47 protein-coding genes (2 of these 47 only partly in view) are annotated in these 57,671 nt (G+C 59.8%); 11 read left to right on the top strand and 36 right to left on the bottom strand.

Going from position 1 to position 57,671, the window contains the following annotated elements:
* Window positions 1-874, top strand: the final stretch of a protein-coding gene (plsB, locus tag BT119_RS11140; RefSeq protein WP_072365674.1) for a glycerol-3-phosphate 1-O-acyltransferase PlsB. The gene continues 1,628 nt to the left of window position 1, outside the view; only the last 874 of its 2,502 coding nucleotides appear in the window; its start codon lies beyond the left edge, outside the window; it ends in the stop codon at window positions 872-874.
* A gap of 317 nt (window positions 875-1,191) precedes the next feature.
* Complete coding sequence (locus tag BT119_RS11135) at window positions 1,192-1,881, top strand: DUF4197 domain-containing protein (protein ID WP_003364891.1); 690 nt, start codon at window positions 1,192-1,194, stop codon at window positions 1,879-1,881.
* 71 nt (window positions 1,882-1,952) lie between these two features.
* On the opposite strand, the gene BT119_RS11130 is transcribed toward BT119_RS11135, so the two are convergent.
* A complete protein-coding gene (locus BT119_RS11130; RefSeq protein ID WP_003364894.1) occupies window positions 1,953-2,762 on the bottom strand; it encodes a class I SAM-dependent methyltransferase in 810 nt (269 codons plus the stop codon).
* A gap of 96 nt (window positions 2,763-2,858) precedes the next feature.
* Here BT119_RS11130 and BT119_RS11125 point away from each other — a divergent pair, with 96 nt between their 5' ends.
* Window positions 2,859-3,482 (top strand): hypothetical protein, encoded by a 624-nt coding sequence (locus tag BT119_RS11125; protein WP_003364895.1) that lies wholly within the window; start codon window positions 2,859-2,861, stop codon window positions 3,480-3,482.
* Between the two features lie 8 nt (window positions 3,483-3,490).
* Here the strand turns inward: BT119_RS11125 and BT119_RS11120 are convergent, their stop codons facing one another.
* From BT119_RS11120 to ppc, 6 genes are all read right to left on the bottom strand, one after another.
* Window positions 3,491-4,180: an extensin-like domain-containing protein gene (locus BT119_RS11120; protein WP_072365672.1), complete on the bottom strand. Its 690-nt coding sequence runs from the start codon at window positions 4,178-4,180 to the stop codon at window positions 3,491-3,493.
* Between the two features lie 133 nt (window positions 4,181-4,313).
* Window positions 4,314-5,177, bottom strand: coding sequence for a DUF72 domain-containing protein (locus tag BT119_RS11115; protein WP_083553784.1), 864 nt, complete (start codon window positions 5,175-5,177; stop codon window positions 4,314-4,316).
* A 2-nt stretch (window positions 5,178-5,179) separates the two neighbouring features.
* Complete coding sequence (locus BT119_RS11110) at window positions 5,180-5,491, bottom strand: hypothetical protein (protein ID WP_003364898.1); 312 nt, start codon at window positions 5,489-5,491, stop codon at window positions 5,180-5,182.
* A gap of 243 nt (window positions 5,492-5,734) precedes the next feature.
* Complete coding sequence (gene tsaB / locus BT119_RS11105; RefSeq protein ID WP_060708772.1) at window positions 5,735-6,409, bottom strand: tRNA (adenosine(37)-N6)-threonylcarbamoyltransferase complex dimerization subunit type 1 TsaB; 675 nt, start codon at window positions 6,407-6,409, stop codon at window positions 5,735-5,737.
* 92 nt (window positions 6,410-6,501) lie between these two features.
* On the bottom strand, window positions 6,502-7,149 hold the full coding sequence (gene adk, locus BT119_RS11100) for an adenylate kinase (protein WP_003364903.1): 648 nt from the start codon (window positions 7,147-7,149) through the stop codon (window positions 6,502-6,504).
* A gap of 282 nt (window positions 7,150-7,431) precedes the next feature.
* A complete protein-coding gene (ppc, locus tag BT119_RS11090; protein WP_024661491.1) occupies window positions 7,432-10,068 on the bottom strand; it encodes a phosphoenolpyruvate carboxylase in 2,637 nt (878 codons plus the stop codon).
* A 380-nt stretch (window positions 10,069-10,448) separates the two neighbouring features.
* Between ppc and BT119_RS11085 the strand changes: the two genes are divergently transcribed.
* Window positions 10,449-10,862, top strand: coding sequence for a DUF4398 domain-containing protein (locus BT119_RS11085; RefSeq protein WP_003409265.1), 414 nt, complete (start codon window positions 10,449-10,451; stop codon window positions 10,860-10,862).
* A gap of 59 nt (window positions 10,863-10,921) precedes the next feature.
* On the top strand, window positions 10,922-11,704 hold the full coding sequence (locus BT119_RS11080) for a lipotoxin F family OmpA-related lipoprotein LptF (RefSeq protein ID WP_003364910.1): 783 nt from the start codon (window positions 10,922-10,924) through the stop codon (window positions 11,702-11,704).
* Window positions 11,705-11,784: 80 nt separating this feature from the next.
* Here BT119_RS11080 and BT119_RS11075 read toward each other — a convergent pair whose 3' ends face one another.
* The 13 genes from BT119_RS11075 to BT119_RS11010 form a co-directional block, all read right to left on the bottom strand.
* The gene (locus tag BT119_RS11075) at window positions 11,785-12,105 is read right to left on the bottom strand and encodes a PA3694 family proteiin (RefSeq protein ID WP_003433411.1); all 321 of its coding nucleotides are present in this window, start codon (window positions 12,103-12,105) and stop codon (window positions 11,785-11,787) included.
* Window positions 12,102-12,998 carry an alpha/beta hydrolase gene (locus tag BT119_RS11070; protein WP_003433412.1) on the bottom strand — a complete coding sequence of 299 codons (897 nt, stop codon included), beginning with the start codon at window positions 12,996-12,998 and terminating at the stop codon, window positions 12,102-12,104. Before BT119_RS11070 ends, BT119_RS11075 begins: the two co-directional genes overlap by 4 nt.
* A 220-nt stretch (window positions 12,999-13,218) precedes the next feature.
* A complete protein-coding gene (locus BT119_RS11060) occupies window positions 13,219-14,496 on the bottom strand; it encodes a flavohemoglobin expression-modulating QEGLA motif protein (protein WP_003433414.1) in 1,278 nt (425 codons plus the stop codon).
* Between the two features lie 134 nt (window positions 14,497-14,630).
* A complete protein-coding gene (locus BT119_RS11055; protein WP_003364919.1) occupies window positions 14,631-15,356 on the bottom strand; it encodes a TetR/AcrR family transcriptional regulator in 726 nt (241 codons plus the stop codon).
* A gap of 92 nt (window positions 15,357-15,448) precedes the next feature.
* A complete protein-coding gene (gene lysS / locus BT119_RS11050) occupies window positions 15,449-16,951 on the bottom strand; it encodes a lysine--tRNA ligase (RefSeq protein ID WP_003364921.1) in 1,503 nt (500 codons plus the stop codon).
* 69 nt (window positions 16,952-17,020) lie between these two features.
* Window positions 17,021-18,116 (bottom strand): peptide chain release factor 2 gene (gene prfB / locus BT119_RS11045; protein WP_096102164.1). Its coding sequence is split into 2 segments (ribosomal slippage): window positions 17,021-18,043 and window positions 18,045-18,116, totalling 1,095 coding nucleotides; the frame shifts between segments, so codons are not numbered across the junction.
* Window positions 18,117-18,232: 116 nt separating this feature from the next.
* Complete coding sequence (locus tag BT119_RS11040) at window positions 18,233-19,237, bottom strand: response regulator (protein WP_003364923.1); 1,005 nt, start codon at window positions 19,235-19,237, stop codon at window positions 18,233-18,235.
* 45 nt (window positions 19,238-19,282) lie between these two features.
* A complete protein-coding gene (locus BT119_RS11035) occupies window positions 19,283-20,293 on the bottom strand; it encodes a chemotaxis response regulator protein-glutamate methylesterase (protein WP_003433416.1) in 1,011 nt (336 codons plus the stop codon).
* Window positions 20,290-22,659, bottom strand: coding sequence for a hybrid sensor histidine kinase/response regulator (locus BT119_RS11030; protein ID WP_054080748.1), 2,370 nt, complete (start codon window positions 22,657-22,659; stop codon window positions 20,290-20,292). Before BT119_RS11030 ends, BT119_RS11035 begins: the two co-directional genes overlap by 4 nt.
* Window positions 22,656-23,345, bottom strand: a complete 690-nt coding sequence (locus tag BT119_RS11025) for a chemotaxis protein CheW (RefSeq protein ID WP_003433418.1) — start codon at window positions 23,343-23,345, stop codon at window positions 22,656-22,658. The genes BT119_RS11030 and BT119_RS11025 overlap by 4 nt, the downstream gene beginning before the upstream one ends.
* Complete coding sequence (locus BT119_RS11020) at window positions 23,345-24,613, bottom strand: CheR family methyltransferase (RefSeq protein WP_072365666.1); 1,269 nt, start codon at window positions 24,611-24,613, stop codon at window positions 23,345-23,347. Before BT119_RS11020 ends, BT119_RS11025 begins: the two co-directional genes overlap by 1 nt.
* The gene (locus BT119_RS11015) at window positions 24,610-25,146 is read right to left on the bottom strand and encodes a chemotaxis protein CheW (RefSeq protein WP_003364934.1); all 537 of its coding nucleotides are present in this window, start codon (window positions 25,144-25,146) and stop codon (window positions 24,610-24,612) included. The genes BT119_RS11020 and BT119_RS11015 overlap by 4 nt, the downstream gene beginning before the upstream one ends.
* Window positions 25,147-25,153: 7 nt before the next feature.
* On the bottom strand, window positions 25,154-26,776 hold the full coding sequence (locus BT119_RS11010; RefSeq protein ID WP_044309239.1) for a methyl-accepting chemotaxis protein: 1,623 nt from the start codon (window positions 26,774-26,776) through the stop codon (window positions 25,154-25,156).
* A gap of 295 nt (window positions 26,777-27,071) precedes the next feature.
* On the opposite strand from BT119_RS11010, the gene BT119_RS11005 reads away from it, so the two are divergent.
* Window positions 27,072-33,044: an NEL-type E3 ubiquitin ligase domain-containing protein gene (locus BT119_RS11005; protein ID WP_072365664.1), complete on the top strand. Its 5,973-nt coding sequence runs from the start codon at window positions 27,072-27,074 to the stop codon at window positions 33,042-33,044.
* A 59-nt stretch (window positions 33,045-33,103) separates the two neighbouring features.
* Here the strand turns inward: BT119_RS11005 and BT119_RS11000 are convergent, their stop codons facing one another.
* Window positions 33,104-33,850, bottom strand: coding sequence for a tellurite resistance TerB family protein (locus tag BT119_RS11000; protein ID WP_054080746.1), 747 nt, complete (start codon window positions 33,848-33,850; stop codon window positions 33,104-33,106).
* A gap of 299 nt (window positions 33,851-34,149) precedes the next feature.
* Here BT119_RS11000 and BT119_RS10995 point away from each other — a divergent pair, with 299 nt between their 5' ends.
* On the top strand, window positions 34,150-36,237 hold the full coding sequence (locus BT119_RS10995; protein WP_058416033.1) for a response regulator: 2,088 nt from the start codon (window positions 34,150-34,152) through the stop codon (window positions 36,235-36,237).
* A gap of 61 nt (window positions 36,238-36,298) precedes the next feature.
* Here the strand turns inward: BT119_RS10995 and BT119_RS10990 are convergent, their stop codons facing one another.
* The 3 genes from BT119_RS10990 to BT119_RS10980 all read right to left on the bottom strand — a co-directional run bounded on the left by BT119_RS10990 (window position 36,299) and on the right by BT119_RS10980 (window position 39,838).
* Window positions 36,299-37,405 (bottom strand): NADH:flavin oxidoreductase/NADH oxidase, encoded by a 1,107-nt coding sequence (locus tag BT119_RS10990; RefSeq protein WP_003391177.1) that lies wholly within the window; start codon window positions 37,403-37,405, stop codon window positions 36,299-36,301.
* A gap of 112 nt (window positions 37,406-37,517) precedes the next feature.
* Window positions 37,518-39,233 (bottom strand): single-stranded-DNA-specific exonuclease RecJ, encoded by a 1,716-nt coding sequence (gene recJ, locus BT119_RS10985; protein ID WP_054080828.1) that lies wholly within the window; start codon window positions 39,231-39,233, stop codon window positions 37,518-37,520.
* A gap of 62 nt (window positions 39,234-39,295) precedes the next feature.
* A complete protein-coding gene (locus BT119_RS10980) occupies window positions 39,296-39,838 on the bottom strand; it encodes a YaeQ family protein (protein ID WP_003314240.1) in 543 nt (180 codons plus the stop codon).
* Window positions 39,839-40,163: 325 nt separating this feature from the next.
* Between BT119_RS10980 and BT119_RS10975 the strand changes: the two genes are divergently transcribed.
* Window positions 40,164-41,003 carry a TIGR02285 family protein gene (locus BT119_RS10975; RefSeq protein WP_003364958.1) on the top strand — a complete coding sequence of 280 codons (840 nt, stop codon included), beginning with the start codon at window positions 40,164-40,166 and terminating at the stop codon, window positions 41,001-41,003.
* A gap of 171 nt (window positions 41,004-41,174) precedes the next feature.
* On the opposite strand, the gene BT119_RS10970 is transcribed toward BT119_RS10975, so the two are convergent.
* A complete protein-coding gene (locus BT119_RS10970) occupies window positions 41,175-41,471 on the bottom strand; it encodes a DUF3509 domain-containing protein (RefSeq protein ID WP_003433423.1) in 297 nt (98 codons plus the stop codon).
* Between the two features lie 289 nt (window positions 41,472-41,760).
* On the opposite strand from BT119_RS10970, the gene BT119_RS10965 reads away from it, so the two are divergent.
* Window positions 41,761-42,423, top strand: coding sequence for a response regulator (locus BT119_RS10965; protein ID WP_003364962.1), 663 nt, complete (start codon window positions 41,761-41,763; stop codon window positions 42,421-42,423).
* Here BT119_RS10965 and BT119_RS10960 read toward each other — a convergent pair.
* The 11 genes from BT119_RS10960 to ffh all read right to left on the bottom strand — a co-directional run bounded on the left by BT119_RS10960 (window position 42,396) and on the right by ffh (window position 55,954).
* Complete coding sequence (locus BT119_RS10960) at window positions 42,396-43,682, bottom strand: EAL domain-containing response regulator (protein ID WP_058398139.1); 1,287 nt, start codon at window positions 43,680-43,682, stop codon at window positions 42,396-42,398. The two genes, BT119_RS10965 and BT119_RS10960, sit on opposite strands and share 28 nt — an antisense overlap.
* Before the next feature lie 107 nt (window positions 43,683-43,789).
* The gene (locus BT119_RS10955; protein ID WP_072365655.1) at window positions 43,790-47,419 is read right to left on the bottom strand and encodes an ATP-binding protein; all 3,630 of its coding nucleotides are present in this window, start codon (window positions 47,417-47,419) and stop codon (window positions 43,790-43,792) included.
* A gap of 120 nt (window positions 47,420-47,539) precedes the next feature.
* Window positions 47,540-48,949 carry a threonine synthase gene (gene thrC, locus BT119_RS10950; RefSeq protein WP_003433427.1) on the bottom strand — a complete coding sequence of 470 codons (1,410 nt, stop codon included), beginning with the start codon at window positions 48,947-48,949 and terminating at the stop codon, window positions 47,540-47,542.
* A 98-nt stretch (window positions 48,950-49,047) separates the two neighbouring features.
* Window positions 49,048-50,352, bottom strand: a complete 1,305-nt coding sequence (locus BT119_RS10945; protein ID WP_054080742.1) for a homoserine dehydrogenase — start codon at window positions 50,350-50,352, stop codon at window positions 49,048-49,050.
* Between the two features lie 136 nt (window positions 50,353-50,488).
* Window positions 50,489-51,229, bottom strand: coding sequence for a bifunctional protein-disulfide isomerase/oxidoreductase DsbC (gene dsbC / locus BT119_RS10940; RefSeq protein ID WP_003364987.1), 741 nt, complete (start codon window positions 51,227-51,229; stop codon window positions 50,489-50,491).
* A gap of 145 nt (window positions 51,230-51,374) precedes the next feature.
* Window positions 51,375-52,271, bottom strand: coding sequence for a site-specific tyrosine recombinase XerD (xerD, locus tag BT119_RS10935; protein ID WP_003364989.1), 897 nt, complete (start codon window positions 52,269-52,271; stop codon window positions 51,375-51,377).
* Window positions 52,272-52,374: 103 nt separating this feature from the next.
* Window positions 52,375-52,725 carry a 50S ribosomal protein L19 gene (rplS, locus tag BT119_RS10930; protein ID WP_002552524.1) on the bottom strand — a complete coding sequence of 117 codons (351 nt, stop codon included), beginning with the start codon at window positions 52,723-52,725 and terminating at the stop codon, window positions 52,375-52,377.
* Between the two features lie 44 nt (window positions 52,726-52,769).
* Entirely contained in the window at window positions 52,770-53,522 is a 753-nt protein-coding gene (gene trmD, locus BT119_RS10925) for a tRNA (guanosine(37)-N1)-methyltransferase TrmD (protein ID WP_002552523.1), read from the bottom strand.
* Window positions 53,523-53,527: 5 nt separating this feature from the next.
* Window positions 53,528-54,067: a ribosome maturation factor RimM gene (gene rimM / locus BT119_RS10920; RefSeq protein WP_003433429.1), complete on the bottom strand. Its 540-nt coding sequence runs from the start codon at window positions 54,065-54,067 to the stop codon at window positions 53,528-53,530.
* 5 nt (window positions 54,068-54,072) lie between these two features.
* Window positions 54,073-54,330, bottom strand: a complete 258-nt coding sequence (rpsP, locus tag BT119_RS10915) for a 30S ribosomal protein S16 (protein ID WP_002552521.1) — start codon at window positions 54,328-54,330, stop codon at window positions 54,073-54,075.
* 247 nt (window positions 54,331-54,577) lie between these two features.
* Window positions 54,578-55,954: a signal recognition particle protein gene (ffh, locus tag BT119_RS10910; protein WP_004406399.1), complete on the bottom strand. Its 1,377-nt coding sequence runs from the start codon at window positions 55,952-55,954 to the stop codon at window positions 54,578-54,580.
* A 213-nt stretch (window positions 55,955-56,167) separates the two neighbouring features.
* On the opposite strand from ffh, the gene BT119_RS10905 reads away from it, so the two are divergent.
* Both BT119_RS10905 and BT119_RS10900 read left to right on the top strand, forming a co-directional pair.
* Entirely contained in the window at window positions 56,168-56,980 is an 813-nt protein-coding gene (locus tag BT119_RS10905) for a cytochrome C assembly family protein (protein WP_003314223.1), read from the top strand.
* Window positions 56,981-56,992: 12 nt separating this feature from the next.
* On the top strand, window positions 56,993-57,671 hold the 5' portion of the coding sequence (locus BT119_RS10900; RefSeq protein ID WP_072365653.1) for a transporter associated domain-containing protein. The gene runs 569 nt beyond the window's last position; the window shows 679 of its 1,248 coding nt (coding positions 1-679); the start codon lies at window positions 56,993-56,995; its stop codon lies off the right edge, out of view.

Raw genomic sequence — 57,671 nt, 5'->3', positions numbered from 1 at the left:
GCTGGACGATCAGGCCATGGAGCGGGTTCTCGACCTGTACCTGACCCTGCTACGCGCCGTTCCGTACTCCCCGCACACGACGCTGCCCGAAGGCGACGGCCGCTCGCTGATCGAGCATGTCAAAGGCATGGACCTGCTCGCCGAGCAAAAAGACGCGCTGGGCAAAATTCTGTACCTGAACGAACAGAATGCGGTGTTGATGACCTACTACCGCAACAACGTTCTGCACATCTTTGCCCTGCCGTCGCTGCTGGCGAGCTTTTTCCAGAGCTCGTCGCGCATGACCCGCGATCAGATCCTGCGCTACACACGTGCGCTGTACCCGTTCCTGCAATCGGAGCTGTTCATTCGCTGGCCGCTGAACGAACTGGATGAGGTGGTCGATCAATGGCTCGCTGCGTTCGTGGAACAAGGTCTGTTGCGCTTCAAAAAGGACGCCTACGTGCGCCCCGAGCCCAGCTCGCGCGAGTTCGTCTTGCTGACCCTGTTGTCGCGCGCCATCGCCCAGACCCTGCAGCGCTTCTACATGGCGATCGCCTTGTTGCTCAACAGCGGGCAGAACACGCTGAGTCCCGAACAGCTCGAGGACCTGTGCACGGTCATGGCCCAGCGCCTGTCGATTCTGCACGGCCTCAATGCGCCGGAGTTTTTCGACAAGAGCCTGTTCCGGCACTTCATCCAGACCCTGCTGGACCTGGGCGTGCTGCGCAAGGACAGTGCTGGCAAGCTGAGCTATCACCCGATGCTGGGCGAACTGGCGGAAGGAGCGGCCAAGCGCGTATTGCCTGCCGAAATCCGTCTTTCGATACGGCAAGTGGCCTTGCACAGCAATGAAGAGGAGCAGGACGTGGGAAGCGATCAAGAGCCAGCGTAGGGCTTTTCCGTAATCTGGCAGGGATCTTTAGACGAGTATTTTGTGCTGTCTGGCCCCTGCCAGGGTTGGGTGTGTACCAATGACTGGTGCCTATCAACTCAGGCAGCCTGCTGATCCGTTCAACACTGAATGCTCCCTTCAACGGTGCGCCTCGGCGCGCCGTTGTCGTTTCACAAAGCTTCATCCCCTCGACATCGATTGACGTCCATCGCTAACGGGTGCAAGTGCCTGTCGCGACTTCCTGATACGCTTGCTCACGCACCGCACCACTATCGCCCCGGGTTCAGGTCAGAACCCACTTCAACAAGGACGCTCTCATGCTTCGTTTTTCGTTCTCCCTGGCCGGCCTGTGCGCTGGCCTTCTGCTGTCGGCCAACGTTTTCGCTCTGTCGTTGAGCGACCTCTCGCAATCGGACGCAACCGGTGGACTCAAGGATGCCCTGACTCAGGGCGCACAGGTCGCCGTCAAACAGCTCGGCGTTCCCGGTGGTTTCAGCAAAAATGAAGAGGTGCGCATCGAGCTGCCGGGCAAACTCGGCCAGATCGCGAAGAAGATGAAAATGCTGGGCATGGGCACTCAGGTCGATCAGCTGGAAACCAGCATGAACCAGGCCGCCGAAGCCGCCGTGCCTCAAGCTCAGGCACTGCTTGTGGATGCAGTGAAAAAGATGAGCGTAACCGACGCCAAGGCCATTCTCAGCGGCGGCAAGGACTCGGCCACCCAGTACCTGAGCAGCACCAGCCGCGAGCAGATCCGCGCCAGGTTCCTGCCTATCGTCAAGAAGTCCACCGATCAGGTGGGTCTGGCCCAGAAGTACAATGCCTTTGCCGGCAAAGCGGCGGCGCTTGGTGCGCTTGACAGCAAAAGTGCCAACCTTGAAGGCTACGTGACCGAACAAGCGCTGAACGGGCTGTTCGAAATGATCGCCAAACAGGAAGAAAGCATCCGCGCCAACCCTGCTGCTGCCGCTACGGGCCTGGCGAAGAAGGTATTTGGCGCGCTTTGAGTACAAGGTCTGCCCCTGTATTCACGGGCGCCTCTGCGTTTGACTCGGGCCCGGGCCGTTGAGAACAGGCGCTATGCACCGCTTTCCTCTGCGGCTGCCTTGGGCTTCAAGGCCTTCTTCGGGTAAATGTCGTAGCGGCTGGATTTGCCGTCCAGCGCATAACCTGGCTTGAGGCCGTCGATGCAGGGGGCCTTGCGCGGGCGTTTGACCACCACGCGGTGGGTGGCAAGCGCCAGTGCTGCCTCAAGCAACGCAGGCGCGTCCATGTCATCACCGACCAGTGGCCGGAACAGACGCATTTCCTTTTTCACCAGTGCGGTCTTTTCCCGGTGCGGAAACATCGGGTCCAGGTAGATCACCTGAGGCGGCTCCCCTGTCCAGGCGCGGATGATATCGATCGAGTTGCCGGTCAACAGGCGCATCCGGGCGATGATAGAACCGACATCACGATCACCGCGCCCACGGGCCAGACCGTCTTCCAGCAATGCAGCGATGATCGGCTGACGCTCGATCAGGCTCATGTCGCAACCGAGACTCGCGAGCACGAACGCATCCTTGCCAAGGCCTGCCGTTGCGTCCAGCACGCTGGGGCGAATGCCTGGCTGAATACCGACCGCTTTGGCAATCATCTGCCCGGTCCCGCCACCGAACAGCCGCCGGTGAGCGACTGCGCCCTCGACAAAGTCGACACGTACAGCGCCCGGTGCATCATCGCCCAACTGCTGCAATTGCAGCCCGTCGTCAGTCAGTTGCAGTGCAAAATCAGCGTGCGCATCGCTCAAGGGCAGGCCCAGGCGCTGCGCCCATTGCGCCGCCTGCTCCTGCTCGCCAACGGCCAGGGCTTCGACCCGGATACGACTGCCTGCTTGCTGCTCAATCATTGCGTCTACACACTCAAAAATTGTTAATGATCGGCAAAGTCTGCCGATAACCAAGTATCCGGCATTTTGCCAGACCCAAGGCCAGTACTGATCGCTATGTCAGAGATTGTTCAATCATCCATCGGCTATTTGTCGCACTCAGGCGACTTTAGCGTACGCAACAGCCGCACACTGGGTGGTGTGACACAGCTGTGGTCGGATGCATTTGCCCGGGCGATGGCGGATCAGGTCAGTGAAAGCGCTTCAGTACCCGTACACCCGACGGCTGTTGAGGTGGATGTAGAAACAGGCGAGCCGGTCGCTGGCGCCAAAACCCTGAGCAAGATCGTCGAGCAACGTACCTGTCCGGTCACCGATACCGAGGTCAAGCCTCCAGAGCCGCTGTTCCTGCCGATTGCCGAGTTTGACCTTGATCTGCTGCCTCCGCCTGCAGAGCCGTTCAGCATGGCTGAAATGATCGAACAGCAACGCCATCTGGAGTTCGAGAGCCACTGGGTACGCCCTACCGTTCTGAACCCTTATGACGATAGCGTCAAACCAGGCCCAGGCCCGCAGCCACGCCCGCTGCATCTGCCGATTGCCGAATTCGAATGGGAACTGGCCGACAAGCCTGCCCAACCTCTGGATGAGCAGACCATCGCCGCCCAACAGCGCCAGTTCGACTACGAGAACGGCTGGGCACGTCCGCTGATCCTGCAGAACCTGCGCATGGCGGCATAAGCCCGAACTTACCTGCACACCGACCAGCGCCCCATGTCGACGTGAAAATGATCGCGATGCGCAGCGTTGTACTCAGGCCCGAGCACCGTGCTGAAGTTTTTGCAGGCACCGTCACGTAACAGCCTCAGAAAACGCCCCTTTTCCCCCTCGTCGCCCCAATCCTTGAGAACAACAATGCGCTGACCGTCTGCCAGGCGAAAACCTGCCATGTCCAGCGCATTGGCCGTGGCGTGCTGGCTGAGCCGAGCATTGGCGCGGTTGTAGATGTTGCGGCAGGCAAAGCTGCCCAAATGATCGATCCGCGCTACCCGCTGGCCGAAAACGGCCTGAGCGGCGGGTTGCAACGTGTGAATATCAAACAGCGCATAGGCGACCGCCAACGGGCAACTGGCCAGAAAGCTGCTGCTCAGCGCCACGTCGCCACCCTGAATGCGCAGGGTATTTTCCAGGGGGCAACGGGCAGAAGGATCACTGTCGGCCTGGCGACTGAAACGCAACCCTGACGAACTCAGCACCTGATCGCACAGCGCGGGATCATTTTGCAGTCGCGACAGCTTGTAAGACGTCAGAAAGTTGGGCTCGGCCCGCACATCCAACGGCGTCCACGGGTTCCAGCGCTCGGGTACATCGACCCAACCGCGCCAGACGGCGAACGCCCCCATTGCACAGAGCAGCAGGAATACCAGCAGCACGCGCATGCTTAACCCTTGACCCGCGCAACGGGTGCGAATCGAACAGAAAATCTGTGAACAGGGACAAAACAGCGCAGTTGCGAATCCATAAGCGGGCTCTCCACAAGGTCGGACTCTGTCAGCCCACACCTGGAAGACCTCAGAGCAAGCCCAACTGTTCCACCTGAGGCCCGCGATCCAGTTCGAACAATGCCGGCAGGCCAGGCAATCGCGCCATCAGTTGCTGATGAAAGCGCATGGCCTGTTCGGCAGCCCTGATGTTGTCCGGGGTGTGCAGGAAGACATAAGGCGTGCGCCCCTCTTCGATCCACACGGCGACCTTTTCCACCCACTGCACCAAAAACTGATCATTGGCCTCCAGGTCAGGACCGCCGATGAAACGGACCTGAGGAAACAGGGTCAGCGCGGCCGGACGAGGTGGCACCTTGGGTTTTTTCGATTGGGCGTGCAGGACTGCGGGATCGCTTGAGACGCAGCTGAACAACGCGCGGGAATCGAGACAGATGCGCTCGACGCCTCGGTCCAGCAACAGGCGATTGAGCATGCGCTCTTCATCACCCTTCAGGAAAAACGCCATATTGCGCACTTCTACGGCAAGCGGCACGTTGAGTTCGTCGAGAAAGCCGGCCAGCTCGGCCAGACGCTGCGGCGTGAAGCTGGCGGGCAACTGCAGCCAGAACGGCGCTATCCGCCCGCCCAGAGGCGCAAGTAACCGGATGAATTCCTCAGCGGCGCCGACCTGCTCACGAAGGTCGCCGTTATGACTGATGTCTTTATGGAATTTGGCGGTGAAACGAAAATCGTCGGGCATCGTTTCTGCCCAGCGCTGCACCGTAATGGCGGCGGGACGGGCGTAGAAAGTGGTGTTACCTTCGACAGCGTTGAATACCTGAGTGTAAAGATTCAGGAAATCATTGGGGCGGGCATCTTCGGGGTACAACGAATCGCGCCAGGCATTTTCACTCCATGACGGACAACCAACGTAGTAAGGCAGACGGGACACAATCAAACGTGCAGATCGAGCCCCGATACTTCAAGGTCCCAATCGACAAAACTGGCAGTGGCCATATAACTGGCCAGCGCGTGGGCGACACGAGAGCTCATGGAGCGCGGGAAAATGATGTCTTGCGGACGCGCAGGCACGTTGGCAGTGCTGCCAATCGGCGAATCACCCGTTTCACGGCGAGCGCGCGCTGGGGGCGGCGGCAACTCGGCATCAACTACGACTTCCTCAAAAGACCCTTCGACGGTCGAAGGCGTTTTCTGCGGCTTTCGCTTGATGGGATACGAGCGTGATGAGGTTCCGTCTATGCGCATCGATTATGTACTCGGCGTCGATAGTGGCAATTTAGCGTTACTGCCTTGTAGTTCGCAAATTGCGTAACGATAACTAGACCACATATCTTGCAACTTGTTATCGCCAAATGAGATTAAAGACCATTCAGACGATAAACGGTAGATGGCAAACTGATATTTTTAAATACTGGCTGGGCGGTTGGCGAGTATTGAAAGACACCTGCATGGAATGCGGCAGGCTGTTGTGCAAGCCCCGTCCTTGCGTCAACGCGCCTTCGGCGTAGCCACCTTGTCACGCAGGTAAACCGGCTGAGCGTCATCCGCAGGCAGGGCTTCGCCGCGGTGCCAGGCAAAGGTTGCCAGCGTCAACAGATCCTGCGCGTGCGGCAGCATGGCTGCATCATGGCCTGTCAGACTGAGCGGAATACGCTCTGCATAGCCCCAGCCCGTACCGGCGCCAAACCACTGCCCGCTGGCGTGCGCAGGCAGCGCGGCAAATTCGGGCGCCATCACAGCCTCTTCGCCCAACAGGCGCATTTCCCCGGCGGCCTCGTGATAGCAACCCCAGTACACCTCGTCCATGCGCGCATCGATAGCCGATGCCACCTGCGACACGCCGTGTTCGCGCAAGGCGCGCTGCGCCAGCACGGCGAGGTTCGACACGGGCAGCACCGGACGCTCAAGGGCAAATGCCAGGCCTTGCACGACGCCGATGGCAATACGCACGCCGGTAAACGCGCCGGGACCGCGCCCGAAAGCGATGGCGTCCAGCGCCGACATGGCAATGCCCGCCTCGGCCATCAGGCTTTTGATCATGGGCAGCAGCCGCTGGGCATGCAGGCGCGGGATCACCTCGTAGTGGCTCAGCACCTTGCCGTCATGCAGCAAAGCGACCGAGCAGGCTTCAGTGGCGGTGTCCAGGGCCAGCAAGGTGGTCATCGGTGTTTCCGTCGTGGTCAATGTGAAAAAGTGCAGCAGTATAAATGACAAATGGCCCGCAAGCGGGCCATTTATTGTTCAGACCGAGAGCCTTACTTCAGGGCTTCCAGTACTTTTGCAGTGATGTCCTCAACCGAACCGACGCCCGGAATATGGCTGCACTTGGGCTTGCCGTTCTTCGCTTCCAGCTTGCTGTAGAACTCGACCAGCGGCTTGGTCTGGGCGTGGTACACCGACAGGCGATGACGCACGGTCTCTTCGACGTCGTCCTTGCGCTGCAGCAGTGGTTCGCCGGTCACATCATCAATGCCTTCAACCTTCGGCGGATTGAAGATGGTGTGGTAGATGCGCCCGGAACCTTCGTGAACCCGGCGGCCGGACATGCGCTTGACGATTTCTTCGTCATCGACGGCGATTTCCAGCACATGGTCGATTTCCAGACCGGCTTTCAACAGGGCTTCGGCCTGTGGAATGGTGCGCGGAAAGCCATCGAACAGCACGCCGTTCGCGCAGTCCGGCTGGGCCAGACGGTCCTTGATCAGGCCGATGATCAGGTCATCGGAAACCAGACCGCCCGAGTCCATGACGCTTTTGGCCTTCAGGCCCAGCTCGGTTTCAGCCTTGACTGCAGCGCGCAGCATGTCGCCTGTCGAAACCTGCGGGATGCCGAACTTTTCAGTGATGAATTTTGCCTGAGTACCTTTACCGGCCCCGGGAGCTCCCAGCAGAATCACGCGCATCGTCATGCTCCTCAAATTTTTTATAGTGAAATCATCGGATTCGCCTCGGGGGCCAATCTAAAAAATGAATCAGGCCAATAGGCCGAAAGGCTGATCAAGATACACAGCAGACCGAGGCCGCACAAGCCGCCGAAAGTCGCAGTAAGCGCAGGCGTACCGCCTTGTCAGCCTTGATTTCAGAGTGATATGACCTGTATCAAGGTTTACGGCAGGCCAGCCTGCAAATCCCGCGCTGACCATCGCCGGACCGAAAAGGCCCGGCGATGGCATGGGCCTCATCCATCAGCCGGTGTTGCGCAGACCGGCAGCAATCCCCGCTACAGACACCAGCAGCGCCAGTTCCAGAGGACTGTCCAGACTGGCTTCACGATTACGCGAGCGCGACAGCAGCTCTGCCTGAAGCAAATGCAACGGGTCAAGGTAGGTGTTGCGCAGACTGATGAATTCCAGTGTTTCAGGACTGTGGGCCAGCAGTTGCTTCTGCCCGGTCAACCCCAGAACCACATTGCACGCCTGCGACAATAGGTCGCGTAAATGTGCGCCCAAATGTTGCAGCTCGGCGCTGACCAGACGTTCGTCGTAGAGTCGGGCGATGTCCGCATCGGCTTTGGCGAGGACCATTTCCAGCATGTCGATACGGGTTCTGAAGAACGGCCACTGCTCACGCATCTGTGCCAGCACCTCACCTTCGCCGCGCTCCAGGGCTTTGCTCAGTGCAGCTTCCCAACCCAGCCAGGCGGGCAGCATCAGACGCGTCTGCGTCCAGGCGAAGATCCACGGAATGGCACGAAGACTCTCTACACCGCCCTCGCGGCGCTTGGCCGGACGACTGCCAAGTGGCAAACGCCCCAGTTCCTGCTCGGGTGTCGCCTGGCGGAAATACTCGACGAATTCAGGGTTCTCACGCACCACCGCGCGATAGGCGCTGACCCCGTCGCCGGCCATCTGGTCCATCATCGTCCGCCACGCCGGTTGTGGAGGTGGCGGCGGCAACAGGGTCGCTTCCAACACGGCGGCCAGATAAAGATTGAGGTTCTGTTCGGCGATGTCCGGCAGGCCGAATTTGAAACGAATCATTTCCCCTTGCTCGGTGGTCCGAAAACGCCCGGCCACAGAACCCGGCGGTTGCGACAGGATCGCCGCGTGCGCGGGACCGCCGCCACGACCGACTGTACCGCCACGGCCGTGGAACAGCAGCAATTCGACCTGCTGCTCGCGACAGATCTCCACCAGCCTTTCCTGAGCGCGGTACTGCGCCCAGGCCGCCGCCGTCGTGCCGGCATCCTTGGCCGAGTCGGAATAGCCGATCATCACCTCTTGCGGGCCGTGCAGACGCGAGCGATAGCCCGGCAGCCCGAGCAGCGTCTCGATCACTGGCCCGGCGTTATCCAGATCGGCCAGTGTCTCGAACAACGGCACCACACGCATGGGCCGCTGCAGCCCCGACTCCTTGAGCAGCAGCTGCACGGCCAGCACATCCGAGGCCGAGCCGGCCATCGAGATCACATAAGACCCCAGGGACGCCGCTGGAGCGGCTGCCACCTCCCGGCAGGTTGCCAGCACCTCTGCGGTGTCGGCTGCCGGCTTGAAGTAGCTCGGCAGCAGCGGCCTGCGGTTATTCAATTCACGCAATAGAAAGTCGATGCGGGCCTGCTCATCCCACTCTTCGTAACGACCCAGCCCCAGGTAATCAGTGATTTCGGTCATCGCTGCGCAGTGACGGCTGGAATCCTGGCGAACATCCAGACGCACCAGAAACAGACCGAATGTGACTGCGCGACGCAGGCAATCCAGAAGCGGCCCGTCGGCGATCACACCCATGCCGCATTCGTGCAGCGACTGGAAGCACAGCAGCAAAGGGTCCAGCAGTTCACGGTTGTCCCGCAGCACCGCTTCCGGCGCAGGCAAGGTTTCGCTCAATGAGGCATTGGCCCAGTTGCGCGTCGCACGCAAACGCTCGCGCAGACGTTTGAGCTCCGCCCGATAGGGCTCGGCGCTGTCACCCACGCTGGCACGCAAAGCGTCACTGGCTTGCTGCATCGACAGTTCTGCGGCGAGATTGTCCACGTCACGCAGATACAGGTCAGCCGCCATCCAGCGCGCCAGCAACAGCACTTCGCGGGTGACCGCAGCCGTGACATTCGGGTTACCGTCACGGTCGCCGCCCATCCAGGAGGCAAAACGGATCGGCGCGGCTTCCAGCGGCAAATGCAGGCCGGTGGCCGCATGCAACGCATGGTCAGCCTTGCGCAGGTAGTTTGGAATGGCGTGCCAGAGCGAGTGTTCAATGACCGCGAAACCCCATTTGGCTTCGTCGACCGGCGTAGGTCGGATGCGCCGAATCTCTTCAGTGTGCCAGGCCTCGGCGATCAGCCGCTGCAGGCGCGAAGTAATCTGTGTGCGCTCGGTGCTGTTGAGATCGCGATGATCGAGTGCTGCCAACTGCGCAGCGATGGCGTCGTATTTCTGAATCAGCGTACGGCGTGCGACCTCGGTGGGGTGCGCAGTCAGCACCAGCTCGATTTCCAGTTTGCTCAGCTGACGTGCCAGGGCAGCAGGTGAATGGCCTTCGGCCTTCAGGCGATCAAGCAGCTCGGGCAGTACTCGCGACTCGAACGGCAGAGGCTGTCTATCGTCGCGGCGGTGCATGAGCTGATATTGCTCGGCAATATTGGCCAGGTTGAGAAACTGGTTGAACGCACGTGCAACCGGCAGAAGCTCGTCATCACCCAGGCCGTCGACGCTGGAACTGAGTTGCTCGGCCCCTTCAGCGGAACCGCGCCTGCCCGCTTTGGCACCTTTGCGAATACGCTCGATCTTGTCGAGAAATTCAGCGCCCCGCTGCTCACGAATCGTATTCCCCAACAGCTCACCCAACAGGTGAACGTCTTCGCGCAGACGCGCATCGATATCGGCCATCGTTCCTCTCCCGTTTTTTATCTGGGCTCAGTTGCGTACCCGCTCGGCAGCACGGGCATACGTGAATTCAAATCCGCTGTGCCAACAGTGCACCAAAAGCCTGCAATTGGACAAATGCTTCAGCAAAAACCTGAACGCCATCAGGGTTATTGATCGTGGCTTCACGCCCCTTCATATGATGGACAACATATTGGCAATCGTCTGAAGGCCTCTGAAAAATCCTGACTGCTCAGTAGATATTTATCTGAACTATTCAAAAACCGCGCAGGTCGGAACGATTAACCATTACAGGAAAGCCCGAAAGGCAGTAGGCGGTTGTACAACCTGATGCCCGGACTTGATGCAACGACTGTCATGGATAACCACGTTGGAGTCAGACATTGGAGTTGATCAACATGAACACCCTAACTGCCAAAACCAAGTTCAAAGGCCTGCGCGGTCTCAAGCTGGCTGCGCTGGCACTCGGTAGCACCTTTATCCTGGCCGGTTGTGCCGGTAACCCGCCCTCCGAGCAGTACGCGGTTTCGCAATCGGCCGTCAACAGCGCTGTCAGCGCTGGCGGTACCGAGTTCGCGGCGGTAGAAATGAAGTCGGCTCAGGACAAGCTCAAAGCTGCTGATCTGGCCATGCAGGATCACAAATACGATGAAGCACGCCGTCTGGCTGAACAAGCCGAGTGGGACGCTCGCGTAGCAGAACGTAAATCTCAGGCCGCCAAAGCTGCCAAGGCCGTGCAGGACGCTCGTCAAGGCGTCAACGAACTCCGTGAAGAAGGCCTGCGCCAGGTGCAGTGATTGCCCTGCGCCCCCTTCTGTTTTCATGAATTCGTAACTGATTAAAGGACGACCCTATTATGCGTAAACAATTGATGATCCCTGCTCTGCTGGCCATGAGCGTTGCCTTGGCAGCCTGTGCAACCAAGCCGAACCCTAACCTGGAACAGGCTCGCAGCAACTTCACCGCGCTGCAGACCAACCCTCAGGCCACTCAAGTCGCAGCCCTGGAAACCAAGGACGCCAGCGAATGGCTGACCAAGGCAGAACAGGCCTTCCGTAACGATGAAGACGTACAGAAAGTCGATCAACTGTCGTACCTGACCAACCAGCGTATCGAGCTGGCCAAGCAGACCATCGCCCTGCGTACCTCTGAAGCAGCTCTGCAAAACGCTTCTGCCGATCGCGCCAAGGCCCGTCTGGAAGCGCGTGACGCGCAGATCGCTGCACTGAAAAACAGCCTGAACGCCAAGCAGACCGAACGCGGTACGCTGGTGACTTTCGGTGACGTACTGTTCGACTACAACAAGGCCGAACTGAAGCCAACCGCCCAGGGCGACATTGGCAAGCTGGCTGGCTTCCTGCAGGAAAACCCGGACCGTAAAGTGATTGTCGAAGGCTATACCGACAGCACCGGTTCGGCTTCCTACAACCAGTCGCTGTCCGAGCGTCGCGCCAACTCGGTGCGCATGGCTCTGGTACGCATGGGTGTAGACCCAGCGCGCGTTGTGACCATGGGTTATGGCAAGGAATACCCGGTTGCTGACAACTCCAGCAACTCGGGCCGCGCCATGAACCGTCGTGTGGAAGTCACCATCTCCAACGACAACCAGCCTGTTGCACCACGCTCTTCGATGAAATAAGCGACTGAGCTGCTGCACCGAAGCCCCGCCTACGCATACAGGCGGGGCTTTTTCATGGGCGAGGGTTTTTACCGCTGTCTTTATTGCCGAGGCGTTTCCTGACCCAGGCAACGTACTGCCTGCCTGCGATCATCGATCAATACGCCCGACAGACCTTTTCGTGACGTATCGAACAACACCAGTACGCCATCAACGCACTGCGCCACCTCGGCGGCGGGCGTGGCAGCGACTTTGTAATCCTCGCCGGGTACGGTTTTTAGCAGTGTGAATTCACCGAGCAGCAGCGCATCTTCTGGCTTTGCGAAGTGCAGGTAACCGTAAAACCACAGGCAGCCCACCGTGCCGATGACTGCACCGACAGCGCTGAGGATCATGCCATTGAGGTTACGGTCGCCACTCATGGCGCTGGCGGTGTGGCGGGGGGCGGGTAGTTGGGCACTTCCGCAAGGCGGCGCAGGCCGTTGAAATGCGTCGGATCGTCCAGATAGCGCAGCATCACCTGACGCCAGAGAGGGTCTGCGAATGTCTGTACGTGCTCGCCCCGGGTCAATTGCAATACGCGCGGTGGTGGCGCGGCCTTGTACAGCTCGATACCGTTGGCGAGTGGTACCAGCGTGTCGTCCATGCTGTGAAAGATCAGCATCGGCGTGCCGGCCAATCGTGGCAGGCCGTTGACGGCACTGTCTGCCTCCGGGATCAGCCAGGACAAGGGCGTTTTCAATGGCCAGGTCAGCCACGATTTACTCAGCGAGTTTCGCGCGACGCTGCGGTAGCTGGCCGGCACGCTGTCCAGCACCAATGCCTTGAGCCGCGAGCGCTCCTGCGGGTGTTCGGACAGGTAATGCACTGCCAGTGCTCCACCAATACTTTGTCCCAGAACCACAAGGGGTTTGCCTTGCACTTGCGGTGCAGTGTTCAACCAGTCGAAAGCGGCTTGAACATCCTGATAGACCGCCGGCAGGCTTGGCTCGCCCTGCGACTCGCCATAGCCGCGGTAATCCAGCATCAGCACCTGATAACCCTGCTCGGGCAACCACCAGACGCCACCAAGGTGCCAGGACAGGTTGCCACCGTTGCCATGCAGATGCAGCACCGTACCCTTCACCGGCACGCCTTCCCTGGCGGGCAGCCACCAGCCATGCAGGCGTGTACCGTCGGCCGCAGTGAGGTTCACGTCCTGATACTGCAGGCGCGCCTTGTCGGGCGTGAACGGAACACCTGGTTCGGGGTAGAACAACATCGAACTGCAACCGGTGAGCGCAAGGATCAGGGTGAAGATGCCGAGCAGTTTCAAATGAGGTTTCCTTGTTGTTTTCATCGCCACATCACTGCCGTGCTGGCGCAGAGCAATGGCACGATAGTTACAAGATTATCGTTCCTCACGCTCCAGCGTGGGAATGCCGTTCTGGACGCTCTGCGTCCGATCCTGACTGTGCAGCGCGGCGCAGATTTGTGACGCCGAGCGTCACCCACTGCGTGCCAACGCGGAGCATTGGCACGATAGTCAGTTCGGCCTACAAAATATTCGAGTAGTCGGCTTCGATGCGGTCCAGGCTCAGGTGGTTGAGGAAGTTGGAGAAGCACATCCAGGCCGACAGGGCGTTCATGTCACGGAACTGTTCGGGCAGGTACTTGGGTGCAACCACCAGCCCTTCGTCCACCAGTTGGCGCAGGGTACGCATGTCTTCCAGCGTGGTCTTGCCGCAGAACAGCAGCGGCACCTGTTCAAGCTTGCCCTTGCGCACGGCGAGCTGAATGTAGTTGTAGACCATGATGAAGCCTTTCAGATAGGACAGGTCCTTGGTGAACGGCAAGCCGTTGGGCACCGACCCGCGGAAGACGCGACTGGCATTGCCGTAGCTCTCCGACATGCCAAAACCCTGCTCGCGATAGAACTCGAACACCTGCAGAAAATCAGCGCCCTGCTCGGCCATGTGAATGGCGCGCGTGCGGTTGGTCAGCTTGCGCAGGCGGCTGGGATAGGATGCAAAGGCGATGACTTCCATGAGAATCGCCAGGCCTTCCTGCGTCACCGTCGACGACGGCGGCCCCTTTGACAGGAACGTACAGATCGGCTGGTTTTGCCCGTTCAGCGTGGTACCCACGTGCACCAGCCCTTCGTGCACTTCCAGCGCACGGACGTCGCGCTCGTTGAACATGGCGTCGGTGCGGATCTTGATGTAGTCGGCACCGGCAGCCGCATCAGCGACGATCCCGTCGGATTCGAAAACCCGGATGGTCTCCTCGGCCTCACCGAACACGCGGTTCAAACGCGATTGCAGCAGCGAAACGGCGTCCTTGGCGGTGAGCGTTTTCGGCTCGTCCTTCAGGTCGCCGCGTCCGGCAATGTTGTTCAGGTAATCCGAAAGCATCAAGCCAAGATCGGCCAGCGTCGGGTCACCCGCATGAAAGGCGTCGGATGCCGCGCCGTACAGTTCCTGAGAAATCAGGCCGAAGTCGGACGTACCGCGGGCCTCGAGCATACGCACCACCATGCGGTACTCACGGCACATACGGCGCATGATCTGACCGACCGGATTGAACTGCCCCAGTTGACGCGTGACGTCGCGCTCGATGTTCTGAAACTCCTGCTTCAAGGCGGAAGAGTCGAAACCCAGCGGACGGTTTTCGTAGTAGGCGCGGTCCACGGCAGGAAGCGCCTTGCCCTTGGCGGCCAGAAACTCCTTGCGGACGTTCTCATCCCATTTAACTGCATCCAGAATGCGAATCGGCGTCTGTGCAACGACGATCCGATCCGATAAAGCACGAATAGTCTGTTGATACTCGTCCACCGGTACTCCTTGGCTGGCTGTCACGCTACTGCATGGCGGCGCCGAACAACACGCCACCTCTGGAAAATATCGAAACCGGCAGGATCGTCAAGCCATCTGAACAGCCGATCCCAGGAACTCGCGCAGCAGTATAGTCACCCTCGAAGCGGCTGCGGGGTCCCCAGGACCAGACGCATCTGCCGCGTCAGGATACAGAGCATTTCTTCGTCCGCCTGACGCTGCGGCCCATGCAGCAGACCTTGATACTCAATGCGACGAATAAGCCCCGTCAACACCTGAGCATCCTGATAGGGCTGCAGGGAACCGATCACCTGAAAGAACTGACAACTGCCTTGCAGAAGAATTTCCTGATGGGCCATGACCAGCGGCGTCAGGCGCGGGTTGATCAATGCTTCGTGGTAGAACGCCTGCTCGGCGATCAGATAGTCACGCCGGGTCAGCAATTGATGGCGAATATGCTCCGTCACCATACGCGCAATGTCGTCCGCCAGACGAAACCGGTCAGTCGGGCTCCCGGAACTGCGGCTCATCATCTCGCGCAGAATGCCTTCAGTGTTTTGCCACAGCCGCGCCAGATAGTCGGCACTGCGCTGTACATACTGGGCGAAGGCATCGGTCAGCAGATCATCGATGTCCTTGAAGTAATAGGTGGTTGCCGACAGCGGTACGCTGGCTTCGGCGGCCACTGCACGATGGCGCACGGCGCGTACGCCGTCACGCACCACGATACGCATGGCGGCATCGAGAATGACCTGCCTGCGTTGCTCACTGCCCTCACGCGCAGCCTTGCGCCCCTGATACTTGACACTTTTGGCCACCGCGCTCGCTACTCCGGCGGCCCCTTCTCTGGCAATCGTCACGACAGCTTCCTTATAAGTCGCTCTGAAATGAGTCGATCTGAAAAAACACTTAAAAAAAAGCCGCCCAATGAAGGCGGCTGTTTTTCCACTGATTACGCTTGCGGGCGCATGTGCGGGAAGAGGATCACATCACGGATCGATGGCGAGTCGGTGAGCAGCATCACCAACCGGTCGATACCGATCCCCTCGCCTGCCGTCGGCGGCATGCCGTACTCCAGCGCGCGGACGAAGTCGGCGTCGTAGTGCATGGCTTCGTCGTCACCGGCATCCTTGTCGGCCACCTGAGCCTGGAAGCGTTCGGCCTGATCTTCGGCGTCGTTGAGCTCGGAGTAGGCATTGGCGATTTCGCGACCGCCGATGAACAACTCGAAACGGTCGGTAACATTCGGGTTTTCGTCATTGCGGCGCGCCAGCGGCGACACTTCGAACGGGTACTGGGTAATGAAGTGAGGCTGTTCCAGCTTGTGCTCGACCAGCTCTTCGAAAATCATCACCTGCAATTTACCCAGACCTTCGAAGCCCAGCACCTTGGCACCGGCCTTTTTCGCGATGGCGCGGGCCTTGTCGATGTCCTGCAGGTCGGCAGCGGTCAGCTCGGGGTTGTACTTGAGGATCGAGTCGAACACCGACAGGCGCACAAACGGTTCGCCGAAGTGGAACACCTTGTCGCCGTAAGGCACGTCGGTGGTACCCAGAACCAGTTGCGCCAGTTCGCGGAACAGTTCCTCGGTGAGGTCCATGTTGTCTTCGTAATCGGCGTAGGCCTGGTAGAACTCGAGCATGGTGAACTCGGGGTTGTGCCGGGTCGAAACACCTTCGTTACGGAAGTTGCGATTGATCTCGAAGACCTTCTCGAAACCACCGACCACCAATCGCTTGAGGTACAGCTCCGGGGCGATACGCAGGAACATTTCCATGTCCAGCGCATTGTGATGGGTTTCGAACGGCTTGGCCGCCGCGCCACCGGGAATGGTCTGCAGCATCGGCGTTTCGACTTCGAGGAAGTCGCGCTTCATCAGGAAGCTGCGGATGTGAGCGATAACCTGCGAGCGCACGCGGAAGGTCTCGCGCACGTCTTCGTTGACGATCAGGTCGACGTAACGCTGACGGTAGCGCTGTTCGGTATCGGTCAGGCCATGGTGCTTGTCGGGCAGCGGACGCAAAGATTTGGTCAGCAGACGAACGCTGGTCATCTCGACGTACAGGTCGCCCTTGCCGGAGCGTGCCAGAGTACCTTCGGCAGCGATGATGTCGCCCAGGTCCCAGGTTTTCACCTCGGCCAGGGTTTCTTCAGGCAGGGTCTTGCGGTTGACGTAGACCTGGATGCGCCCGGTCATGTCCTGGATCACCATGAACGAGCCACGGTTGAGCATGATGCGACCGGCAACCTTGACCGGAATCGCTGCCTCTGCCAGTTCTTCCTTGGTCTTGTCGACGTACTGTTTCTGCAGGTCATTGCAGTAGCTGTCGCGGCGGAAGTCGTTGGGGAAGGCCTGACCCTTGGCACGGCCTGCTGCAAGCTTTTCCTTGCGCAAGGCGATCAGGGTGTTTTCTTCCTGTTGCAGGGCTTGCGGGTCGAGTTGTTGGTCGCTCATGTCTTTAAAGATTCCATCACAGGTTCGCCCTCGCCTTGCGACGAGGGACTTGAGGTGTCGGCTGACGGTTTACAGCCCTTGCTTGAGGCTCGCGATCAGGTATTCGTCGATATCGCCATCAAGCACCTTGTCGCAGTCGCTGCGTTCGATGTTGGTCCGCAGGTCCTTGATACGCGAGGCGTCCAGTACGTAGGAGCGAATCTGATGACCCCAGCCGATATCGGACTTGGTGTCTTCGAGCGCCTGGGACGCTGCATTGCGCTTCTGCACTTCCTGCTCATACAAACGGGCCCGCAGCATTTTCATGGCGGTGTCCTTGTTCGCATGCTGGGAACGCTCGTTCTGGCAGCTGACCACGGTATTGGTCGGAACGTGGGTGATCCGCACCGCCGAGTCAGTGGTGTTTACGTGCTGACCACCGGCCCCGGAAGAACGGTAGGTGTCGATGCGCAGATCCGCCGGATTGATGTCGATTTCGATGTTGTCATCGATTTCCGGCGAAACGAATACGGCCGAGAACGAAGTGTGGCGACGGTTGCCGGAGTCGAACGGGCTCTTGCGCACCAGACGGTGAACGCCGATCTCGGTACGCAACCAGCCGAAGGCGTATTCGCCCTTGATGTGCACGGTAGCGCCCTTGATACCGGCGACCTCACCGGCAGACAGTTCCATGATGGTAGCGTCGAAACCACGCTTGTCAGCCCAGCGCAGGTACATGCGCAGCAGGATGTTCGCCCAGTCCTGCGCTTCGGTGCCACCGGAGCCGGCCTGGATGTCCAGATAAGCGTTGTTGGGGTCCATGTCGCCGCTGAACATGCGGCGGAACTCGAGCTTTTCCAGCGATTCGCGCAGGCGCTCGACTTCGGCGGCGACGTCATCGACGGCAGCCTGGTCTTCTTCTTCGGCAGACATCAGCAACAGGTCTTTGGCATCGGCCAGACCCGAGGACATTTCGTCCAGGGTTTCTACGATCTGCGCCAGCAGGGAGCGCTCGCGCCCCAGTTCCTGGGCGTAGGCCGGGTTGTTCCAGACGTTTGGATCTTCGAGCTCGCGGTTGACTTCGGTCAGACGATCATGTTTGTGATCGTAGTCAAAGATACCCCCGAATGGTTTCGGAGCGCTCGGACAAATCCTTGATGCTGTTTAGGATCGGGTTGATTTCCATGGTAGGCAGCACTCGCAGGCGAAATTTTCAAAGCCGACGAGTATACCCCAGGCAAGGCCACGAAAGCAGCCCGTCGAGCGGGCGTTGTGAGGCCTATTTACCGGTCGCTGCCGGCGTCAGCCCGCCGCGACCTGATTGCGCCCGTTATTCTTGGCCTGATAAAGCCCCTTGTCGGCATCCAGAATCAGCTGACGGCTGTGCATTCCGAGCTGCGGCGTCACGGTTGCCACGCCGATACTCACCGTCAGGCTGGAGCCAGGCGCTGGCGCCATATGCGGGATATTCATGCCGGAGACACTCTGGCGCAGCTTTTCAGCCAGCAGACGCGCCCCTCCCGGCGAGGTGTTGGGCAGGACCATGGCGAACTCCTCGCCGCCGTAGCGAGCCGGCAAGTCCGACGGGCGACTGCAACTGTTGCGGATTGCCTTGGCGACCTGACGCAGGGCCTCGTCACCCTCAAGATGCCCGAAGTTGTCGTTGTAGGGTTTGAAGTAGTCCACATCGATCATCAGCAACGACAACTGGGTCTGCTCGCGAACTGCACGGCGCCACTCCAGTTCCAGATACTCGTCGAAATGGCGGCGGTTCGACAGCCCCGTGAGGCCATCGGAATTCATCAGGCGCTGCAGAACCAGATTGGTATCGAGCAGTTGTTGCTGGCTGACGCGCAGGGCCCGATAGGCCTCGTCGCGCTGCAACAGGGTCATGTACGAGCGCGAGTGATAGCGAATGCGCGCCACCAGCTCGATGTTGTCCGGCAGCTTGACCAGATAGTCGTTGGCCCCGGCCGTGAACGCCGCGCTCTTGATCAGCGGGTCTTCCTTGGTGGACAGCACGATGATCGGGATATCGCGGGTCAGCGGGTTGCTGCGGTACTCGCGAACCAGCGTCAGCCCGTCCAGGCCCGGCATCACCAGGTCCTGCAGAATCACCGTCGGCTTGATCTGCACGGCCTGTGCAATCGCCTGATGCGGGTCGGCACAAAAATGAAAGTCGATGGACTCATGGCCGGCCAGGCCGCGTCGTACGGCTTCACCAATCATGGCCTGATCATCCACCAAAAGCACCATTGCGCTGTTTTCATCCGGCGTCTTGAGCTCATCCGTTTGCAGGTCATTCATGATCTTTCTCCTGATCGCCGACTGCCACTGAGTTCAGCAGAGCAGTCATTGAGTAAATACCTCGATCAAGCGAGGTGCTATGGCGGGCAATGGGCAGATTTCCACGGCAGCATCAATGGCTGCGGCAGCCTTGGGCATGCCATAAACAGCAGAACTGGCCTGATCCTGAGCGATGGTCAGAAACCCCCGCTCACGCATGGCCTTGAGTCCCTGTGCACCGTCGCGCCCCATCCCGGTCAGCAGAACGCCGACCGCCTCGCCACTCCAATATCGGGTAACGCTCTCGAAAAACACATCAATCGAGGGCCTGTAAACTTCATTCACCGGCTCCGCTGTGTACGCCAGCGTGCCGTCCTTGAGCAAACGGATATGATGATTGGTGCCTGCCAGCAACACCACACCCGGCTGTGGCGTTTCGCCTTCCCTTGCCAGACGTACCGGCAGGCCGGAGGCCGAGCTCAACCACTCGGCCATACCGGCGGCGAAGACCTGGTCGACGTGCTGTACAAGGACAATCGCTGCCGGGAAACTCACCGGAAGCGCCTTGAGCAGAATCTCCAGCGCTGCAGGCCCGCCTGCCGAGGAACCGATCGCCACGAGCCGGTCACGTTTCGACGGCGCGGAAACCGGCGCAACCGCGACCCGTTCAACGCCGACACGCTGGCCGATCAGCCAGTCGATATTGAGGATCTTGCGCAGCAGGGGCGCCGCCGCCTCTTTTGGATTGGGGCCACCAATGGCCGGCGTGTCCACCACATCCAGCGCGCCGTGCCCCATCGCTTCGAACACGCGGCGCATGTTCTGCTCGCGGTCGACGGTCACGATAACGATAGCGCAGGGTGTTTCGGCCATGATCCGGCGGGTGGCTTCGACGCCATCCATCACCGGCATGATCAGATCCATCAGGATCAGGTCCGGGGTCTGCTCGACGCAACGCTGCACGGCGTCGGCACCATTGGACGCCACCCAGATGATCTGATGCGCGGGCTCGAAAGCCAGTGCACGGCGCAGGGCTTCGATGGCCATGGGCATATCGTTGACGATGGCAATCTTCATCCTTGCGCGTCTCCTATCAATTCGACGACAGCGTCGAGCAAGGCATCATCGTGGAAACTGGCCTTGGCCAGGTAATAATCGGCGCCAGCGTCCAGGCCGCGACGCCGGTCCTCTTCACGGTCCTTGTAGGACACGACCATGACCGGCAGGGACTGCAAGCGGGTATCGCGGCGCAACAGGGTCACCAGCTCGATACCGTCCATACGCGGCATGTCGATGTCGGTAATCAGCAGGTCGAAGTCCTCGGCGCGCAGCGCGTTCCAGCCGTCCATTCCGTCCACGGCCACCGACACCTGGTAGCCGCGACTGAGCAGCAGCTTGCGCTCCAGCTCGCGCACGGTCAAAGAATCATCGACGACCAGCACGCGTTTGCGTGACACTTGGTCTGCCTGACGAGTGCGTCGGTCGATGCGCTCCAGGCGGCCGGTATTCAGAAGTTTTTCCACCGAGCGCAACATGTCTTCGACATCGATGATCAGCACCACCGAACCGTCGTCGAGCAAGGCTCCCGCCGACACGTCCTGAACCTTGCCCAGGCGCGCATCGAGCGGCATCACCACCAGCGTGCGCTCACCGATGAAGCGTTCAACGGCCACGCCATAAACAGCATCACGCTCACGAATCACCACAACCTTGAGCGTTTCTCCGGCCTTCTGCGCAGCCGGTCGATTCAACAGCTGACTGGCCGAAACCAGACCGACATGGCGCTCTTCATCCCAGAAATGCTGACGCCCTTCCAGTTGCAGAATGTCGTCAGGCTGCAGGTCGCGCATGCGCTCGATATGAGCCAGCGGGAAGGCATACGCTTCACCGCCCACTTCCACGACCAGGCTGCGTACCACTGAAAGCGTCAGCGGCATTTCTATCCTGAAGCGACTGCCCTCGCCCGCCCATTGCTGCAGCTCGACGCTGCCGTGCATCTGGCGAACCATATGCTGCACGGCATCGAGGCCGACACCACGGCCGGAGATCTGCGTGACCTTGTCGCGCATGCTGAAGCCCGGCAGGAACAGAAAACTCAGCAGTTCCTCCTCGCTCAGCTGCGCAGCGGTCTCGGCCGGCGAAAGCTTGCGGTCGATAATGTTCTGGCGCAGACGTTCAAGGTCCACGCCGCCACCGTCATCGCTCAACTCAACGACCAGCAAGCCAGCCTGATGCGACGCCTGCAGACGAATCAGACCTTCAGGGTCCTTGCCGGACGCCACGCGCTTTTCGGGCGACTCGATGCCGTGGTCCACGGCGTTGCGCAGCAGGTGAGTCAAGGGTGCATCGAGCTTTTCCAGCACATCGCGATCGACCTGGGTCTTCTCGCCTTCGATCTGCAAGCGGACCTGTTTACCCAGCTCACGCCCCAGATCCCGGACCATGCGCGCCTGACCATTCAGTACGTCGGCGAAGGGTCGCATGCGGCACGCGAGTGCCGTGTCGTATAACAGTTGCGCACGTTGTGCCGACTGCCAGCCGAATTCATCCAGCTCGGCAGTCTGCCGGGCCAACACCTGCTGCGCCTGGGACAGGAGGTTGCGCGCGTCCTCCAGGGCTTTTTGCACATCGGCCGAAGGACCTTCTTCACCAAAGCTGGCCCCCAATACCTCCAGCGCACGGTCGCTGCTGCTTTGCAGGCGCTTGAGACGCTGCATACCAGCCAGCAAAGGCTTGAGGCGCTGAGTCTCGACCAGCGATTTGCTGGACATGTCCAGCAGCCCGTTGAGGCGCTCGGCGGTGACTCGTAACACGCGTTCGCCGCCCTCGGCCACACGGCGTTCACGCAAGGGCGTGAACGGTGCCTCTGGTTCCGAAGCCGGCATGGCGGCTGGACTGGCAGGCGACGCGGCGGCCGACGGCGCTGCGACAGACTCAGGCGCTGGCGCAACCGACCCGCTTGACGTCTCAAGCTGCAGCATCGCGCTGGCCAGCAAGGCCTCCGAGGCTGGATCCGGCAGTGGTGTACTGACCGTACGCGCCGTGCCAGCGCCGGAAGCCAGCAACGTATTGAGCCTTTCGACATAACTGTCGATATCAGGCTGACCAATACCGTCGCTGCCGGGCGTGGCGATACGCATCAACAGGTCGGTCCCCGACAGCAGCGCGTCGATATGCTCGGCCTGAAGCAGCAGGCGCCCTTCCTGAGCGCTGACCAGACAGTCTTCCATCACATGCGCGACACTCACGCCGAAATCGACGCCGACAATCCGCGCTGCGCCCTTGAGCGAGTGAGCAGCACGCATGCAGGCTTCCAGCTGATCCGCCTGGGTCGGGTTACGTTCGAGTGCCAGCAGGCCCGCACTCAATACCTGGGTCTGCGCGTCGGCTTCCAGCGTGAACAGTTCGAACAGCGAGGCGTCACGCATTTGATCTGGCGTCATGTGAGGCTCCGATACACCGCCGACAACAACTCTTCTTCGTCCAGCCAGCGCAGGCTGCGGCCCTTCCATTGCAGCACGCCACGGGTGAAACGGGCATTGGCATGCGTGCCGGATGCCGAAGCAGCTTCCAGCTCACGCTCGTCGATGGCGTGAATACCGTCCACCTCGTCGACCGGCACCACGACCGGGCCGCCTTCGACGCTGACGATCAACATGCGCGGTACCACCCGCGTCGACGGGGTACTCACCGCGGTGCTGTCCAGCCCGAGCAGCTCGACCAGCGAGATGCACGCTACCAGAGCGCCGCGTACATTGGCGACACCCAGCAATGCACGCGAACGCTGGTGTGGCAGTGAATGGATGGTCTGACTGGGAGCGACTTCCGAGAAGCAGCGCGACGCCAGCCCCAGCCACTCTTCACCAAGCCGGAATACCAGAATCGAGCGCGTCTCGATGTCGCGCAGCAACACCGAACCCTGAAACTGCTCAGGCGACTCCTGGACCAGCGAGTAGCGGTCCAGCAGACGGGTGGCGGCAGCCGAATAAACCGCGCAATTGCGGCAGTGGATATGCTCTGCAAGCAACGGGCAGGAGCGATCGCCGTGAATGCCGATGCGGTTCCAGCAATCATCGATATCCAGGGCCTGATCATGGGTCAGACTGGAAAAACCGGACACGCCCGCCATCATTGGTTTCCTTGTTTATTCGTGCCACGTGCTGCGCGGTCCTGCAAGCGCCGGGCGCCAGCAGTGTCACCTTGGGCAGCCAGCAATGCTGCCAGTTGGGCCAGCGATTCGGAGTGCTGCGGTTGCAGATACAGCGCCTTGCGATAGAAGCCCTGCGCCTGTGGCACCTGGCCTTCCACTTCGCTGAGCAGACCCAGCCAGTAAAACACCTGCGCGACCGGCTCATGCTGCTGCAGGTAACGCTCGCACGCAGCCCGAGCCTCAGCACTTTTACCTTCGTTGGCCAGCCCCGCGATCCTGTCGAGCAAGGCCGAAACATCGCTGTTGCCTGCCGCAGCGACGGGTTTCGCGACGGGCGCAAAAGCTGCGGATGTTCGCGGCGCAGGTCGTGGCGCGACCGCTCTGGCAGGTGCCTCGACCACCGGACGCGATGCAATCGGTGCAGCGACAGGCACCGGCACCACCGCATCGACGGGCGCGTGCCGGAAGGCGAAGGACTGGGCGATACCCGTCGAGCGCATGCCGATACCCGCCAGCAGATTGCCCTCCGCCGGACCGATAAACAGCAGGCCGTCTTCACGGGTCAGTTGTTTGAGGACCTTGAATACATGTTGCTGGGTCTGCCGATCAAAATAGATCACCAGGTTGCGGCAGAAGACGATGTCATAGGCCACTTGTGAAGCGAGTTTCGGGTCGAGCAGGTTACCCGGCTGAAAACTCACAGAGTCGCGAACACTGTCAGCGATTTCAAAGCCGTCAGCGACAGGACTGAAATAGCGCTCGCGATAACTGATGTCGCTGCCACGGAACGAGTTTTTGCCGTAGACACCGTGCTCGGCCTTGGCAATCGAAACAGGGCTGATATCGATGGCATCGACCTTGAATTGCCGGGCGTCGACCCCGGCGTCGAATAACGCCATGGCGATGGAATACGGCTCCTCACCGGTCGAGCACGGCAGGCTGAGAATGCGCAAGGGGCGTGCACCGGCAAGACCGGCGATACGCTCGCGGGCCAGCATACCCAGGGTGACAAACGATTCGGGATAACGAAAGAACCAGGTCTCGGGAACGATCACCGCTTCGATGAGCGCCTGCTGCTCCTGCGGCGACGAGACCAGAAGATGCCAGTACGCATCACTGTCAGGGCAATTGACAGCCGTCGCACGCTGACGCAAGGCGCGCTCGATGATCGCTTCGCCGACGGACGTCACATCCAGTCCGATACGCTCCTTGAGAAAGCTGAAGAAGCGCGAATCATCCACCTTCATCGCGCGTCCTCGAGCAGCTCAAGGTCAATCGGCGGCACCGGGTACAACAACTCGCGGACCGGCTCGCTCAACAGTTCGTGAACATGAATCCACTGCAGCAGGCCCTGCTCGTCCTCGCGGACCGGCCCCAGGTAAGGTGACAGGCGATTGTCCAGCCCGTACGCCTTGAACTGCGCAACCGGGCAGCGCAGCGTTTCGGTCGCCTGCTCCAGAATCAGCCCGAGCAACTGAGCCGGGTGCGCGTCGTCGTAGCGATAATGCACCAGCACCATGCGCGTACTGGTACGCGAGCGCGCTGGCTGACCGGAATTCAGCGCGCTGATGTCGATCACCGGGACAATCTCGCCGCGATGAGCAAAGATTCCCGCCACCCAGTGCGGTGCCTGGGCAATCGCCTTGAGTTTTACCCGCGGCAGGATTTCGGCGATCTCGGTCGCGTCCAGCGCATAGCGGTCTTCGCCGATGCAAAACAGCAGAAAAAGCTTGCTGGCGGTCAGTGGCGTGCCATTGCGCCTCGGCGATTGATCGCTCATTGATCCTTCAGACCTTGAAACGCGAAACGCCGCTGCGCAGCCCGACCGCGACCTGACTCAACTCGTCGATCGCGAAACTGGCTTGACGCAGTGATTCGACGGTCTGGCTGCTGGCATCCGCCAGTTGTACCAGCGCCTGATTGATCTGTTCGGCCCCGGTGGCCTGGGCCTGCATGCCTTCGTTGACCATCAGCACACGAGGTGCCAGCGCCTGAACCTGATGGATGATCTGCGACAGCTGCTCGCCGACCTGGGTGACCTCGAACATGCCACGACGCACCTCTTCGGAAAACTTGTCCATGCCCATCACACCCGCAGACACCGCAGACTGGATTTCCCGCACCATCTGCTCGATGTCATAAGTGGCGACGGCAGTCTGGTCGGCCAGGCGACGGACCTCGGTGGCAACCACTGCAAACCCGCGACCGTATTCACCGGCCTTCTCGGCCTCGATGGCGGCATTGAGCGACAGCAGGTTGGTCTGGTCGGCGACCTTGACGATGGTGACGACGACCTGATTGATGTTGCCGGCCTTCTCGTTGAGGATCGCCAGCTTGGCGTTGACCAGATTGGCAGCGCCCATCACCTGATGCATGGTGTCTTCCATGCGTGCCAGGCCCTGCTGGCCGGAACCGGCGAGAACCGACGCCTGATCCGCCGCCGAAGTGACTTCGGTCATGGTGCGCACCAGGTCCCGCGAGGTGGCGGCGATTTCCCGCGACGTGGCGCCAATCTCGGTGGTGGTTGCAGCGGTCTCGGTGGCGGTAGCCTGCTGCTGGCGTGACGTTGCAGCGATCTCGGTGACCGAGGTAGTGACCTGTACCGAGGAGCGCTGCGCCTGGGCAACCAGCGCGGTGAGCTCGGTGACCATGTCGTTGAAGCCAGTCTCGACCGCATTGAACTCGTCCTTGCGCGACAGGTTCAATCGAGTGCTCAGGTCGCCGGTACGCATGACGTCCAGGATCCGAACGATCAATTGCATCGGTGCCGTGATCGAACGCATCAACAGCAGACCGCAGGCCGCAGCCGCCAGCACGGCGACCAGCAGCGACAGGATCATGCTGATCTTGGCAGCCAGCACGGCGTTGACAATGTTGGCGGTGGCCTGATCAGCCAGCTGTTTATTGGCCACAATGAGATCATTGAGCTGCTTGCGTCCCGTGAGCCAGACCGGGTTCACTTCGCCATAGAATTCGGCGCGCGCGCCTGCGTAGTCGCCGCTATCGTACTTGGCGTGAACATCGGCGAGCATGCGCGAATAGGCTTCGCGGCGCTTTTCGAAGAGCGCGAAGCTGTCTCTGTCTGCATCATCGAAGATGGACTTTTTGTAGCCGTCCATCTGTGCCTGCAGGTTTTCGTCAAAGCCCTGAAACTGGTCCTTTTCCTGCTTGGTCAACGGCCGCGCCTGCCCTTCGGCAATCAGCTCCAGCGTGCGGATGTAACTCTCGCCCCAGGCACTGCGCACCAGGGTGCTGTAATACACGCCGGGCAACGCATCCAGACGCACATCTTCCTCGCTGGACTCGATGGACAACAACCGTGAATAAGATACAACGACCATCAACAGCATGATTGCGATGATGACGGCGAAACTCGCCAGAATCCGTTGGCGCAAGGTCCAGTTCTTCACAGTCAGCCCTCAAGAGTTCAACGACGGCGTCGGGCCGTGTTCAAGAAGTGGACCGACGGACGGTCCAAACGGCGTGAGTATAGCCCAGCCGTCAAACGTTACATGGGTAATACAGAACGAAGTCACGGCCGCTATCGATCACCGCTCCTTCACCCATCCAATGTCTTGTCGGCCATCGCCACCACTACTTGAGCGATGGTCTTCAGAAACAGCGAAAGCACATAGATAGTTAGCACTTGTACGGCAAGTCACGACCGTAAGCTTTGTCGTTGTTCATTCACGACAAGGCACTTAAATGCTGGATCTATCTCTGTCGGGCAAGGCTTCTGCACTCCCGCATCTGCAACTGATAAAAGACAAAGCCCCGGAGTGGCTGCTTCAGGCTGAGCCGGCAACCCATGCGGCCTTGCGCAAGGCCTCGCGGCGCCCCGTGCAATGGCTGAAAGGCGCACGCAAGTCCAGCCCTGATCAGGTCGCCGAACTGCAGCGCCTGTATGCCGAGCACCGAAAGCACGAGCACCAGGTTCGCCCGATGCTGGATCGCCTGTCGACACTGGAGGACTTCGCAAGGCCCTTGCTGACAGCCGCCATCAAGGACCGCTTCGGGCTGGAGGTGGACGTCACCGATACCTGGCTGTTCCACGCCAGTCGGGCGCGAGTCGATCAATCGTTCAATACGGCATCCAGAGACCCTCTAACGCAGGCAAACATTGCACTGAGGGCCGCGACCCAGAGCCTGCTCAAGGCTGCGCTACAGAATTTCGAAGCCTGGGAAACCGCACCGGGCGCAATGGACGCCAGCACCGGTATCAAGGCCCAGGTGTTTTCTTCCTTTGAAATCCTCGGCCCACAGATCACCGGCAAGTCCCTGCCTATTTCCCCGGCCGGCTTTGCGGCGCTGTGCCGTGAGCTGGACCTGGGCGGCCAATATCAGGCGCATATCCAGGCCGTCTTCAGCACGCCTTCGACCCCTGACGAAACGGAAGACGCTGCGGCATCGAGGCTGCGCCAGACCTTCATGCAGCTGGAAGCATCGTCGATCCGGCTGCAGTTGCAGATTGCATCCCTGCAACAACAGATCAGCCCGGATTTGCAAGGCGCATTACTGGAGCTTCTCGATGGCAAGCAACAAGTCCGCCTCGATAACCGGCCAGTCGACTGCAGCGTTGTGTGCCTGGGCGATATCGAACTGAGCGGTCTTCTGGTTATTGGCAAGGACCGGGATATTGCCACTCAGGCAGAGCGGATTGTGGTGTATATCCCGGATGATCCCGTTGCGCCGTTGAAGGAATACGACTCGGTCGAAGTCTTCATCAATGAATTACGCGACCGGATGTTCATCAACGACTACCTGAACTTCTTCATGCGCTTCATACCGGCGCGCCATCGAAGTGCCTTGTTTGAAAAGTTATCCGAGCGCCTATACCCCAAAGTCAAGAAAGGCGGCATTTTCGAGCGCCAGTGGCTGGAGCGTGAGGCGGACCGAAACGCCCGACTCCACCTGAGAGAAACCGTGCTGCAAGGTCCACTGCTGGACAACCTGCACGAGCGCAAACGCGAGGCCTTGCGCGACGACGCACTGTTTCATGGTGTGCCTACAGCAGAACAGGATCAGAAAACCTTCGATGAGCGCGTGCAGTACTTCATGGACACCGCCTTCAATGTCCTGAATATCGCAGGCTTCGTCGTTCCGGTATTGGGCGAAGTGATGATGGCCGTCACCGCCATTCAGCTGGTTCACGAAGTGTATGAGGGCGTGGAAAGCTGGGCCAAGGACGAGAAACAGCAGGCGTTCGCCTACCTGTTCGATGTAGTCGAGAACGTTGCCCTGATATCGGCTCTTGGCGCTGCGTCGACGGGCGCCGCAGGTATCCCGGCGGTACAGGCGCCCGAGTTCGTAAACAGCCTCAAGCCCGTGGATTTGCCGGGCGGCACGACCCGCCTGTGGAAGCCTGACCTGACGCCCTTTGCCCATGACATCGTACTGCCCAAGGGTCTGCAGCCCGACGCTACCGGGCTGTACACCTGGCAAGGCAAGCAGTGGTTGCCACTTGAAGGACGTACCTATTCAGTCAGCCCTGCCACGAGCGGCGACGGTTACCTGATCGAGCACCCGACCCGCGCGGACAGCTATCGGCCCGCCTTGCGGCACAACGGCGCAGGCGCATGGCTGCATGAGCTCGATCAGCCGCTGGAGATGGAAGGCCTGAACCTGTTTCGACGGTTGGGCTATTCCAGTGAAACGTTTTCGGACAGCACCGCCAGGCGCATCGTCAAGGTCAGCAACACGCCTGAATCCGTGATGCGCGAGGCACTGACCGATCAGCGTCGTCCTCCGGCATTGCTTGAGGACACGGCGCGCCGGTTCAGGCTGGACCAGGAGATCGAGCGTTTCATCGAACAGCTGGAAGCCAACGATACGAACGCCGCGGCGCCCCTTCAACTTGAACTGTTGAGCCAGGACCGTGGCTGGCCGAGCAATCGCGCCTTGGTACTGGTGGATGCCGAGGGCCGCACGCTGCAGACATTCGCTCCGGCCTATCAGCCGGTCGTGTCTGACACCCTCAACATCACTGTTCATGCCGACCAGCCGGATGCCCTGCGCCAGGTGCTGGAAAAGCTGAGTAACAACGAAATCCGCACCCTGCTCGACGAAGAGTTCGGTGCAGGCCAGCTTGGCATGTCACCGCGACTGATCACGTTACGGGCGCAATTGGCGGCACGCGCCCGTGCCACGCGGGGCTGGCTGTTCGAGTCTCATTACCGCGCATTGAATACCACCGAGGCGCAAGGTGCGCAAACCCTGCAGAAGGCATTTCCCGGTCTGCCGCCTTTGGTAACCGAGGAACTGGCCAGCCATGCCTCGCCTGCCGAAAGACTGCAACTCGTGACAGAACGACGTGTACCGTTGACCATTGCCGAAGAGGCCAGCGCCTATTTACAACAGGTAAGGCTGGCGCGGGCCTATGAAGGGCTTTATCTGACCTCGGTCTACAGTGCCGACACTGACTGCCTTGCATTGCACAGCCTTGAAGCCCTGCCGCAATGGCCGCCCCAGGTCAGACTTGAGGTCCATGACCGGTATTTCGGTGGCCGCTTGATCGACAGCATCGGCCCCGAGGATGCCCCCGTACGCAAAGTACTGATCAAGGACGGCAATCGTTACCAGGCCCGTGACGCTGAGGACCAGCACCTGCACGGGCTGGACGATCTGTACTCGTCCGTGCTGCACGCCCTGCCCGATGCCCAACGCAAGCAATTGGGCTTTGCCCGGACCAGCGAGGGCCAGACGCTGGCAGCGCTGATTCAGGACAATCCCCTGCCCCGCCAGCACCTGGCACCATTGCTGAAAATGCAGGCGATCAAGCCAGGCTCGAAATCCCCCATGCGCCTGGCTGACGGTCGCCTTGGCTACCCTCTGAGCGGTAGCGGCAGAGTCGACTGGCACATGACCGACGAGAGTCTGCTGGACAAGATCCGCACACTTGAGCTGGAGGATGCGTTTCCCGAAGACATCCTCGACCGTCTGCGCCACGCCGGCTGGGACAACAGAACCATCGATACGCGACTCAACGACCTGCTGGGCGAGCAAATGCTGTTGCGCGCAAGTCTCGACGCCTGGACCTATGAATCCGTGGCAATGCCCCCCATGAGTCAGGCTCATATCGACAGTCGCACGCGCATCCACGAAGCGATCTGGAGCCACTGGCGCCTCAACAACCTCCCCGAGATAGGACGGACGCTTGAGCCGCTGCGCCTGCACCATGTCTCGCTGAGTGATTTTCCGCAACATCTGCCGGACTTCGTCTTCAACCGCGTTACCGCACTGCACCTGGAAAACATATCGGTCGAGTCCGGAGCGCGACTCGATGCAGCGGATATAACGCCAGCAGGCATGAACCTGCCCCGACAGTCGACCAACAGCGTCGAACTTGGCGCCTTCCTGCAGCGCTTCCCGCATACCCGCGCACTGAACCTGATCAGTGAGCCCGCCTCCCGTCTGGCCCCCGAGCCCTCGATCTTTCTCAACCTGCCTCAGCAAGTGTCCCGTGTGCTGCCCCAACTGACCGAACTGGGGCTGATCAACCAGGGCATTTTTCTGGACCAGGCGCAAATGGACCCCTTGCGCAGCATGCCTGGCCTGAGGATGCTGAACCTCAGTGGCAATCGCCTGATCAGCGTGCTGCCCATGGACCTGAGCTGGCTGCACCTCGACCGGTTGGTGCTGGAGCGGGTCAGCATGCACCGCTGGCCGTCCTGGCTGACCGACATAATCCCGAACAACATTCGCGAACTGTCGGTGGCGCACAATAACCTGACGGAACTGCCCGGGTGGATCCTCGACAATCCTCCCAGCCCTGAGCATCGGACAGTGATTGACTTGCGCGGCAACATCCTGTCCCGACACACTGCGATGCATGCACGTATCAATGAAGCGGTAGCCGGCAGTTCCTTCAGTTTTGTCATGGACACTCCGGTTGCCGTGCAGGCCGCTGTAAACAGGCAATTGAACGAAGGTGCAGAATTATTTGCCGCCGTTGATCGGTGGACGCATGCCTCCAGCTCGATGGCCTTACCGAGCGAGCAGACCCTCGAATCACGCCGTCAGATCGGCAGGCTTCTGACCGATCACTGGCGAACCTTCAGCCTGGGGCAAATCCACAGTCCACTGCGCCTCGCAGACATTGCGTTGGCCGACTTTCCCCGACACCTGCCGGATTTCTTTTATCGCCAGGTACGCTATCTGCATCTGAGCAGAATCATTGGCACAGCCGCTGACCTGGATCAACTGTTGCGCCGCATGACGGATCTGATCTCGCTGGAAATAAGCGGGCATGTCGCCCCCCTGCTGCAACTGCCACCGGCGCTGCTCGAGCTTCGATCTCTTCGTACACTATCGCTGATGGATCAGGGGATGCTGGTAGAGCAACAGCACATCGATTTCTTCGGCCGGATCGCGACGCTTGAAAGGCTGGAGCTGGATGGCAACAGAATCGGTGCCATCAGCGACCTGGCCAGCCTCAGTGGCACAGCACTTAACTGGCTGTCACTGAACAACATCGGATTGGTCGAATGGCCAACCTGGGTGGAGAGCATGGTCCCAGCCCAGATCAGGACACTGTTGCTGGAAGGCAATCTGATCAGCGAACTGCCAGAACACATACTCGCCAATCCCGGCAGCGAGTTTTCGCACACGGAAATAAGCCTGCTGAGCAATCCGCTTTCCGAAGACACCATGCGCCGGGCACATCTGTCAGAACGTTATGGACGCTCTTTCACCTTCGACATGGATCTGCCGCCCGAGCTCAGCGCGATGGACTGGACGGAACACCATGACTCGGACGCATCGATCTCTGATTATCTGTCATCAGATGACAGTCGGGCATCGACTCCGGAGCCCGTCACCGTCGAGCCCTGGCTGGACGACAGCAACCCGTTGAGCGCCGGGCGGCGTGAGATGTGGGAGCAACTGGAGGCCAGCGAGCACACCCGCAACCTGCTCGACCTGATCGACTCGCTGCGTCGCAGCGCCGATTATCGCAACATCACCAGCCGCACAGCACTGCGCGAGCGCGTCTGGCGGGTACTGACCGCAGTGAGTCGGGAGCCTCAACTTGGAGAGACCCTCAACGCCATCGCCGAAGAACCGCTCAGGCTGTTTCGTGACAACGACACTTGCCCGGACGGCATTCTTCTGGAATTCAACCAGATGGAGGTGCTGGTGTTCGTCCGGCAGTCGTTGCAGGACGTCGTAGCGGAGCAGCGCGGCGCCCTGTTGTATCGGCTGACCGTCCGGCTGTATCGCCTCTCCGAGCTGGATGCCGCAGCCCGCGAACAGTCCGGGGGCCGTGATGAAGCCGAGGTGCGTCTGGCGTATCGCACGCACTGGGCCAGCGCGCTGGACTTGCCAGTACCACCGGAAGGCATGCTTTTCCAGGCTCACGCAGCCATCAGACCCGGGGAGTTCGACACTGCAATGCTTCGCGTGCAAAACGGAGAACGCGGCGAGCCCTTCCTGCGCTTCGCTCAGCAGCAGGATTACTGGATCAGCTACCTGCGTGAAACCCACACTGGACGCTTCGAAGCACTCGAACGTACCTACAGGACTGAACTGAACCAGCTCACCGACGAGTTCGAACAACGCAATATCAGTCTCGAAGACCCGGAGTACGAAGAACGGATTGTAGAGTTCGAAGCCACATTCAAGGAGCAGCAGACAGCGCTGATCAGGGAACTGACCAACGCCGAAGGAATGGAACACCCCTGATCGGGGCAGTTGCCTGGCACACAAGGCGTGCCAGGCAACTCACTGGCCGGAGAGCCGGTTTACTCAGCGTTCCGCACCTGGCCTTCAAGCTCGGTCTTGAGGCCGGGTTCCAGCTTCAACTCACGCGCCAACTCATCGAGGTAGGCGCGTTCCATGAAGTGCTCTTCATCCACCAGCATCACACTGGCGATGTACATTTCCGCCGCCATTTCCGGCGTGGTCGCGGCCCGAGCCACCTCTGCCGGGTCCAGCGGCTTGTTCAGCTCGGCGTGAAGCCATTGCTGAAGCGTCTGATCGTTGTTCAGTTTGGTGAACTCACCTTCGATCAGTTCGCGCTCACGCTCATCGACATGGCCATCGGCCTTTGCGGCGGCGACCAATGCGCGCAGGATTGCCTGGCTGTGCTGCTCGGCTTCAGCCTCGGGCAGCCGGTCGATGGTTTGCGGTTCACGTTGAGCGGCAAGCCCCTGGCTGGACTGCCAGTTGTTGTATGCCTTGTAAGCCAGTACTCCCAGCGCCGCCAGGCCTCCGTAGGTCAACACCTTGCCACCCATCCCGCGGGTACGCTTGCCGCGCAGAAGACTCATGGCACCTGCGGCCAGAGCGCCACCACCGGCGCCGGACAGCAGACCACCCAGCCCATTCTGGGAACCGCCCTGTCCTTTGCCACCGCCAAGCAGGCTGCCGAGGCCATTGATCAGTGAGTCGCTGCCCGACGATTGCTTGCCGGATTTGCCTTTGTTCTTGTCCTGCAACATGCTTTGTCCGGACTTGAGCAATTGATCGAGTAAACCACGCGTATTCACAGGAAGCCTCCTACAAGGTTTGTCAGATGAGTCATTGACCAACAAGTTGAAGAGAAGTCACTGTCTGGCTATTACCGGTGTGCTTCCGGATGTTACGGACTTGAGCAGATACCCGTTCGTCAATCTGCCCCGCGTATTGGTGAACTGCGTGCAACCCGCACCTGTGGCGAAGAGTCAATAAAGTACAGGCTGCAGGTAAAAGCAGGTATGCAGCCCCTTTCCTGAACTGAGCAAACACACATCCCTATTCATATGAATACCCTTGCCTCTTCATGCAGATCTTCAGGAGCTTGTCCGAAGTGATATCGCCCACTGGTTTCCCGACCGCCAACGGCAAGGCCGCCGGGATTATCCGATCCAGGGACTGGAGTCAGACTTCACTCGGACCGATCGAGCACTGGCCGGTATCGCTGAAAAACACCCTGAATCTGATCCTCAATTCTCCGGAGTCCATGTACCTGCTCTGGGGACCGGATCTGGTGTTTTTCCACAATGACGCCTATACCCCGATCCTCGGCCCGCGCAAGGACGACGCTATCGGCGCACTCATTCCGGATCTGTGGGCAGACGTCTGGGACCAGGTCGCGCCGCTGGTGATCGACGCCCTCGCCGGCAAGCCCTGCCACTACCAGGACTTGCCGCTGTCCATGGCACGCTACGGCGAGGTCGAGCAGACATGGTGGTCATTCTCGTTTTCACCGGTCATCGACGAGCATGGCGTGGTAGTCGGCATGTTCTGCATTACCAACGAAACCACTGCGCATGTTCTCAATCAGCAAGCGCTGCAGGAAAGCGAGCGCAAACGCCTGAAACTGATTGATGATCTGGTCAGTCTGGAACGACAGCAGACCGCCAGACTTGAACAACGGACGCTGGAGCTGGACACGTTTTGGCAAATATCTCCTGACCCGCTGGCGATACTCGATTTCAACGGTATCTTTCTGCGGGTAAACCCGGCCTGGACAGCGCTGCTGGGCCACCCGGAACAAGAGCTGCTGGGCACCTCCATCATGACCCTGCTGCATCCGGATGATGTCAGCAACACCCAGAATGCTCTGAAACACACTGTCAACCATGTACTGCCGCTGTTTGAAAATCGTTATCAGCATGTCGACGGCAGCTACCACTGGTTCGGCTGGACTGCGGCACCCGGCAACGGAATCATTTTTGCGCTGGGCAAGCACCTGACCCACGAAAAGGACCGCATCAAAGCATTGCGTATTGCCGAAGAGGCCTTGATTCAATCGCAGAAAATGGAAGCGGTCGGGCAACTGACCGGCGGGCTGGCTCATGACTTCAACAACCTGCTGATGGGCGTCACCGGCAACATGGAGCTGCTGCTGTCGAGGATCAGACAGGAACGCTTCACGGAACTGGACCGCTACATCAACGCAGCGCTGGAAGGCTCGAGACGCGCGGCATCCCTGACACATCGGCTGCTGGCATTCTCGCGCCGTCAGACGCTGGCCCCCAAGGCCACGGATATCGATCTTCTGGTCGCGGGCATGGACGAGCTGATTCGGCGCACCGTAGGTCCGGCCATCGATATGCAGGTCAACGCCTCACGCGGGCTATGGGCGACCCTGGTTGATCCGCATCAACTGGAAAATTCGCTGCTCAACCTGTGCATCAACGCCAAGGACGCCATGCCCGATGGCGGAAAACTGCTGATCCAGACGGGCAATCGCCACCTGACGGCAATCACGGCGACCAAGTATCAACTGCCCACAGGCCGTTATGTGGAACTGTCCGTCAGCGACACCGGCACCGGCATGAGCAACGACGTCATGGCGCGGGCCTTCGACCCGTTCTTCACCACCAAACCGATAGGCATGGGCACCGGGCTGGGGCTGTCGATGATTTACGGTTTTGCACGGCAGTCCGGTGGCGGCGTTTACATTACGTCAAAGGTTGGCGAGGGTTCGAAAGTCTGCATTCTGCTGCCGATGCACGAAGGCGAAGCTGAAACGGTGGTCTTCGATGACAGCCCGTTGCAAGTCCCCGCTTCCAGCACGAGTGACGAAACCATTCTGGTCGTCGATGACGAGCCCGCCGTGCGCTTGCTCATTGCCGAGTTGCTTGAAGACCTTGGCTATATCGTCTTGCAGGCTGAACGGGGTGCCGATGCCCTGACCATTCTGCAGTCCAAAGCGGCGATCGACCTGCTGATCACCGACGTCGGTCTGCCGGGAGGCATGAATGGTCGTCAGGTCGCAGACGCGGCGCGGGATGTCCGGCCCGACCTGAAAATCCTGTTCGTGACTGGTTATGCTGAAAACGCCGCGTTGGCGCATGACACGCTTGAGCCGGGCATGCATGTGCTGCCCAAGCCGTTCGCGATTGCCGAACTGATCGGCCGCGTCACCGAACTGCTGGAAGGCGAGTAAAAAAATTGAGCGCCGTGCGGCGCTCATTTATCGGGTATTGCCAGCAGAGACCAATTGGCGATCAGTCGCGCAGGTCAGACTCATGAATGGGCTGATCACGATGCGTGGCGCGTTGATACTGCGCAGGCCAGGTTGCCAGGCGGCCACCCAGGTCTTCATCGGCGCGCAGTGGCCAGTACGGATCACGCAGGAGCTCACGCGCCAGCAGGATGATATCGGCCTGCCCGGTGCGCAGAATATGTTCTGCCTGAGCCGGATCGGTAATCATGCCCACCGTGCCCGTCGCGATGTCGGACTCCTTGCGAACCCGCTCGGCAAAGCGCGTCTGGTAGCCTGGACCAACCGGAATTTCCGCATTGGCTGACGTACCGCCCGATGAGACATCGATCAGGTCCGTCCCGATTGCTTTCAAGCGACGCGCCAGCTCGACGGTTTCATCGGCGTTCCAGCCGTCTTCCACCCAGTCGGTGGCGGACACGCGAACGAACACTGGCAGCTCTGCAGGCCATACCGCACGCACGGCTTCGGTCACTTGCAGTGTGAAGCGAATGCGGTTCTCGAATGAACCACCGTACTCGTCGGTGCGCTGGTTGCTCAGAGGCGACAGGAACTGATGCAGCAAATAGCCATGGGCGGCGTGGATTTCCACTACCTTGAAGCCTGCCTCCAAGGCACGCCGCGCAGAATCGACAAACGCCTTGATCAACTCCTGAATCTGCGTTTCGCTCAATTGCACAGGGGTCGTGTGCTGCGGATCGAATGCAATCGCTGAAGGCCCGACTGGCGTCCAGCCGCCTTCATTGAGAGAAATACTGCCATGCTTGCCAAGCCACGGGCGCCAGGTGCTGGCCTTGCGGCCGGCGTGCGCCAGCTGGACGCCTGCAACTGCGCCCTGAGCGTTGATAAAGCGCGTGATGCGTTGCAGCGGTTCGATCTGTTCGTCGTTCCACAGCCCAAGGTCTTCGGGAGTGATGCGGCCGTCCGGCGTCACCGCCATCGCTTCGGTGATGACCAGTCCGGCACCGCCGACGGCACGGCTTCCAAGGTGAACCAGATGCCAGTCATTGGCCAGGCCGTCGACACTGGAATACTGGCACATCGGCGACACTGCGATGCGATTGCGAAGGGTCAATTGGCGCAGGGTATAGGGTTCAAGCAGCAGGCTCATGGCAACCTCTCGTAATGAAAATTCAGGTGTCCAGGTTCCGTTCATTCAAAGAACAGGTTTGGCAAACCGTGTAGTGTCGACAACCCGGTGGAGAGAGGGGTTCCTGCTATCGTCAACGCGGTGCGATATGCACCACCATCAGCTGCACGGTTTCGTTGCCGCGAAACTCGTTGAGGTCGAGTTTGTAGGCCAGCTCGACCCAGCGGATATTCGGATTGGGCCAGACATCCCGGTCGACGCCGAACGCAATGCCATCGAGCTTGACGCTGCCGCACTCGGTCTTGAGCACCATCTTCAAGTGACGCTCGCCCACCACCCGTTGCTCGACCAGCTGAAACACGCCGTGGAACAGGGGCTCGGGGAAGTGCTGCCCCCAGGGACCGGCATTGCGCAGCGCGCGGGCCAGTTCCAGGTGGAATTCCTCAACGGCCAGCGAGCCGTCGGACAGCAGACGTCCGGTCAGGTCCTGCTCATCGAGTTGACGACGCACCTCCAGATCGAACGCTTCGGCAAACGCCGGGAAGTTCTCTTCAGGCAGCGAAAGACCTGCCGCCATCGCGTGGCCGCCAAACTTGCTGATCAGATGCGGATGGCTGGCCGCCACAGCGTCCAGCGCATCGCGAATGTGAAATCCCGGCACCGAGCGGGCCGAACCTTTGAGCACACCCTCCCCGGCGCTGGCGAACGCGATGGTAGGTCGGTGGTAACGCTCCTTGAGACGCGAAGCGAGGATGCCGATGACCCCTTGATGCCATTCGGCATCGAACAGGCAGAGGCCGAACGGCATCGACTCTACCGGCAGGTCCTTGAGCTGGGCGAGCGCTTCACGCTGCATGCCCTGCTCGATGGATTTGCGATCCTGGTTCAACTCGTCCAGTTGCACGGCCATTTCCCGCGCCAGTGTCGGGTCGTCACAGAGCAGGCATTCGATGCCCAGGCTCATGTCATCCAGGCGCCCTGCCGCGTTCAGGCGTGGCCCGAGGATGAACCCCAGGTCGGTGGAGGTGATGCGCGAAGGTTCACGCCGGGCCACTTCCAGAATGGCGCGCAGCCCGGGTCGGGCACGCCCGGCACGGATACGCATCAGCCCCTGATGAACCAGAATACGGTTGTTGGCATCCAGCGGCACCACATCGGCCACGCTGCCCAGCGCAACCAGGTCCAGCAGCTCGCCCAGATTGGGCTGGGCACGCTGATTGCTCTCGAACCAGCCGGTCTCGCGCAGACGCGCACGCAAGGCCATCAGTACATAGAAAATGACCCCGACACCGGCCAGCGACTTGCTGGGAAAGGTACAGCCTGGCTGGTTCGGGTTGACGATGGCGTCTGCGGCAGGAAGCTCATGACCAGGCAGATGGTGATCGGTCACCAGTACCTGCAAGCCGGCCGCCTTGGCCGCCGCCACGCCCTCGACGCTCGAAATACCGTTATCCACGGTGATCAACAGCTGAGGTTCGCGCTGCAACGCCACTTCGACGATTTCCGGCGTCAGGCCGTAGCCATATTCAAACCGGTTGGGCACCAGATAATCCACATACGCCGCGCCCAGCAGACGCAGGCCCAGAACACCCACGGTGCTGGCGGTCGCGCCATCGGCGTCGAAATCGCCGACGATCAGCATACGCTGGCCCTCGCGTAGCGCAGTCACCAGCAGGTCTACCGCAGCATCGATCCCCTTGAGTTGCTGATAAGGAATCAGCCGCGCCAGGCTTTTGTCCAGTTCGGCCTCGCAGGCCACACCTCGTGCTGCGTACAGTCGAGTGAGCAAGGGCGGCAGGTCGCCGAGGAACGGCAAGGTGTCGGGCAATAGACGAGGTTCGATGCGCATGCGGGTCAGCTGATTCTCTTTGCAGTGTCGATGAATGTGTTTTCGATCGGAACCGGCGGCTGTCAGCCGCGCTCGCCCGCAAGCCATTGCAACTGGACTTCATGCTGGCCGCGGTCGTCAGTGACGAACACCGTCCCTTCACTGATCATCACATCCCACTTGATGACCCGCGGCATGTCCTTGGCCAGCACTTCCAGCACTTCCTGCGGGACGGCGGCGATATTGACGTTTTTCAGGTTCTTGATCGCCGGGATGACCTTGCCTTCCCAGACGCGCAGGCTGCCATAGGCCAGCAGGCTGGTGCGTTCGGTACGGCGCGAGCACCAGGTCAGTCGGTCGGCGTCCGGCTGGCCGACTTCGATCCAGTGCAGAACGCGGTCATCGAGGCTTTTTTCCCACAGCGCGGGTTCGTCCACATCAGACAGGCCGCGACCGAACGACAACTGTTCGTTGTACCAGAAGGCATAGGCCAGCAGACGCACGGTCATGCGCTCTTCGGTTTCCGAAGGATGACGGGCAATGGTCTGCTTGACGCTCTCGTACACGCCGCGATCAAGGTCGGTGAGGTTGAGTTCGAATTTGTAGGTCGTGGACGGCTGGGCCATGAACGGGCTTCTAGAGTCTGGAGGGAAGACAGCAAGTCTACCCGATGCCGGGCCTGTGAACGAACTTGCTCGCGCAAGGATGTGCTTGCCCCCCATTTGCAGGACGAACAAAAATCGATAATTTGAAACAAATTTCTGATACATATCTGTGCTAAAGACGATCTGCAGCGAGCACCCGAACTCCCAACCGGGGCACCTGAATGTGACGCCACTGGCGCAGCACCATTCAAAGAGCTGCCAACCCTACCTCAGACTGTTGAACCCTTTTCGAGGATGACACCCGCGAATGCCCCTTCCTGCCTCGTGCTGTACAACGGCTCGATTGATGCTCGCCCTGTCGCTGGCTGCCATGTCGTGCGTCAGCCAGGCCAGGGAGACGCTGACCTGGCTGATGCGCGACATCCCCCCTTCCACGATTTTTTCCGGTGCCATGCGCGGCCAAGGTGCAATTGATCAGTTGATGCCCTTGCTGACAGCACGAATGCCCGAGTACAACCACGTGCTGATGCGGGTCAACCGCGCCAGGGCTCTGCAAATGCTGAGCGACGACACGTCTCTCAGTTGTGATCCCACCATGCTGTGGACGGCAGAAAGAGCCAGAACCCTGCTTTTTTCCATACCGATCGGCGCCATCCTCAGCAGCGGCCTGATTGTGCGCAAGGAGGAGATGTCGAAGTTCGAGCCCTACGTGGAGGACGGAAAGCTAGACTTCGCGGCCTTGATGGCCAGCCGGACGATCAAATTGGGCATCGTTGCCGAACGCAGCTATGGAGAAATGATCGACCACACGCTGCACGACGTCGATGAAGATATCCTCGTGCCGCACTACGGTAACGATGCGGTCGGCAGCCTGCTGCAAATGGAGCGTCTGGGGCGTCTGCAAGCCTTTATCAGCTTCTGGCCGGAAGCGCGCTATCAGGCCATGCAACAAGGCATAAGGCCGGAGGAACTGGCCTTCTTGCCGATCAAGGACAATCCTGCATACCAGTTCGTCTATGTCAGTTGCAGCAACTCGCCCAAGGGCAAGCAGGCCATTGAACTGATCAACCGCGAGATGCGCGTGCTGCGTGAAACCAGCCTGATGGGCTTTTATGCGCAGTGGCTGGAGCCCGCGCAACGGGCCAGCTACCTGGAAGACGTCAAGGCACTGCTGGACAAGGAATGACCGGACAAAAGAAACCCCGGGCAGAGGGGGACCTGCTCGGGGTAAACGTGACCTTATCGGTCATGACGTCAGCCGTTGATCACCGGAGCACAATGATCAAAACTGACGTAATGCATAGGAGTGCAGCGAACCCTTCAGGTTCCAGTTCCTTTAACGCCGGTTAAGCAACTGTTAAGCAAAAGATGGGGTGCCGACAAACGTACGGCTGATTGCAGCATTGCGCATGGCGGCAATGACGCAGGGTTCGATTCGCCCCTCGGCAACCATAAGATCGCGGCGCAGACCGTCTACCACGTCGGTGAGCTGACGTTTGTCGCTCAGTTGATCAGCGCTGAATGCGCGCTCGATCACACAGGTGCCCGCTTTATCTTTCAGAGTCACCAGACGTTCGCCCCGAGAACCGGCCGGGCCAATACTGGCCTGATAGGGAGCCAGCGCTTCGCTTAGCAGTAAGCTGATATTTTCCATCCGGATCACCACTCAACAGTTTGAATGCAAAGGTGCTAACCAATGACCATCGGCGACAGCAGAAAGTTCTTTCTATCGCCAGATCGCAGCACCTGTCTGTCATTTCGAGCATGCCTGCTGAATGTGACAAGGAAAAAACCGGACGCCGATGCCAGCCGAAAGTGAGCTTGTAGGAAGAATCCAACACAATTCCGCTACGCGTCCTACAAGGTGCCTATGCTCTTGATCACTGCGTTAAACAATTCCATCGCGTGCAATACCCGTATAGCCCTTTTGACGGAGCCATCCCTTGAGCGATTCCGCTGATCGCCGGTTGCGGGTCATCGTGGCTGATGACCACCCGATTTTTCTCATCGGCCTGCGCGTTGTACTGGAGCAGGACAATCTGGCCAGCGTCGTCGCCGAGGCCTGCAATCCGGACGAACTGCTCCAGGTACTCGAACGCCACGCCTGCGATGTGCTGGTGACTGACTTCATGATGCCCGTCGAACGGCAGAACGACGGCCTGCGTCTGCTGCAACGTATTCGCCGGGATTTCCCGGCGCTGCCAGTGATCGTTGTCACCACCCTGAGCAATGCCGGACTGTTTCAGTCCATGCTGGACCTGGGTGTCCGGGGTTTGTTGAGCAAGGCCAGCCTTGCCGGAGAACTGCCTGCTGCCATCAAGGGGGTCAGGCGCGGTGGGCTTTTTGTCGCCGATTCGGTACGCAGGGTACTCAGAGAAGCACGCCAGCATGGGCCCGACGCGCTGCTGCAGGCAGATCGCTTGTCGCCAAGGGAGCTGGAAGTGTTACGCCTGCTCTCGGCTGGCCACACGGTGGGGCAGATCGCGGCGCAACTCAATCGCAGCAAACAGACCGTCAGCGCCCAGAAAGTCGCCGCCATGCGCAAGCTCGGACTGGCCAATGACGCTGCTCTGTTCATTTATTTGCAGGAAAGCGGTCTGTCCTGAGGCGGGTTGTCTCTGGAAACAGCTTGCAGATGGCCGCTGTCACGCTCCGCCACCCAGCGCATGAAGGCCGAGGCCGGCATCGGGCGGGCAATGAAATACCCCTGAATGGCGGGATCGCCCAGCGCCAGCAGACTGTCAACGTCTTCAATCGTCTCGACACCTTCAACCACCACCGACATCGACAGCCGCTGCGCCATGAACAAAGCACCGGCCACGACCGCCGATTTACGCGCGTCGTCGGCCATGCCGCGCACGAACTCGGTTGGTATTTTCAGCTCGCTGAAAGGTAATTGCAGAAGGCGGTCGATGTTCGAAGCGCCCATGCCAAAGTCATCGATAGACAACTTGCAACCCTGCATGCATAACCTCAGCAGGCCTTCGAGCTGCCAGGTTTCCGGGCGCGCGGCGTCCTGCTCGAGGATTTCCAGGGTCAGCGCGGTGGCCGGTACGCCATGCCGGGCAAGCGCTTGCATGATCTGCTCGGCGAAATCCAGCTGCTGCAGCACTTGCGGGTCAATGTTGACGGCAACCGACAGCGGCTCACCCCGCTCGCGCATGACCTGCGCAGAGAACTGCAGGGCCTGATCCAGGACCCGCCAGGTCAATGCAACGGTCAGCCCTTCAGCCTCGATGACGTCGATGAATCGCCCGGGTGCCAGCAGCCCATACACGGGGTGCTGCCAGCGAACCAGCGCTTCGGCACCCAGCAACTCGCCCTGCAGACTGACCTTGGGTTGAAAATAGGTGATCCATTGTTCGGCAATGGACGCCACGTCTATCGGTCCGCTGCGCGTCGGGTCAAACAATTCGATGGCGGAAAGAGCTCTAAACGCGCTGCCCGTCGGGGCCTGCTCTACACAGTCTGTCCGACCGGGCCCATACGCCTCAAGCAACTCGTACAACGCCCCGGCGGACGCAGGTTTCTGCACATACCCCAGAACGTTCAGGCCTTGGGCGAGCGCCAGTTGCGCGGCCCCTTCCAGCACGCAGGCGGCGGAACAGCTGACGATGATCAGCGCACGCGCCAAACCGTTCTCAGCCATGAAGCGGATCAATTCCAGGCCGTCAGGCCCTTCCATCTGCAAGTCGCAGATCGCGATGTCGACCGGACCACGGCTTTGCAGGGAAAGCCTGGCGACTTCCACGCTATCGGCCGTCAGCACATCGAACACCTGATTGGCGTTGAGCATCTGATGCAGAGCCATCAGCTGGAAGGGATGATCCTCGAGAATCAGAACCTTGAGTGAGTGCACGATCACGCCTGCGGAGTCAGAGCCAGCGGCCCGGGATAACACTTACTGTAGCGGGTCCCGGACACCCGCCCCATAGGACATGTCCTAAACCCGCCACACGTTGTTCGCAAGATTCAACCGCCTGGCACCGCAGTCTCCGGCACGACCACCAGTTGCACTTCGATATCAGCGCGCAGACGGGTCATGGCTACCTCCAGTGCCTGCCAGCGTTCCGCCAGACTGGCCGTGCTCTGCAGCCGGACACTGTCGTCCAGCGCGGCACACGCCTTGGCAAGCGGCACTGCGTCAACCAGGCTCGCCGCCCCCTTGAGGCGATGCAGACAGGCGCTCAGCATCTTCCAGTCATTGGCCGACACCGCAGGCTCCAGCAAAGCGTATTCGTGCCTCAGATTCTTCCATAACTCGCCCAGCAACCGTTGCATCTGTTGCGGATTAGCCTGAGTCATGGTTTGCAGCGTGCCGATGTCGAACGTCGGCTCACGCACCCGATCCGCCAGCTCCTGGGCCAGACGCGCCAGTGACAGCGGCTTGATCAGCAGGCCGTCCATGCCTGCCTGCTCGCAACGTGCCGCCTCGTCACTCATCGCGTTGGCGGTACAGCCTATGACCGGGCAGCGCTGACGTTGCTCTTTCTCTTCGATCTGGCGAATGGCCTGGGTCAATGCGTAGCCGCTGATACCCGGCATGTTGCAGTCGGTGATAACCGCATCAAACGCCCCTTCACACCAGCTCGACAACGCCGCCCTGCCGTCCTCGACCGCCGTTACCTGATGGCCAAGAAACTCCAGCTGCCGGGTCAATACCAGACGATTGGCCGACATGTCATCGACCACCAGCAGATGAAGGCTACGCGTGTCGACGGGCGCATCCGCAACATCGTCCGCGGGCAAAACCGGCTCGCTCACCCTGGTCAGCGGCAGGTCGATGGTGACCAGCGTCCCTTTGCCCGGCTCGCTGTGCAGGCTGATGTCGCCCTTCATCAGTTCAACCAGTTGCCGGGTGATACTCAACCCCAGCCCGCTGCCCCCGTAGTGTGCGGCCGTGTCGTCATTTGCCTGGGTGAAAGGCTGAAATACCTGCTGCTGACGCTGCGGATCGATCCCTTCGCCACTGTCCTGAATGCCAATGCGCAGACGCGTGGACTCAGGCGAGTCACTGGTCACATCAAGCGTCACGACCACCGCACCTTGCCGAGTGAACTTCAACGCGTTGCCCAGCACATTGTGCAGCACCTGACGCAACCTCAAGGGATCCAGCCAGTAGTCGCCCCGCGCCTGCCCGGAGAACTCCAGGCGCAGTTCCACCCCCTTTTCCCGAGCCTGCGCGGAAAAAAGCTCGATCACCCCGTCGAAAAGCCCTTCCAGGGAAGTGACAGCCAGTGACAACTGCATGCCGCCCGCTTCGATTCTGGCCAGATCAAGGCTTTCGCCAATCAGCGCTACCAGCTCCGTAGCTGAGCGGTGGGCCACTTGCAGGCCTTGCGAGGGAATCCTGCCCAGGCGCAAGGCCTGTTCGCATTCCAGTTCCAGCAAACCAATGATTGCCCCCATCGGCGTGCGAATTTCATGGCTCATGCTGGCCAGGAAAGCGCTTTTTGCCTCGTTGGCCTGAGCGGCCAGATGCATGGCCTCCTGAAGCTGCTGCTCCAGTTGCTTGCGCTCGGTGATATCGATCCAGCCGCCAAGCAGCCCCTGCAACTGTCCATCGGCGGCGAAGAACGGGACCGTCCATTGCCAGACGTCCATGCGTTTGCCAGGCAGTTCGATGGTGCGATCGGAAAAGACCGGCTGATGATTTTCCAGCAGATTGAGGTAATCGGTGTGCATCTGCTCGGCCAGCGCGCGCGGGATCAGATTGACGTCCGTGAGGCGTCGGCCATTCATCTGTTCGAAACTGATGCCCAGACTCTGCTCGTAGCTACGGTTGCAGGAAATCAGACGCCCTTTGAGATCGCGTACATAAATCGGATTGGGGATACCGTCGAGCAGAGCGTGTTTGAAGGCCAGTTGATCATTGAGCTGTCGTTGCGCCCTTTGGCGCTGGCGAATCTGCACCTTGAGGCGACTGCTCCAAATCAGCGACACCAGACCGGTCAGCAACGCCAGGGACACTACCCAGAATACCCATTGCGGTATGCGCGCCCAGAGCGACGGCTGAGGCAGCGCCGATCCCAGCCACTTCAGACGGACTGAACGCAATTCGGCTACCGGGAACTCTTCCAGCGCTTTGTTCAGAATCCCCAGCAGTTCGGGTTGGGTCTTGATCACTGAAAATCTGTCGGGCGACCACTGGCCTTCGACACTTCTGGCAACCTTCAATTGTCCGGACGGAAACAGGTAGGCCCCCACTTCATTCTGAATGGTCGCATCGGCAGCACCACTTTCCACCAGCGCACGGGCCTGATCGTAGGTGTCCACCAGTCGCAGCTGGATCGAGGGGTGCTCGCGCCTGATGAGGTCCTCGAGCGCATGCCTGGCCGGAAGGGCCAGTACTTTCCCGGCCAGACTGTCGAGCGATATGCGCGACGAGCGGTCGGAGCGCACCACGAACATCCAGCTATTGCCGCCGAACGAATAAGTGAAGTCCAGAAACCGGCGACGCTCGGCATTTTCCGCGAGCGTGGTATTCATGTCGGCCTGACCGGCGCGCAGCATGTCGATGGACTGCTGCGTGGAAGGCGATTCCTGATGGACGAACTGCAATCCGGTCATGCGCGAGATACGTGACAGCACATCTGCGTTCAATCCCACCCAGTGGCCGTTACTGTCTTTGTAGATATACGGTGGGTGCTGCGCGGTCGCAATGGTTACACTCGGATGCTTGAGCAGCCAGCGTCGCTCAGCACTGGTAAGGCGAATGCGTTGCCCCTCCACGTCAGCGCCCAGACCCATGGTCCAGCGGCCGAGCACTTCACGACTGGTCGAAGGTGCAATGCTGTCCAGGGCCCGATTGATGAAGGTCAACAGGCGCTGCTCGTCGTCACGCACCGCAAAGGAGAACCCCACCGGGGGCAAACGACTTTCGAATTTGATCTGCAAATCGAGGTAGGGCCGCAGGGCGGTATAGGTACGGACGATGACTTCGTTGCCGATGAACACGTCCACTTCACCCTGACTTAGCGCTTCCAGAGCACTGTAGAGGTTAGGCGCGATAATGATCTGGCTGTCAGGGTAAACGCGATGCACCACGTCCGAATCGGCATAGCCGTCAAGCAGTACGACCTTCTTGCCGGCCAGGCTCGACAACGGGCTCAAATCGTTGCCGCGGCCAACGACCACCGATCGATCAGGCATGTATTCGGTCGAGAAGGACAGTCCTTTCACACCGCGCTCGAAACCGTTGGCACTGGTCAGCAGGTCTATGTTGCCGTCGCGCAGCGCATCGATAGCCTCGTAACGCTTGGCAAACCCGGTGACCTGCACCGGGAGGTTCAACTGGTCGCTGACCAGCCCCAGGTAGTCGGCACTGATGCCCTGATAACGGTTGCGGTCACTGGTGATATCGATCGGCTCGTAGTCTGCGATCGCAATGCCGACCCGAAGAACCTTGCGCTGGTCGAGCCAGGCCCGGTCCTGATCTTCGAGGATCAGATCCGCCGAAGCCACAAAAGGGGCTGTCAGTGAAAACGGCAAGCTTTGCGCCGCATTGGCTGCCCCGGCAAAAACCAGCGCCAGCAACACCCATACCCTGCGCCATGCGCGGCATCTCGATGTGTTGCCTGCCTCCCTGACTACGCCTTGCATACTTGCCTGCTTCACTACGAATGACTCAACTCAGTGGTTCGAAAAACCAGCGAAGTTTGGCACGTAGAAACAGAAAGGCCCGCCAAGTGGCGGGCCTAAAGTTGTTACACGACGCTTCTGTCAGAGCGGTTTACCGCGATTGCCGTGCTGGCTGACAAACGCCTGTATGGCTTTCAGGTCATTTGGCAGAACAGTGCAGCGCTCGTCACGCTCGAACAAATCAGACAAATGTGCAGGTAGCTCAAGCGCTTTTCCTACACCGGCCTTCTCCACCGCTTCCGGAAACTTGACCGGATGCGCGGTGCCCAGAATCACCATCGGCGTGTCCAGACTGCGGCGGCATTCGCGCGCGGCCTTTACCCCGATAGCGGTATGCGGGTCGAGCAGCTCGCCGGTGCTGGCAAACACTTCGGCAATGGTCGTGCAGGTATCCTCATCACTGACTGCCAGCGAATCGAACAGTTTACGGGTCTCGGTCCAGCGCTCTTCTTCGACGCTGAAACCGCCACCCTGGCGGAACGTGCTCATCAGCCCGGCAATGGCAGCGCCGTTGCGACCGTGCATGTCGAACAGCAGGCGCTCGAAGTTGGACGACACCATGATGTCCATGGAGGGCGACAGCGTGGCGTGCAGGGTTTCCTTGACGTACTGATTGCCGCTCATGAAGCGGTGCAGGATGTCGTTGCGATTGGTGGCGACGATCAACTGGTTGATCGGCAGCCCCATGTTGCGCGCCAGATAACCGGCAAAGATATCGCCGAAGTTACCGGTCGGTACCGAGAACGATACCGAACGCGCAGGTCCGCCCAACTGCAGCGAGGCGTGGAAGTAGTAAACGATCTGAGCCATGATCCGCGCCCAGTTGATCGAGTTGACCGCGACCAGCGGTGTGCCCTTCAGGAAGCTCTGGTCAGCAAAGCTGGCCTTGACCATTTCCTGGCAGTCGTCGAAGTTGCCTTCGACCGCGATGTTATGGATGTTGTCGCCGAAGATCGTGGTCATCTGCCGACGCTGTACATCGGATACACGATTGTTCGGGTGGAGGATGAAGATGTCGACGTTGTCGCAGCGACGGCAGCCTTCGATGGCCGCAGAACCGGTGTCGCCCGAGGTCGCGCCGATGATCACGACACGCTGGCCACGCTTGGCCAGTACATAGTCCAACAGGCGGCCAAGCAGTTGCAGTGCGAAGTCCTTGAAGGCCAGCGTCGGGCCATGGAACAGCTCAAGCACCCACTCGTTGCCATGCAGCTGGCGCAGCGGCGCAACAGCGCTGTGGGCAAACACGCCGTAGGTCTCTTCGAGAATCTTTTTAAAGTCGGCATCCGGGATGCTGCCAGCCACGAAGGGGCGCATCACCCTGAAGGCGAGTTCGTGATAAGGCAGACCTGCCCAGGAAGCGATCTCTTCCTGCGTGAAGCGTGGCAGGTTTTCCGGCACATAGAGGCCACCATCGCTGGCCAGACCAGTCAACAGCACGTCTTCGAAATTCAGGGCCGGCGCCTGGCCGCGAGTACTGATATAGCGCATGGGATCAAACCTTTGGTCTGGGCTGAAAGCCAGGGCTCCAGGGCTGCAAGGTCGAAACGATCGGCTTGCGGCCTGGAACTGACAGCTTGCAGTTGATGTTAATTAAGGTGCTCGACGCGGATACGAACCACCGGGCCAACGACATCCTGCAGGGCTTCCAGGGCTTGAATGGCGTCATTGATACCCTGCTCCACTACCCGGTGAGTCAACAGGATCATCGGCACCAGGCCATCGTGTTCTTCGACATCCTTCTGCATGATCGATTCGATGTTGATGCCACGCTCGGACAGGATGCTCGCGACCTGGGCCAGCACGCCCGGGTGATCCTTGGCCTGAATGCGCAGGTAGTAGGCGCTTTCGCAGGCTTCGATCGGCAGGATCGGGTGGGCTGACAACGAATCGGGCTGGAAGGCCAGATGAGGGACCCGGTTTTCCGGATCCGAGGTCATCGCACGGACCACATCGACCAGATCGGCCACCACGGAAGAAGCCGTAGGCTCCATACCGGCACCCGCGCCGTAGAACAGCGTCGAGCCGGACGCATCGCCATTGACCATCACCGCGTTCATGACGCCGTTGACGTTGGCGATCAGGCGATCGGCCGGGATCAGCGTCGGGTGTACACGCAGTTCGATGCCTTGAGCCGTGCTGCGTGCAACGCCCAGGTGCTTGATGCGATAGCCCAGCGCTTCGGCATAGTTGACGTCTGCAGTCGTCAGTTTGGTGATGCCTTCGGTGTAGGCCTTGTCGAACTGCAGCGGAATGCCGAAGGCAATGGAGGCGAGGATGGTCAGCTTGTGCGCAGCGTCGATACCTTCCACGTCGAAGGTCGGATCGGCTTCGGCATAACCCAGGGCCTGAGCCTCGGCCAGAACATCGGCAAAGGTACGGCCCTTCTCGCGCATTTCAGTGAGGATGAAGTTGCCGGTGCCGTTGATGATGCCGGCCACCCAGTTGATACGGTTCGCCGACAGGCCTTCACGAATGGCCTTGATGACCGGAATACCGCCGGCAACAGCGGCTTCAAAAGCAACGATCACGCCCTTCTCACGCGCCTTGGCAAAGATCTCGTTGCCATGCACCGCGATCAGCGCCTTGTTGGCGGTCACCACGTGCTTGCCATTCTCGATGGCCTTGAGTACCAGTTCGCGGGCAACGGTGTAGCCGCCGATCAGTTCCACGACGATGTCGATTTCAGGGTTGGTCGCAATGGCAAACACATCGCTGGTGGTAGGCGTACCGGTAATCTGGCAATTGGGGTTTGGTGTACGAACCGCAATTTGCGCAACTTCGATTCCACGCCCGGCACGGCGGGCAATCTCCTCGGCGTTACGCTTAAGTACGTTGAAGGTACCGCCACCGACAGTACCCAGCCCACATATGCCTACTTTGACCGGTTTCACTGATGAACTCCCCGAAAAACAGCCGAACCTGAATCGGCTGTGGAAAAACTGCCGCATGGCGCCATGCGGCTGAAATTTTGACGACACTTCGGCCACTTGCGCCGTGTATGCACAAGGCGCGCCTGAAAACACCGGCTTATTTGGCGCCCATTGCCAGCTTGGCAACCTGAGCTGCAGGCTGATAACCCGGAATTACCTGACCGTCGGCCAGGACAATCGCAGGCGTCCCGTTCACGCCGATCGACTGGCCTAGCTCATATTGCTTGCTGACCGGATTGTCGCATTTGGCTGCCTTGATGTCCTTGCCATCGACCATGCGGTCCATCGCGCCTTTGCGATCCTTGGAACACCACACCGCCTGCAACTGCTCGTCACCCGGAGAGCCAAGGCCCTGACGCGGGAATGCCAGGTAACGGACTTCGACACCCATCTTGTTCAACTGGCCGACTTCTTCGTGCAGCTTGTGGCAATACGGGCAAGTCGTGTCGGTGAATACTGTGATGTGCGACTTGGTCTCGCCCACTGCCGGATAGATCACCATCTCGGAAGCAGGAATGGCGTTGATGGTCTTGGAAATGGCCAGACGTTCGGTTTTCTCGGTCAGGTTGACCGGCTTGCCGTTCTGCACCTGAAACAGATAGCCCTGAACCACGAACTGACCGTCGGCACTGGCGTACAGGACGCGGCCGCCCTTGAGCTTCACTTCATAAAGGCCATTGAGCGGGCTCGGCGAGATACTCTCGACCGGCAGCTGCAATTCCAGCGAGTCGAGCGTCTTGCGGATGGCCTGATCAGGGGCTGCATCAGCCAGGGCAGACATACTGAAGGTGCCGGCCAGCATCAAAGCCGCGGCAGCGAAAATCTGTGGCAAACGCATGAAAACTCCTATGACGGCGGACAGGCTGGCAACTGTCGAAAAAAGGAGTGCCAGCCTTGATAGGCGAAACCGGCAAAGCCTACCACATAAGGCTCGCGGGGCCGACTCGGAGCGACGTAAGAAGCTTCGCAAAATACGTCGTGAGTCAACCGCGTGGATGATGCTTGGCATGCAATTCCTGCAACCGCGCCCGCGCCACATGGGTGTAGATCTGCGTTGTCGAGAGATCACTGTGCCCGAGCAACATCTGCACCACGCGCAAGTCAGCGCCGTGATTGAGCAGATGGGTGGCGAAGGCATGGCGCAGGGTGTGCGGTGACAGGGATTTGCCAATGCCTGCAACCGTTGCCTGGTGCTTGATACGGTGCCAGAAGGTCTGGCGGGTCATCTGATCGCCACGTGAGCTGGGGAACAGTACGTCGCTGGGCTTTCCGCCCAGCAACTCGTCGCGGGCGCCGCGCAGGTAACGCTCGACCCAGACGATGGACTCTTCGCCCATGGGCACCAGTCGCTCCTTGCTGCCTTTGCCCATCACGCGCAGCACGCCCTGACGCAGATTGACCTGCTCCAGGGTCAGGCTGATCAATTCGGTCACGCGCAGACCGCAGGCATACAACACCTCAAGCATGGCGCGGTCACGCTCGCCGATGGGCTCGCTCAGGTCGGGAGCAGCAAGTAATGCTTCGACGTCAGCTTCGGAAAGCGATTTGGGCAACGGCTTGCCCAACTGAGGCATGTCGATTTGCAGGGTGGGATCGACGGAAATCAGCTTTTCGCGCAGCAGGTAGCGGTAGAAGCCACGTGCGCCAGACAGGAAACGCGCCGTGGAGCGCGGCTTGTAGGCATTTTCAACGCGCCAGGCAAGATGATCGAGGATGACTTCACGCCCGGCACTGATCAGATCAACGTTGCGCTCCTGCAGCCAGCCGTTGAACAGCGCCAGATCACTGCGGTAAGAATCCCGGGTGTTGTCGGACAGGCCCTTTTCGAGCCAGAGCGCGTCCAGAAACCGGTCAATCAGCGGATGGTCGATGGCAGCCATGTTCACTCAGTGCGTGTTTCGGTAGACAAGGGGTGAATCATCAAACAGCAGACAGCAAAAAGGCAGCCCTGGGGCTGCCTTTTTTATGCATCGAAAAACTGTATCAGGACAGTTTTTCCTTGATGCGCGCTGCTTTACCGGACAGGTCACGCAGGTAGTACAGTTTGGCCTTGCGAACGTCACCGCGACGTTTCACAGCCATGCTGTCGATTTGCGGGCTGTAAGTCTGGAAAGTACGCTCAACGCCAACACCGTTGGAGATTTTACGAACAGTGAAAGCACTGTTCACGCCACGGTTACGCTTGGCAATTACAACGCCTTCGAATGCTTGCAGACGAGCGCGGTCGCCTTCCTTCACTTTAACCTGGACGACAATGGTGTCGCCTGGTGCAAAGGTAGGGATCTCTTTGGTCATCTGCTCTGCTTCGAGGGCAAGAATGATTTTGTTAGTCATGCTGGTGCTCCTAAGGTAATCCGTCTGGATCGACCATCGATACGTTAACTATCGTCCCGCTCGCGGATGTATTCCGCCAGCAGCTTCTTCTCTTCTCCAGAAAGCGAGCGGCTTTCCAGAAGATCAGCGCGTCGTTCATAGGTCCGCCCAAGGGACTGCTGTAAACGCCAACGCCGGATGTGCGCGTGATTGCCACTTAGCAACACGTCGGGAACACGCTGATCCGCATACACCTCAGGTCGGGTGTAATGCGGGCAATCCAGCAGACCGTCCGTGAAGGAATCTTCCTCCGCGGAGTCCACATGCCCTAAAGCTCCAGGCAGCAGCCGCGTAACCGCGTCAATCAGGACCATCGCCGGCAGCTCGCCACCGGAAAGAACATAGTCACCAATCGACCACTCTTCATCGACATGAGCATCAATAAAACGCTCGTCAATGCCTTCATAACGACCGGCGATGAGGATAATCGCTTCCTCCTGCGCCAGTTCGCGTACCGCAGACTGATTCAGCTGGCGGCCTTGTGGCGACAGGTAAATCACCTTCGCCGCATCCCCTGCCGCTTGCCTGGCCTGAACCAGAGCATCTTCAAGGGGCTTGATCTTCATCACCATGCCCGGACCACCGCCAAATGGGCGATCATCCACAGTGTGATGGCGATCAGTGGTGTAATCCCGCGGATTCCAACAAGTAAGCTGCAACAGCCCTTGTTTCACCGCACGGCTGGTAATGCCGTATTCGCTGATGGCGGAAAACATCTCGGGAAACAGACTGATGACTTCTATGCGCAGGCTGGCCATGGCATTCAGAAGTCCGCGTCCCAATCCACCTTCATCTCGCCAGCAGCCATATCGATTACCAACACGCATTGCTCTGTATAGGGCAACAGGCGTTCGCGATCATCCAGGCTACCCGCGCAGGGCTTTACAACCATTACATCGTTCGAACCGGTTTCGAGCAGGTGATCGATTTTCCCGAGCAATTGCCCGAGTTGGTCGATGACCTTGAGGCCTTCAAGCTGGTACCAGTAGTACTCGCCATCGTCCAGATCAGGGAACAGGTTACGCGGCACGCAGATTTCGTAACCGGACAGAAGACGTGCTTCTTCACGATCATCGAGACCCTTGAGCTTTGTGACCAGAAACTTGCTTTGCAAGCGTCCGCTGACCAGCTCCACCTGTTTATCAACGCTGCCTTCGCGCCGAAGCGTCCAGGTTTTGTAGTCCAACAGGTTTCCAATCGGATCAGTAAAGGAATAAACCTTCACTTCGCCGCGAACGCCATGAACCGAGTAAATCTTGCCAATGACGATCAGATCGTCGGCAGATGCAGGCGTCGCGCTCATAAGACTCAGGCCGCGGCCTTGGTCTTGTTGTGCTCTTTGAGCAGCTGGGCAACGCGCTCGGAAGTTTGTGCACCCACGCTCAACCAGTAGTTGACGCGTTCTTCGTTAACGGACAGACGGATTTCCTGACCACGGGCAACAGGGTTGAAGAAACCAACCTGTTCCTTGTGGGAACCGTCACGAGCGTTGCGGCTGTCGGTTACGGTCAGGTGGTAAAACGGGCGCTTTTTGGAGCCGCCAAGGGCAAGACGGATGGTTAGCATTGAACATCGTTCCTGTAGTCGGTGCTGCAAATCTAAGATGCACAGCGGGCATAGGTGCCCGAAAGGCCGCATATTCTAAGGAATATCCCGACTTTTGCAAATGTCTTTTTCCGGCGCCTATCGGCATGCCTTCCAGATTTGCGAGGGAGCTGTCGGTATGACAGCCGGCAAAAGCCCGCATGACGCGGGCTGACTGGGGGTCACCCCCCAGATGGGACGCGTGCAAAGCCTCTTGCACGCGACGCAATTACATTTTTGGCATGCCGCCGCCGGGGAACATTCCACCCATGCCGCGCATCATTTTGGCCATCCCGCCCTTGGCGGAGAATTTCTTCATCATCTTCTGCATCTGCTTGTGCTGCTTGATCAGACGCCCGATGTCCTGAACCTGAGTGCCCGAACCCATCGCAATGCGGCGCTTGCGCGAGCCACTGACCAGATCCGGATCACGACGCTCGGCAGGGGTCATCGAGTTGATGATGGCTTCCATCTGCTTGAACTGTTTTTCCGCTGCGCCCTGGGCGTTGCCCATCTGCGACAGGTTGACGCCGCCGATGCTAGGCAGTTTGTCCATCAGGCCGCCAAGGCCACCCATGTTCTTCATCTGCTGCAGCTGGTCGCGGAAGTCTTCGAGATCGAAGCCCTTGCCCTTCTTGAGCTTTTTCGCCAGCTTGTCGGCCTTGTCCTTGTCGAGGGTCTGTTCGGCCTGCTCGATAAGGCTGAGCACATCGCCCATGCCGAGGATGCGTGACGCGATGCGGTCCGGGTGAAACGGCTCCAGCGCCTCGCTCTTCTCGCCCATACCGATGAACTTGATCGGCTTGCCGGTAATGGCACGCACCGACAGGGCGGCACCACCGCGGGCATCACCGTCGACCTTGGTGAGGATCACGCCGGTCAGCGGCAATGCGTCACCGAAGGCCTTGGCGGTATTGGCAGCATCCTGGCCGGTCATGGCATCGACCACGAACAGCGTCTCGGCCGGCTTGACCGCCGCATGCAGCGCCTGGATCTCGCCCATCATCTCGACATCGACGTGCAAACGACCGGCGGTGTCGACGATGACCACGTCAATGAACTTGAGCCTGGCTTCTTTAATGGCCGCCTGGGCGATGTCCACCGGCTTCTGACTGATGTCGGAGGCGAAGAACGTCACGCCGATGTCGTTGGCCAGCGTTTCGAGCTGCTTGATGGCTGCGGGACGATAAACGTCGACCGACACCACCATTACGGTTTTTTTCTTGCGCTCTTTAAGGAAGCGCGCCAGCTTGCCGGCAGTGGTGGTCTTGCCCGCGCCCTGCAAACCCGCCATCAGGATGACGGCAGGCGGCGTGACATTGAGGACAAGATCTTCGTTGGCCGCGCCCATCAGGCTTTCGAGTTCGGCCTGGACGATCTTCACGAACGCCTGACCCGGGGTCAGGCTGCGCGACACCTCGGTGCCGACGGCGCGTTCCTTGACGTTATTGACGAAGTCTTTGACCACCGGCAAGGCGACGTCGGCTTCTAGCAACGCCATACGCACTTCGCGCAAGGTATCTTTGATGTTGTCCTCGTTCAGCTTGGCCTTGCCAGTAACATGGCGCAGCGTCTGCGAGAGGCGGTCAGTCAGATTTTCAAACATGCGCGATCCTTTCAGGCTCTCGTCGAACCCCGGTTGATGCGGCCCGGCCCGTAATGCAGAAATGGCGCTCGGCGAGCCTGCGGCTTGAGCAGGTCGCGGATTATAGCGAAGACTCCGTCGCACGGACACCACGCAGACTGCTTCTGTGGTCTTTCGTGATTTGCCGGTTCTATGCCAAACTCAGCGTCTTTTCAGGCCCGTCCATCAGGATCTATGTCCCCTTTGCCACCCAGCCTGCTTCCCAGCCTCGCCGCCGCCATCATTTATGCCGCTGCGACCGTCTATCAGAGCCTGCGCCTGAGCCAGGCCGTCAAGCCCGACAAGCGGCTGCTTTGCCTGCTCGGTACACTGGCGGTCATCGCACATGCCATTGGTCTGTTTTCCCAACTGACGCACTCGGTCGGCCTTGGCCTGGACTTTTTCAACTCGGCCAGCCTTATCGCGGCGTCGGTGATCGTCGTGACCCTGATCGCCACGTCGCGCATCCCGGTGGAAAACCTGCTGGTACTGTTGTTCCCGCTGGGCATGGTCACCGTACTGCTCGCCCAGTTCGCCCCTAGCGGCACCGTGCAGCCGATCATGGAAGAGCCCGGCATCCTCAGCCATATCCTGCTGTCGTTGCTGGCTTACGGGATGTTTACCATTGCTGCATTTCAGGCGCTGCTGCTGCTGTTGCAGGACTACCGCCTCAAGCACAAGCACCCTTCCGGGCTGATCAAGAACTTCCCGCCGCTGCAAACCATGGAAAGCCTGCTGTTCGGTTTCCTGTGGGCTGGCTGGTCATTGCTCTCGCTGTCGCTGATTTCCGGCTGGCTGTTCGTCGAAAACCTGTTTGCCCAGCATCTGGTGCACAAGACCCTGCTGGCCTGTCTGGCCTGGATCGTGTTCAGTGTGCTGCTGTGGGGGCGTAACCGCCTTGGATGGCGTGGTCACAAGGCCATTCGCTGGACCCTGGGCGGCTTCTGCCTGCTGATGCTCGCCTATTTCGGCAGCAAGCTGGTACGCGAATTCATCCTGCACATCTGACGGGCCCTGATCATGGATAATCTGCCCCTGGGCCCGCTGCTCGGTGTCCTCGCCCTCCTGCTGTTGTGGGCCGGTCTGCTGACCGCAGTCGAGGCTGCTCATCATCAAGTCAAGGCGATGCGCGCCGCCAGCCGCCCGGAAAAGTCGGCACCGCTCCCCGAGCTGGCGTTCAACCTGAACAGCCTGATTCTGGGCAATACCCTGATCAGGGTACTGATCACTGTCATCGCCACGCTTATCGCCGCCAGTTACTGGTTCTACAACGGTCCCACCGTGGCCTGGCTCGCTACCGTGAGCATCATGCTGGTCTTCGCCGAATACATGCCCCGCCGCCTGGCGAACCGCCACCCTGTCTCGACGCTGCTGCTGGGCAACAGTGTGCTGCGCATTCCGATGAAGATCGTCTGGCCGCTGGCCTACGTGTTCAATGTTCTGGCCAAGACACTGCTGCGTCCCTTCCTGTCTCGCGCCGTACAACAGCAGGATCAGGCTTTCGAAGACGACACGCAAAATACCCCGCGCAACGATGCTGCCCAGGAATACTCTCCGCGCGCCAGCGTGCTGTCAGGCATTCGTGCGCTGGACAGCATTACGGTCAATGACATCCTGATCCCGCGCAACGAAGTGGATGGCGTTAACCTCGATGACCCCATGGAAATGATCATCGAACGCCTGATCATTTCACGGCACA

The organism is Pseudomonas sp. NFACC10-1 (assembly GCF_900119195.1).
Taxonomy (GTDB): Bacteria; Pseudomonadota; Gammaproteobacteria; order Pseudomonadales; family Pseudomonadaceae; genus Aquipseudomonas; species Aquipseudomonas cerasi.
Note: the sequence above shows the minus strand (reverse complement) of the source record. Positions and strands in the feature narration are given on the sequence as shown.

What these genes read in the sequence shown, in the direction of transcription:
- BT119_RS11125 (WP_003364895.1), top strand. Translation starts at nt 2,859, where the DNA reads ATGTCAGAGATTGTTCAATCATCCATCGGCTATTTGTCGCACTCAGGC.
- ffh (WP_004406399.1), bottom strand. Translation starts at nt 55,954, where the DNA reads ATGTTTGAAAATCTGACTGACCGCCTCTCGCAGACGCTGCGCCATGTT.
- BT119_RS10955 (WP_072365655.1), bottom strand. Translation starts at nt 47,419, where the DNA reads ATGCAAGGCGTAGTCAGGGAGGCAGGCAACACATCGAGATGCCGCGCA.
- BT119_RS10975 (WP_003364958.1), top strand. Translation starts at nt 40,164, where the DNA reads ATGCTCGCCCTGTCGCTGGCTGCCATGTCGTGCGTCAGCCAGGCCAGG.
- BT119_RS11030 (WP_054080748.1), bottom strand. Translation starts at nt 22,659, where the DNA reads ATGACGCCAGATCAAATGCGTGACGCCTCGCTGTTCGAACTGTTCACG.
- BT119_RS10905 (WP_003314223.1), top strand. Translation starts at nt 56,168, where the DNA reads ATGTCCCCTTTGCCACCCAGCCTGCTTCCCAGCCTCGCCGCCGCCATC.
- BT119_RS11020 (WP_072365666.1), bottom strand. Translation starts at nt 24,613, where the DNA reads ATGAAGGTGGATGATTCGCGCTTCTTCAGCTTTCTCAAGGAGCGTATC.
- BT119_RS11110 (WP_003364898.1), bottom strand. Translation starts at nt 5,491, where the DNA reads ATGCGCATAGACGGAACCTCATCACGCTCGTATCCCATCAAGCGAAAG.
- BT119_RS11075 (WP_003433411.1), bottom strand. Translation starts at nt 12,105, where the DNA reads ATGAGTGGCGACCGTAACCTCAATGGCATGATCCTCAGCGCTGTCGGT.
- BT119_RS11120 (WP_072365672.1), bottom strand. Translation starts at nt 4,180, where the DNA reads ATGCGCGTGCTGCTGGTATTCCTGCTGCTCTGTGCAATGGGGGCGTTC.
- lysS (WP_003364921.1), bottom strand. Translation starts at nt 16,951, where the DNA reads ATGAGCGACCAACAACTCGACCCGCAAGCCCTGCAACAGGAAGAAAAC.
- BT119_RS11130 (WP_003364894.1), bottom strand. Translation starts at nt 2,762, where the DNA reads ATGATTGAGCAGCAAGCAGGCAGTCGTATCCGGGTCGAAGCCCTGGCC.
- dsbC (WP_003364987.1), bottom strand. Translation starts at nt 51,229, where the DNA reads ATGCGTTTGCCACAGATTTTCGCTGCCGCGGCTTTGATGCTGGCCGGC.
- recJ (WP_054080828.1), bottom strand. Translation starts at nt 39,233, where the DNA reads ATGCGCATCGAACCTCGTCTATTGCCCGACACCTTGCCGTTCCTCGGC.
- rpsP (WP_002552521.1), bottom strand. Translation starts at nt 54,330, where the DNA reads ATGCTAACCATCCGTCTTGCCCTTGGCGGCTCCAAAAAGCGCCCGTTT.
- rimM (WP_003433429.1), bottom strand. Translation starts at nt 54,067, where the DNA reads ATGAGCGCGACGCCTGCATCTGCCGACGATCTGATCGTCATTGGCAAG.
- tsaB (WP_060708772.1), bottom strand. Translation starts at nt 6,409, where the DNA reads ATGACCACCTTGCTGGCCCTGGACACCGCCACTGAAGCCTGCTCGGTC.
- BT119_RS11080 (WP_003364910.1), top strand. Translation starts at nt 10,922, where the DNA reads ATGCGTAAACAATTGATGATCCCTGCTCTGCTGGCCATGAGCGTTGCC.
- xerD (WP_003364989.1), bottom strand. Translation starts at nt 52,271, where the DNA reads ATGGCTGCCATCGACCATCCGCTGATTGACCGGTTTCTGGACGCGCTC.
- BT119_RS11035 (WP_003433416.1), bottom strand. Translation starts at nt 20,293, where the DNA reads ATGAAGATTGCCATCGTCAACGATATGCCCATGGCCATCGAAGCCCTG.
- BT119_RS11040 (WP_003364923.1), bottom strand. Translation starts at nt 19,237, where the DNA reads ATGAATGACCTGCAAACGGATGAGCTCAAGACGCCGGATGAAAACAGC.
- BT119_RS10990 (WP_003391177.1), bottom strand. Translation starts at nt 37,405, where the DNA reads ATGAGCCTGCTGCTTGAACCCTATACCCTGCGCCAATTGACCCTTCGC.
- thrC (WP_003433427.1), bottom strand. Translation starts at nt 48,949, where the DNA reads ATGCGCTATATCAGTACTCGCGGCCAGGCGCCGGCCCTGAATTTCGAA.
- BT119_RS10970 (WP_003433423.1), bottom strand. Translation starts at nt 41,471, where the DNA reads ATGGAAAATATCAGCTTACTGCTAAGCGAAGCGCTGGCTCCCTATCAG.
- adk (WP_003364903.1), bottom strand. Translation starts at nt 7,149, where the DNA reads ATGCGCGTGATTCTGCTGGGAGCTCCCGGGGCCGGTAAAGGTACTCAG.
- BT119_RS10980 (WP_003314240.1), bottom strand. Translation starts at nt 39,838, where the DNA reads ATGGCCCAGCCGTCCACGACCTACAAATTCGAACTCAACCTCACCGAC.
- BT119_RS11135 (WP_003364891.1), top strand. Translation starts at nt 1,192, where the DNA reads ATGCTTCGTTTTTCGTTCTCCCTGGCCGGCCTGTGCGCTGGCCTTCTG.
- rplS (WP_002552524.1), bottom strand. Translation starts at nt 52,725, where the DNA reads ATGACTAACAAAATCATTCTTGCCCTCGAAGCAGAGCAGATGACCAAA.
- BT119_RS11025 (WP_003433418.1), bottom strand. Translation starts at nt 23,345, where the DNA reads ATGGCGGGCGTGTCCGGTTTTTCCAGTCTGACCCATGATCAGGCCCTG.
- trmD (WP_002552523.1), bottom strand. Translation starts at nt 53,522, where the DNA reads ATGGCCAGCCTGCGCATAGAAGTCATCAGTCTGTTTCCCGAGATGTTT.
- BT119_RS11015 (WP_003364934.1), bottom strand. Translation starts at nt 25,146, where the DNA reads ATGAGCGATCAATCGCCGAGGCGCAATGGCACGCCACTGACCGCCAGC.
- BT119_RS11005 (WP_072365664.1), top strand. Translation starts at nt 27,072, where the DNA reads ATGCTGGATCTATCTCTGTCGGGCAAGGCTTCTGCACTCCCGCATCTG.
- ppc (WP_024661491.1), bottom strand. Translation starts at nt 10,068, where the DNA reads ATGGCCGATATCGATGCGCGTCTGCGCGAAGACGTTCACCTGTTGGGT.